The sequence below is a fragment of the Paraburkholderia sp. GAS41 genome (assembly GCF_050436545.1).
GTDB lineage: Bacteria > Pseudomonadota > Gammaproteobacteria > Burkholderiales > Burkholderiaceae > Paraburkholderia.
Window position 1 is genome coordinate 113408 of sequence record NZ_JBNDMK010000018.1, and the last position, 51380, is coordinate 164787.

Sequence of the window (51380 nt, forward strand, 5' to 3'; positions counted from 1 at the left end):
GCGAAGTGAGCGTCGATGGCAGCCGCCGCCAGCTTGCCGTCCTGCACCGCCTGCACCGTCAGATCGAGCGCGCCCGTGGCGGCACAATCGCCGCCCGCCCAGACATCTGGCAATGACGTCTGCCGGTTCGCGTCGACGGCAATCCGGCTGCCGTCGAGCGTCAGCAACTCGCGCTCCACGCCCACGGCGACCAGCGTCTGGCCGATCGCCTTCAGCACCATGTCCGCTTCCAGAATGAAACGCTCAGTGCCTGCGGCCGAATGACGCTCGAATTCGACGCCCGTGACGTTGCCGTCGTTGCCGTCGTTGCCGGTTAGCCGCACCGGCTTCGCATGCGTGATGAGCGTCACGCCCTGGCTCTGCGCGAACTCACGTTCGGCCCACGTTGCGCCCATCGTCTCCACGCCGCGGCGGTACACCATCGTCACCGTCGTTGCGCCCAGCTTGCGGCTTTGCACGGCCGCATCGACCGCGGTATTGCCCCCGCCAATCACGACGACCCGGCGTCCCACCGGCACGCTGCCGAGGTCGCTCGCCTGGCGGACCTGCTCGATAAAGTCCACCGCGTTCAGCACGCCGCCGAGGTCCTCGCCTTCCAGCGCCAATTCGCGCACGCCAGTGAGGCCGATCGCCAGAAATACCGCGTCGTGCTGCTTGCGCAGTGCGTCGAGCGTGACGTCACGACCGAGCGCCACGCCGTTTTTGATTTCGATGCCACCCACCGAGCACAGCCATGCCACCTCACGCTGCGCGAAATCCTCAACCGTCTTGTACGCCGCAATGCCGTATTCGTTCAGGCCTCCTGCCTTGTCGTGAGCGTCGTAGAGCGTCACGCGATGACCGACGAGCGCGAGGCGGTGCGCACACGCAAGACCCGCTGGCCCCGCGCCGACTACCGCTATATGGCGGCCAGTCTCGGCGGCGCGCCTGAACAGCACTTCACCGCGTGCCATCGCCCAATCGGTCGCATGACGCTGCAGCGCGCCGATCGCCACCGGCTTCTCGTCCTGATGGTTGCGCACGCAAGCACCTTCGCAAAGGATCTCGGTCGGACAGACCCGCGCGCACATGCCACCCAATGGGTTCGCCGACAGAATCTCGACGGCAGCGCCTTTTAGATTGCCGTTGCCGATCTTGCGGATGAAAGCGGGAATATCGATCTGCGTCGGACACGCCTGAATGCACGGAGCGTCGTAACAGTAGTGACAGCGGCTCGCCGCGACCGCTGCCGCGGCCGGATCGAGCAAGGGCGAAATATCCGCGAATTCGCAGGAAAGCTGCTCGGGCGACAGGCGCTGCGGGGCAATGTCGCCGGTATGCTTGATGGCCATGCGCGTTCCTTCTCGATTGTGAGGACGTAGCCGTGCCCGCCGGCTGCGCTCGCGCGCAGTCGGGACGGCTTGTTTTATAGGCAATACAGTCAGGTTTTTCTAAAAAGGCCAACCCGGACGCCAACGCGGACCAGACCCGATCGACGCGGCGTCCCTGTCACCCTTGCAAGTTCATGAAGCCGGTTCGCAGGCACGCCCCAGCATGGCGTGCAGCAGCACATTGGCGCCTGCCTCGATCCACTCCAGCGTGGCGTCCTCGATCTCGTTGTGACTGATGCCGTCGACGCACGGCACGAACACCATCGACGTCGGCGCCACCTGCGACAGATAGCAGGCGTCGTGGCCCGCGCCCGACACCATGTCGCGATGCGGATAACCGAAACGCTGTGCCGCGGCGCGCACCGACTTCACACACTCGGCGTCGAAAGCGACCGGTGCATAATAGAAAATCTGTTCGAGTTCCGTCGCAAGACCAATGGCGCTCGCGATCTGTTCAACACCTTCGCGCAGCGCCGCGTCCATCTGCGCGAGCACCGCGTCGTCCGGATGACGGAAATCCACGGTGAAAAATACCCGGCCCGGAATCACGTTGCGTGAGTTCGGGTGCACCTGCATCATGCCGACCGTGGCGCAGCCAAACGGCGCGTGGTCGAGCCCGATGCGATTGACCAGATCGACCACCCGCGCCGCACCGAGCAGCGCATCGCGACGGCGCGGCATGGGCGTCGGGCCGGCATGGGCTTCCTGACCGGTCAGCGTGATTTCGTACCAGCGCTGCCCTTGCGCATCGGTCACGACGCCAATGGTCTTGTGCTCGGCTTCGAGAATCGGCCCCTGTTCGATATGCAGTTCAAACGCTGCATGAAGCGGCCGGCCGCCACACGGCAGATCGCCCGCGTAGCCGATGCGTTCGAGTTCCTCGCCGATCGTCTTGCCGTCCACGTCCTTGCGCGACAAACCGTATTCCAGCGAGAACACGCCGGCGAACACACCCGAGGCCACCATCGCCGGCGCGAAGCGCGAGCCTTCTTCGTTGGTCCAGATCACCACCTCGACCGGATGCTCGGTCTCGATGCCGTGATCGTTCAGACTGCGAATGACTTCCAGGCCGCCCAGCACGCCATAGATCCCGTCGAAGCGGCCGCCGGTGGGCTGCGAATCCGCGTGCGAACCGGTCATCACCGGCAATGCGTTCGGATTGCGCCCCGCACGCCGCATAAAGACGTTGCCCATCTGATCCACCGTGACTGTGCAGCCTGCTTGTTTCGCCCAACTGACGATCACGTCACGTCCTTCCCTGTCGAGATCGGTCAGCGCGAGGCGGCAGACTCCGCCCTTGGGGGTTGCACCGATTCTGGCCATCGTCATCAGGCTATCCCACAGACGCTTGCCGTCGACCTTGATCGACGTATCGGGCTCGGCATGCTTTAACGCCTCGGATACCGCGTTCATTCGTCTCGCTCCTTTCGATGAATCCAGACGCCCTGCGCGCCTTGAAAAACTGGTGCATCCGTGGCGGATCGTGGGGCGTTTTCGCACGGCCACGGTGCACACCCTAAGCCGTTTCGCACGCACTCGACAGAGGGCTAACCCTGGGGCTGAGGCCGTTCGTCAAATCCTGTCCAATTGGACAGGTTGTAGCCGATTAACTCCGCCAAATCAATGCCTTTTGTACGCTGCGATACAGAGCGAGAAACGTGCCATTGCAACGCAGCATGGCGCTTTGACGTGGTTCAATTGAGCGTGTCCGAACCGGCTCAAACGACTAGAATGAAGCGCGACGCGGCATGCGCGCCGCGCGAGGCCAACAATGAGACATGACGAAGTGCCAGCCGAGCTTGCTGAAAACGATGAGACCCGCGCGCCTTTGCGGCGGCGCAAGGCGCACATCCGCGAATCGAACGAGGCCCATCTGCTGGCCTGCGCCGAAGCCGTGTTCGCCGAGCGCGGCCTGGAAGGTGCCAGTACGGCCATGATCGCCGAACGCGCGGGCCTGCCGAAAGCCAACCTGCATTACTACTTCCCTACGAAGCTGGCGCTGTATCGTCGGGTGCTCGAAGACCTGTTCGAGGACTGGCATCGCGCGGCGGATACGTTCGAGGGCAGTGATGATCCGGTGACGGCAATCAGCGGCTACGTGCGCGCGAAAATGGAATTGTCGCGGCGGCGGCCGCTCGGCTCAAAGGTGTGGGCCAACGAGATCATCCACGGCGCGGAGCATATGCAGGACATCCTCATGCAGCGCGTGAAGCCCTGGCTCGAAAGCCGTGTCACGGTGATCGACGACTGGATTGCGCGCGGGTTGCTCGCGCCGGTCAGTGCACGGACCTTGATGTATATGATCTGGGCTACTACGCAACACTACGCGGATTTCGATGCGCAGATTCTCGCGCTGGGAGGCAAACGTGCGCTGACGCAGAAGGCCTTCGATGCGTCGACCGAGGAAGTGGTGCAACTGGTGATTCGTGCGTGCGGCGCGGTGTCGCCTGCGCAACGCTAAACCGTAAACGTCGGCCCGCGTTTCAATACCGCTGGCAAAGCGTTCTTTCGAGCGGCACACATTGCGAACAACTCAAGGTGGTTCATGCATAACCCGGCAACACCCACAGACGTACACGCACACGCAGCGAAAACCGCATCGGCAAAGCGGTTCGCCATCCTCCCCGCCACTGCCACGCGCGACGCGCTGCGAATCGAGTACCGGTGGATCAATCAGGCGCTGCCCGACGCGCCCATTGCGGTGTTCTTGCACGAAGGATTGGGATCGATCGCCATGTGGCGCGAATGGCCGCAGCAACTCTGCGAGCAACTCGGCCTGCGCGGCCTCGTCTATTCACGCCCGGGATATGGACGCTCCACGCCGCGGCCTCATCACGAGCGCTGGCCCGTCGATTTTCTGACGATTCAGGCCCGCGACATCCTGCCCGCGTTGCTGGATGTACTCGGCGTCGATGCTGTACAACGCGCGCACATGTGGCTGATCGGCCATAGCGATGGCGGTTCGATCGCACTGCTCTACGCCGCGTTGTTTCCTGATTGGCTGGCCGGCGCCGTCTCCATTGCGCCGCATGTGTTCGTCGAAGAGATCTCGCTGCAAGGTATCGCGCAAACGAAAGCCGCCTACCAGCAAACCGAACTGCGCGAAAAGCTCAGCCGCTATCACGACGATGTCGATTCGGCGTTCTACGGCTGGAGCGACATCTGGTTGAGCCCGGCGTTCAGGACCTGGGGCATCGTCGACGAACTGCGCGCAATCCGTTGCCCCTTGCTCGCCGTGCAAGGCCATGACGATCACTACGGCACCATGGCGCATCTCGACGCGGTCGCCGAACAGGTAGCGCATGCACGTCTGGTCAAGCTCGACGCTTGCGGGCATTCGCCGCATCGCGATGCACCTGCCGCGTTGAATGCAGCGATTGCCGCGTTTATCGAAGCGTCGCGGCGGCCTTGAGGCAAACGGCCAGCCGCCGTGCAATCCAGCGGGCAATTTGACAAATTGCCCAAACCTGCACAATCGCAACTTTTTACCCAAGGTTCATAAAACCTACACAGGTCAGTCGTTATGCTTCGGCGGTGACGAGCGAGGGACCCCACACCTTCGCCGGATTCCCTCCTACCGTCGAAGGCCTCTCATGCTTGCCAGGTCTGCGTATAGCGTTTTGTTTGAGGAAAACTCCGTAGGCAAACGTTTGGCGGCAGGGCCATGCGCGTGCGTACGCGCGCTCTCAGCATGCCTGTTTGCGGCATCCATATGCCTGTTTCTGAGCGCCTGCGGCAACGACGACAGCAAGCCAGCCGCAACGCCCGCCACTACCGCCGAACAGATCAACGCCGCGCCGCCCGCGCCCTGGGCGGTGCCGCCAACCACTGGAGCCAAGGCAACGCAGTCCGCCTTGCCGGCGCACACCATCCAGACACCGCCGCCTCCCACGCAGGTCGGCACAGCCGCATCCGACAGTCTTGCAACACCCGTGATTCACACCGTTGATTGAGGTCGTCCGACTCCCCGCGCCGGTCGTTTCATTGCCTGTTTGCCGTCGCGCATATTCCTTCTCCTGAAGATCGAAGCCCAACATGACATCAAAAAATCGCCGTGATTTTCTGCGCGCAGCCGCCTCGGCTGCCGGTTCCGCAACCGCGTTAGGGATGCTGCCGCTCGGCATCCGCAACGCGCTTGCCCTTCCCGCCAACAATGCAACCGGCAGCATCGAGGATATCGAGCACATCATCATCCTGATGCAGGAAAACCGCTCGTTCGATCACTACTTCGGCACGCTGCGCGGCGTGCGCGGTTTCGGCGACACGCGTGCGGTCTCGCTGCCCACCGGCAATCCGGTGTGGTATCAACCGCTCGCGGAAGGCATCGCCGCCGATGCCGCCTATGTGCTGCCGTTCCGCCCGAGCGCGCCGAACCTTGGCCTGCAGTTCCTGCAGGATCTCGCGCACGACTGGAACAGCACGCACACCGCATGGAACGGCGGTCTCTACGACCAGTGGGTGCCGGCCAAGGGCACCACGACGATGGCGTACATGACCCGCGAAGATATTCCGTTCCACTACGCATTGGCCGACGCATTCACGATCTGCGATGCGTACCACTGCTCGATCATGGGTCCGACCGATCCGAACCGCTACTACATGTGGACCGGCTGGGTAGGCAACGACGGCAACGGCGGCGGTCCGGTGATCGATAATTCCGAACTGGGCTACGGCTGGTCGACCTATCCGGAAGTGCTGCAAAACGCTGGTATTTCCTGGAAGATCTATCAGGACATGGGCACCGGCCTGAACGCCAGCGGCTCGTGGGGCTGGACCTCGAATCCGTACATCGGCAACTACGGCGACAACTCGCTGCTGTATTTCAACCAGTACCGCAACGCGCAACCGGGCAACCCGCTCTACGACCGCGCGCGTACCGGCACCAACGTGTCGAATGGCGGCACTTACTTCGATATCCTTAAACAGGACGTGACCAGCAATACATTACCGCAGGTCTCGTGGATCGTCGCGCCGGAAGCCTATTCCGAACACCCGAACTGGCCCGCCAACTACGGCGCCTGGTACGTCGACCAGGTGCTGCAGATCCTGACGTCGAACCCGGAGGTGTGGAGCAAGACGGTGCTGCTAGTCAACTATGACGAAAACGACGGCTTCTTCGATCACATGGCACCCCCGTTTGCACCGTCCACCAGCGCCAACGGTTTGTCGACCGTCGCGCTCACCAACGAAAACTACACGGGCAACGGTCAATATACAGCCGGCGCGAATGCCAATGGGCCCTATGGTCTCGGACCGCGCGTACCGATGATCGTGGTGTCGCCGTGGTCGAAGGGCGGCTATGTGTGCTCGCAACTGTTCGACCATACGTCTGTCATCCGTTTCATCGAAAAGCGCTTCGGGCACAACCACGATCTCGGCGAATCGAACATCACGCCCTGGCGCCGCGCGATTTGCGGCGATCTGATGTCCGCGTTCAACTTCGTCAATCCGAACGACGCCGAACCGACCTTGCCGAGCACCGCCGGCTACGTGCCGCCGGACCAGTTGCGTCATCCGGACTATGTGCCGCTGCCGCCGCTCGTCCAGGCCGTGCCGAAGCAGGAACCGGGCGTGCGCCCCGCGCGTGCGTTGCCCTATGAATTGTTCGTACGCCTGCACGACGAAGCTTCGCAAGGCAAGCTGACGATGCGCTTCGTCAACAGCGGCCAGGCCGGTGCGGCGTTGCTGGTCTACGCCACCCATAGCAGCGCTACACCGCGCAGCTATACGGTCGAAGCCGGCAAGCGTCTCGAAGACGATTTCCCGCTCAACGCCAACGGCACCTACGACTACACGGTATTCGGTCCGAATGGTTTTCTGCGCCGCTTCGCCGGCAAGCCGGCCGTCGCGTCGAACTGGTGGAATCATCCGGAAACCGCGCGTCCGGAAGTGGCCGCAGGCTACGACGTCGCCAACGGCAACCTGCAGTTGCGACTCGAAAACCTCGGCACGGCGCGTTGCGAGTTCACTATCGCCAACGCGTACGATCCGGGTATGACCCTCACGCGCACCGTCGCGGGCGGCAACAATGAGGAACTCTATCTCGATCTGCGTGCGGCTTACGGCTGGTACGACCTGACGGTGACCGTCAATACGGACGCGACGTTCGTGCGGCGCCTCGCCGGTCACGTGGAAACGGGACGCAGCAGCATGAGCGATCCTGCGCTGGGTAGTTAGGCCTCCATGACGTCTGTATAGACCGTCTCCCCCGTTCCGCTCGCTTTGCGCGGAACGGGGGTCTCATCTGCCTTCGCTGCCCAAGCCCCTCAAGCTGCCATCGACGCACAAGCCGCCGCCCGCTCGCGCTGCTTCGCAAGAATCGCCTGCACGACGTGATCCGCATCGCGCGCAATCCCCGAAAAGCGGCCCGAACCCCACGTGTGTAGCCACGGCAAGCCGACAAAATAAAGTCCCTCAACCGGCGTGATGCCGCGCGTATGCGCCGGATAGCCTCGCCCATTGAACACAGGCGCGTCGATCCAGCTAAAGTCCGGCGTAAAACCAATGCACCAGATAATCGCGGCAATCCCACTGTCTTCGAGCGCGAGCGTCGTGCGTTCCTCAGCCGGTTGCCAAACGGGTTCGTACACTCCGCCAGCAGGCGCGTCGAGCGCGTTCTTTTCAATGAAGCTGTCGATACTGGCGTTGATACGGTTATAGGTGTCGTCCGCATCGTCGAGATTGGCCGCGAGATTCGGCGTGAAGTACAGCGACCCGTCGCGCAGGTCTTCGAGTCGTCCGTATAACTCCATGCCTTCGGCGGCGAATCTGCGCAGGTCGATATCGCGGCCACCATCGCGACCGGTCACATAGTGATTGGTGTTGTCACGCACGCCTTCGCGCAACGGATGCTTTTCCACCGGCATATCGTAGTACTGCATCTGCGCGAGCCAGTCCACCACATCGCGGCCGCGATAAAAGCGCGCGCAGCGTGGCGCCTCGCCCACCGCGAGCACCACCTTGCGGCCGGACAGGTGCAGGTCCTCCGCAATCTGCGCACCGGATTGGCCGGAACCTACGACCAGCACGGCACCCTCAGGCAGCGTCTGCGGATTGCGGTACTCCGACGACTGCAACTGCACCATCCGTGCGGGCAGGCGTTCTGCCAGACGCGGCACGATGGGCGTGTGGTAGCCGCCCGAGGCCACGACCACGTGATCGGCCGTGAAATCTCCCTGGCTGGTCGCCACTGCATACGTGCCGTTATCGCGCCGCTTCACGCGGCTGACCTGCGTATGCTCCCGCACCGGCGCATCCACCATCGCGATGAAGCCGTCGAGGTAGGCGACGATTTCGTCCTTTTTCATGAAGCCGTGCGGATCGTCACCGGCGTAGGGATGGCCCGGCAGCGCGCACTGCCAGTTCGGCGTGACGAGACAGAACGCATCCCAGCGCTGCTTGCGCCAGGTATGCGTGACCGTTTCCTTTTCGAGCACCAGATGATCGACCCCACCCTGTTTCAGGTAGTAACTGATCGACAGACCCGCTTGCCCGCCGCCCACCACGAGCACGCTGTAGTGTCCAGGTTCGCCGGTCCCGCTGGACACGGAGTGCGCTGTATTCGACATGATGCGTCCTTGCAAATAGAAAAGCAGCCTGATCTCATCGCGCGGCGGTCCGGACAGAACAGGTCAGGCGCGACTCGAACCTGTCGCATGACTGCGGCTCAGATCAGCTCGATGACTTTTACGCTGGCGCCCGCCTGCTCGCGAAAGCGTTGCGCGTCACGTTCGATCTGCGCCAACTGATCCATTGCCGCCGAGCATGCGAAGCCGTACCTGGCCCGCACGCGCTCCGAGGCGATGTTGAGCGCTTCGCGCGAGCGTTGGACAAAATCGTCCAGCGCATACGTGTGGCCCGGCGTAAAGAAATCGCTGATTACCTGCGAAGGCGAATAGCAGTTCGCTTCGCCGCCATCGGGCCATTCAATCCGGAAGCGCATGACAGGCATGAGGGCTCCTTTGTGCCGGCAGAATGAAGGATTCACCGCTGAAGTCCCATAACACTTCGGCATCCTCACCACGACGGACCACCACCGCCTGCGTGTCGTCCACCGTACCGATCTCCGCGCAAGCGAGCGAGCGCGCCGCGAATCGCGCCTGAATGGTCTTCACCTGTTCCTCGCGTACCGACAGCAAATAGCCATAGCTCGGAAACGCGGTGAGCCAGCGCGCTAGCGGCACGTCGGCGGGCATGGGAATCGCGTCGAGATCGATACGCGCACCGACCCGCGAGCATTCGAGCAGCATCAAGGCGGTCCCGAGGGCACCTGCCATGCTGATGTCCTTGGCGGTGTCGCACAGACCGCTTTCCGCCAATTGCGGCAGGAGTTCGAGATCGCCGCGCAAACGCGTCGCAGGCGCGCCGACCGACGCATTCCAGAACGGATACGGTTCCTCGAAGCGACCGCGCAGATCGACCGCCATCAGCAGACGGTCGCCTGGCCGCGCGTTGAAGCTCGACAACAGCGCCTTGGCGCGTCCCACGATCGATACGGCCAGTTGCGCCTGATCGCTGCGGGCATTGGTGTGTCCGCCGACAATCGGCACGCCATACGCCACCGACGCCGCAGCCATCCCCGCCAGCACCTCGTGCGCGGCCTCGACGTTCTCGCTCCATAACGCATCCACCACTGCGAGCGGCCGTCCACCCATCGCGTAGATATCGCTGACGTTGACCATCACGCTGCTATAGCCCGCAAACCACGGCATCGTCTGCACGAAATCGCTGACCATGCCTTCGATGGCAAACAGCAGATAGCCTTCGCCGTCTGTCAACGCTGCGCAGTCGTCGCCTAACGCCACCGCCTGGGCGAGATCGCGCGCGCCGTGAGGCAAGCGCTGCGCCAGCGACGACACCACGCCGGCAATATCCGTTTTATGCCGGAAGCCACGGCTCTCGCGCAGACCGGCGACCAGCTCCGCCACGCTCATGATCCGCTCCGCGCCTGGGTGACGAAGCCGCTGCGCGGCGCCGCGCACGGCGGATAGTGATCGAGTTGCGCCTGCATCAGATGATGCGGGCGTCCGTGTATCCGCTCCTGTTCGAGCGCATCCCAATGCAAGGCACGAAAGAGCGGTACATTCTGGCTCTGTACGTGCGCGAGAAAAGTTTCGCAGCCGAGTGCGCGGGCACTCGTCACGGCCAGCCGGATCAGCGTCGCGCCGATCTTGCCGTGCCGCCGGAACGCCGCGTGCACCGCCAGCCGCGAGCCATACCAGACACCCGGCGCTTCCTGATGGATACGCACCGTGCCCACCACCTGGTCGGGAATTCCGGCGAGACAGCTCACCGCGACCAGTTGCTGGGCCCGCTCGTCGATCGCGTCGCGGTCGTCGCCCACAAAGATGCCCTGCTCGATGCAGAACACCGCGCGCCGCAGCTTGTAGGCCTCCTCAGCTTCCCACGGCAGCGTGGTCCACTTGATGCGGTATTCGGCCGGTGTGTACCGCGCCGGCAACGCCGGTGGCACATCGAGCACGTTCGACACTCCTGCGATCGCTTCGCCCCACATGGTCACACCTCGTACGAAGACAACGATGAGCACGCGCCGCACTTGCCGCAACCGGCCTTGATATCGCTCGAGCGCAGACCCGCCGCGGCCAGCATCGCGCCGAGCGGTTGCAGGACCGACTTCATGAATTCCGGTGTCGGCGCCGGATGGTCCTCAAGCGGCGTGCCGCTGATCGGCACGAACGGCACCACGAACGGATACACGCCGAGTTCGATCAGCTCGCGCGAGGTCGTCAGGATCGCCTCCGCGCTATCGCCAAGTCCCGCGAGAATGTAGCTGCTGACCTGCCCGCGGCCGAACACGGCTACCGCCGCCTTGAATGCCTCCATGTAGCGCGACATCGGCACGCCAGACTTGCCCGGCATGATGCGTTCGCGCAGCAGCGGCGTGACGACTTCAAGATGCATGCCGAGCGTGTCGATACCGCTCGCCTTCATGCGGGCGAACCAGCGGTCGTCGTCGGGCGGCTCGCACTGCGCCTGGATCGGCAAATCGACCGCGGCCCGGATCGCAAACGCGCTTTCGCACAGGATCTGCGCACCGCGGTCGCTGGTGGGCGGTGTGCCGGTGGTCAGCACCATATGTTTGACACCATCGAGCAACACGGCCGCACGCGCCACTTCGGCGAGTTGTTCCGGCGTCTTGCGTGCGATCGTGCGACCCGCCGCCAGCGATTGACCAATCGCGCAGAACTTGCAGGTCTTGCGGCGGCTTTCGTAGCGGATGCAGGTCTGCAGCACCGTCGTCGCCAGCACATCGGCACCATGGAGCGTCGCGATCTGCGAGTACGGCACGCCGTCGAGCGTCTGCATGCCGTAAAAACGCGGCGCCTTGGGAAAGCTGATGTTGGCAATCGGAATCGTGCCGCGCAATAAAGCACTCACGCCGCCCGCATCCGCCGCAGCGGCGACGAACGGCGAATGCCACGCACTGTGGGTGTGTACCGGCACCATGATCGTCACGCCATCCACCGTGACCGCCTTGTGATCCGATGGCCCCGCCCCGCCGCGCCGACTGGCGACACCGGTGCCCGGATCCGCGAGCCGCAAACCGGCCGACTGCAACTCCGTCATCAATTGCCGGCTAGCGGCCGGCAGCGTCTCGTTCGAGTTCATCGCGGCTTCCCACGGTTGAGTTGAAATCGGTGGCAGTCTCGGCAACCGAAGCGTCCCACGACGGCATCGGCGACACGGTCGCGGCCGGCCGTTCGTTGATCGCGAGGCTAAGCAGTTCTGGCCGCGCGTAATGACCGACCGAATCCATCATGCGTTTGCGTTTGGTAATCAGCGCCATGTCCAGATCTGCAATCACCATGCCCTCGCCTTCGCGCAGCGGCGCGGCCAGATGCTGGCCCTCGGGCGACACGATCGCCGTATTGCAACCGCCGCGCAGCGCTTTCTGAAGACTCGCTTCGCTGGTGATCGAGCCAATCTGCGCTTCGGTCAGCCAACCCGTTGCATTGACAACGAAACAGCCTGACTCCAGTGCGTGATGACGGATCGTCACCTCGATCTGCTCGGCGAAGATCGGCCCCACCAGCGAGCCCGGAAACTGGCTGCAGTGAATCTCCTCGTGCTGCGTCATCAACGCATAACGGGCGAGCGGGTTGTAGTGCTCCCAACACGCGAGCGCACCGACCCGCGCGACAGCCGTCTGCACGACTTTCAAGCCAGCCGCATCGCCTTGGCCCCAGATCATTCGCTCGTGGAAGGTCGGCGTGATCTTGCGGCGCTTGAGCAGCAACTGACCGTCGACATCGAAAATCAGTTGCGTGTTGTACAGGCTGCCGTAATCGCGCTCGTTGACCCCGAGCACCACCACCATGCCATAGAGGCGCGCGCGTTCGGCGACGGCCTGCGTCACAGGCCCCGGTACCACCACCGCCTCCTCGTATAAGCGCATGTGATCGGCACCGGAAGCCACCGGCGGCCGCACGAACGAAAAGTACGGGTAATACGGCACGAAGGTCTCGGGGAACACGATCAGTTGCACGCCCTCGCGGGCGGCCTGATCGATCGCCTCGCAGACCTTGTTGAGGGTGCCGTCGTGGCGTTCGAAGTCCGGCGAAATCTGGACCGCCGCAGCACGAACAATGCGTTTTTCAGACATGGTGGTGGCCGCCTGTGCTCAGACCGTCCAGGTGTGGATGATCAGTGCGTTGTCCTTGCGATGCAGAAGCTGGATATCCAGCACGTCGAGCGGACTGACCGGGCGAATGCCTTCAATCAGCGAGGCCTCGCCATGCCCGTAGAGCGCCTGCAATGCAAAGCGGCACGCGTACACTTTGCCGCCTTCTTCCATGAACTTCATCAACTGCTTGTTGAAGTTCAGATGACCTGGAAACGCTTCGTCGCCGAGCGTCGGAAAACCGCGCTGCAAGCCGAGTGTGACGCCCGGCCCGTACAGCAGCACCGAGGTCTCGAAGCCTTTTCGTTGCAGCCGCGTGGCCTGCAGCATATTGACGAAACCGATCGAGCCCTCGAACGCCACCGTATGAAACGTGACGAGCGCCTTTTCACCCGGCTCGGCCTTCACGTCTTCGAAAACCTTCTCTTCATAGTCGACGAAGTAATCGCCCTTCTGATGCAGCGGCGTGTTGACGGCTGGCATGGCACTCTCCAAGCAGGTTTGCGTGAACGGGGTTGTCGTGTGGTGGCAAGCAGCGCCGCCTTGATCTTTGCACCGCACTCACTAACGCAACGCCCGTGCCATTGAAGGCCGCCGCTCATGCGATCACTTTCCAATCAAACAGACGATCATTCGTTTAGCGCCCCGAAATTATTTTTGGCCCGAAGGTTGCATACAAGTGGTGCCGTCAACGCAAGCGGCTGTGCGGACCTCGATCGCACCAGCCGGGTGCGATTCTGCTGGTGCGCATGCGCGGGGCCGGTGCAGTCGTTCACCAGATACGATCAATCCGATCATTGCGTCCGATCACTTTTCATCGTCGCGCGAGGCCGCTGCGACCGCCGCTAAACCGTCATCTATCTTCACGAAAACGATGAGTAGCCCGACACATCACTGGATCAAACGCCTCGCCGAAATCCGCAAGCCGGCTTACCTCGCGATTCCCGATCTGATCGAAGAAGATCTCGCCACCGGACGTCTGCGGCCGCGCGACCGCCTGCCGGGTCTGCGCGATCTGGCCGGCGAACTGGCGCTCAACTACACCACGGTGGCGCGTGCCTATGCGGAGGCGAAGAAGCGCGGCCTGCTCGATTCGCGTGCCGGCAGCGGGACCTTCGTGCGCGGCCGCACGGCCACGCTGCCGCTAGCGGGCGGCAGCAGCATCGAAATGACGATGAATACGCCGCCCGAGCCCGCCGACTACGCGCTGCGTTTGCGCGAGTCCGCCGCGCGTTTGATGGCGGACAGCGATCCCTATCAGCTGTTGCGCTATCAGGATTTCGGCGGCGCGCCGGCGGACCGGGCAGCCGGCACTGAATGGCTCAGGCGCCGTCTGCCGAACTGTTCGCCGGACCACGTGCTGGTCTGCCCCGGCATTCACAGCGCGCTGGTTGCGCTGGTTTCGCAACTGGCGCGGCCTGGCGCGATGATCTGTCTCGACACGCTCGCCTATCCGGGTATCAAGGCGATTGCCGCGCAACTCGGCGTGCGGCTGCAGGCGCTCGCGCGTGACGACGAGGGACCGCTCGCGCATGCGTTCGAGGCGCTATGCAAGACCGACAAGCCGAGCGCGTTCTATTGCAATCCCACCCTGCAGAATCCCAGCACGCTGACGCTCACCCACAAGCGGCGCGAAGCGCTCGCGGATGTCGCCTTGCGTTACAGCATTCCGATCATCGAGGACGATGCCTACGCGATGCTGCCGCTGCAGGCGCCCGATGCGCTGGCCAGCTTCGCGCCTGAGTTGACCTACTACGTCACGGGTTTGTCGAAGAGTCTTGGCGCCGGTTTACGAGTCGCCTATCTGCAGGCGCCGACACCGCGCCAGACACAACGCCTCGCGGGTGCTCTGCGCGCGACGACGGTGATGGCCAGCCCGTTTACGGTATCGCTCGCGACCCAATGGGTGAGCGACGGCACGGCGCAAGAGATGCTCAATGCCATTCGCAGCGAATCGAAAGCGCGGCAGGCGATCGCCGCACGTGTGCTGGGCGAATCGTCTTATGACGCGCATGCGGATGGTTTTCATCTATGGCTGCCCATCGCAGGCGTGGGTGGATGGAGTTCAGCCGAACTGGCGCTGCAATTGCGCAACCAGGGAATCGCCGCGGTCGCCAGCACCGCATTCTCCACCGACGGCAATCCGCCTAACGCATTACGGGTGTGCCTGGGTGGTTCGAAGAATCGTGAAGAATGTGCAGAGGCGTTGCGCATCATCGCCGAGACGCTCGAGCATCCGCACCATCTGCATTCGGCAATTATGTGAATGAAGTCAGACGAAAGCCGCGCCGACAAGTCAAGACACCTGACGAAGTTGAAAGCAGCACGTCAAACATCCTTCATCAAGCGCTGGTAGGGTAGATCGGTTGTCCTGCAAGTCCGTCACCACTATTCCCCCAAACGCCGTACGGAGACTACAGATGCAAACCGTTGCCCGCGCCTGCGCACCTTCCCGCCTCACGTCCCACGCCAATTTTCGTTCCCTGCGCAAAGCACGCACCCCGCTGCTGGCGTTGACGTTGCTCGCCGCCAGCCTCAGCGCCTCGGCGCAGCAGTTTCCCTTCAACGGTGAAAGCCCGTTTTTCCCGGGCTTGCTGGTGGTGAGCCGCAGTGTCTACGACAACCTGTCGAGCAACGTACAGCCCGGTACGGTCCTGCCGCCGAACTGCGCGAACACGACGGGCGGCTGCAGCGCGGCCACCGGTGCCACGAACGACGGTACCTATCCGTACGTCTGGAACAACGTGCTCTACGACGCCAATTTCGGCATCACCTCGCGAATCTATCTGGATCAGGTGACGCCCTCGGGCGGACTCGTCAGCTCGCTGGAAGTACCCAATAGCCTGCACGACCACGATACGCACCACCAGCTCGTGACGAGCTTCAGTTCGAAGTCCGAACTGGCCTTGCATCTGTCGACCGACGGCCAGTATCTGAGCTTCGTCGGCTATGTTGCGCCGGTCAACGCGCTCGACGTTTCGAACGCGAATACGCCGGGCGAGGTGGATCCGACCAATCCGGACGGCCAGAACGTCTATCGCGGCATTGCGCTGGTGGATCGCTCCGGTCATTTCCGTTTCACCGAAACGAACGCCTTCAGCGGCGACAACGGCCGCGCCGCGATTCTGAACAACGCCAACGGTCACGAACTGTTCTATGCCACCGGCAATGCCGGTAACGGCGCGAACCCGCAGCCGGACGGCGTCATCATCGGCACCGGCGCGCAGCTCGTGGACCTGTCGAAGCAACCCGAAGCGGAGCAGAACCCCGGCACACCGACGCCGCTCGGCAGCTTCTCGGTGACCCAACTCGGCGTCAAGGCCGACAAGATCGGCAAGGACGATAATTTCCGCGGCGTCACGATCTACAACAACGTCCTGTACTACACCAAAGGTAGCGGCAGCAACGGCGTCAACACGGTGTACTTCCTCGATACCACCGGCACGGCCTGCCCCTCCGGTGTAGGCGTGCCCGCAGCCAACGCCAAGCTGCCCACCACGCCGCTCGCGTACAACGCCGCCACGCTGCAAACAGCGGGCTTGCCGAGCAACATGTGTATCCTGGCGGGCTTCCCGTCGACGCCCAACAAAACCGCCACGACCCTCGCGTATCCGTTCGGCCCCTGGTTCGCCAACGCCACGACGCTGTATGTCGCGGATGAAGGCGACGGCTACACGGGCGGCACCGATCTGTTCACGCATGCCGCCGCACAGAAGGGCGCCGGGCTGCAGAAATGGATCTACAACGCCGCAGCGAAAAAATGGACGCTTGCCTATACGCTGCAAGCCGGTCTGAATCTGGGCACGCAGTACACCGTGCCGCGCTATCCGACCGGCTCGAACGCGGCCACGGGCCTGCCGTGGGCGCCTGCAACGGACGGACTGCGTAGCCTGACGGGCCGGGTGGAAGACGACGGCACGGTGACGCTCTGGGCGATTACGTCGACCGTGAGCGGCGATGGCGACGTCGGCGCGGATCCGAACAAGCTGGTGGTCACGCGCGACGTGCTGAAGAACACCAGCCCCGCTGCGAACGAGAAGTTCGTGACGCTACGCAGCGCGGGATTTGGTGAGGTGCTGCGCGGCGTGTCGTTCACGCCGGGCACCGATACGAATGGACGTTTCTAGACGCGCAGCGCGCGCTTAATCGACGGCACGCAGACGGAACGCAGCCACTGTCTCGTTCAGTTGCCGCCCCTGGTCTTCCAGCGAACGGGAAGCCGCGGCGGCCTCTTCGACGAGCGCCGCGTTCTGCTGCGTGACGTCGTCCATTTGGGTGATGGCCAGATTGACCTGGGCGATGCCGCGGCTCTGTTCGTCGGATGCCGCCGCGATCTCGCTCATGATGGCCGTCACCTGCCCCACCGCATGCGTGACTTCCGACATGGTCTGCCCTGCTTCGGTCGCGAGCGCCGAGCCCTGATGAATCTTGCCGACCGAGGCGCCGATCAGTTCCTTGATCTCTTTCGCCGCGCTCGATGAACGTTGCGCGAGACTGCGCACTTCGCTTGCCACCACTGCAAAACCGCGGCCGTGTTCACCGGCACGCGCCGATTCCACCGCTGCGTTGAGCGCGAGAATATTGGTCTGAAACGCGATGCCCTCGATGATGCCGGTGATATCCGCGATGCGGCTCGAACTCTGGCTGATATCGCTCATCGTGACGACGACCCGGTCCACCACGTCGCTGCTGCGACGCGCCACGTCCGAGGCATTCGAAGCGAGCGAACTGGCTTCGCGTGCGTTGTCGGCATTCTGTTTGACCGCGGACGTCAGCTCTTCCATGCTGGCGGCGGTTTCCTCCAGCGCCGCGGCCTGCTGCTCGGTACGCGCGGAGAGATCGGCGTTGCCCGCCGAGATCTCGCCCGTCGCCACGCGCAGCGTCTCGCTGTTGGCGCGGATATTCAGCAGCACGCCGTTGAGCTTTTCTACGAATGCATTGAACTGTGCAGCCAGCACGCCCACTTCGTCGTCGCTCGTCACCGGCAGACGTTGCGTCAGATCGCCGTCGCCCGATGCGATGTCCTGCATGCCGTTCGACACCTGGCGTAGCGGCGCCGTCAGTTTGCGGCCCAGTGCGGTGGTCAGCGCGAGCGCAGCGGCCAGCGCGATCAGGCCGGCTGCGATCAGGATCGCGCTCAGGCGATTGGCCGATGCCATCATCTCGTGGTGCGGAATCAGGCCGATGTATTTCCAGCCCAGTTCCGGCGAGGTATAGATGACGCCGTCATAGCGCGTGCCGTCGATATCGATCGATTGCTCACCGTTTGCGATATCCGCGAGTTGGCGATAGCCGTCGCCGAGATCCTTGAGCGCCTTGAAATTGTGCGACGGTTCGCGCGGATCGACCAGCACCGTGCCGCTGTCTTCGACCACCATCAGATAACCGGTGTCGCCAAAGTGCACCTGGCCGATCATCTTCGCGAAGCCGTCGAGCGAGATATCCATGCCGAGCACGCCGAGCGGTTTGCCCTGGCTGTCCTGCACCGTCCGCACGAAGCTGATGATGACGTTCTTGTCGCCACCCGAATTCGCATAAGCCGGCGTGCGACGCACTTCGCCTGCGGCCTGGGTCCCTTCGGTAAACCACGGGCGTTCACGCGGATCGTAGTGGTCGCTGGTGAATTTTCCCTTCGGCCACTGCACATAGCCGCCCCACTTCGTGCCGACGTAGACGTATTGCAGATCGGGGTGGCTGTCGCCGAAGCGCTGCAGCAGATGGAAAATGTCGGTCTCGACGCCGCCGTTGGTATCGGGCGTCATCTGGCCGCCGTGCGTCAGATAGTTCGCCACCGACTCATTGGCCGACTGCACCAGCGGCGTATTGGACAGGAACACGACGTTGTCGTGAATCCGCCTGAAGGTATCTTTAAGGCTGGCATCGATCTGACGAATCTGACCGTTGCTCGCCTCGTTGAAACTGTCGACCGCCTGACGGCGGACATTGAGCGTAGCGAATAGCGTGATCGCGAGAATGGTGGCCGCGAGCGCCGCGCCGAAAATAAGGCTCAGTTTGACTGCAATTGAGCGCATGCCCATACGAGGGACTCCGTCCGGAAGGCGTTAGATGATTGACGGCAAGCAGCGAACACACGGCAATGTGCGGATCACCGAGGTTCATGAATGCCCCAACGACTCCAAAGGTCCGACGTGTCTGCGCAGCTTGCATCTCTCTCGCCATTTACGGCGTCGTTTCACCCAGCCTGAACGGGATTCATTTTTAATAATTGACTGACTGCGGCGGCACGCACCGTGGGCGCGGACGAAAGCTAGGCCTCGAAGTCCAGACCGCCGAGCAACATTTCGATCTCCGCCTGCGAATGGGACCGGAAGTCCACCTCACGCGCGAGGTGCCACGCCTCGAGTTTGCGCGGCAGCGCCTTCAGATAGCGGGCAAAACGCGCCTCGCCGCCCTCGCCCATCAGACGCTCGATCTCGTCGCTGTCCCAGGTGAAATGCAGATTGAGCGGATGCGGATAGTGACGCAGCGCTTCGATCGACGCAGCCCACATCCTGACCCGCGTGGGGTGGCCGTGGCCCGCGTAGGGTTGAACCTCTGTATGGACGCCGCTATCGAACAGGCCGGCGAGGGTCGCGGCAATCCGCGGTGCAAATTCGTGGTCGAACCTGGCCACGGTCTCCGGATTCATGTGAGTCTCCATCACGATCGGCGAATTATCGTAGCACGCGGCTCCTTGCGCTACTCGGCCACATGCTGTCCCTCCGCATAGACCTTACAACCCGCCCATTTGCCATTGCAGTAGGCCAACGCCTCGTCCGCGGCCTCCTGCGACGAACGCTCGATCAGGCTGTAAGCGCAATGGCCGCCTTGAGCAATGACAAAGGCCTTGCCCTCATTACGCGACGCACCGTAGGCATCGAAGCGGTCCTGGCAGCCGCGATTCAAACCAGCCGGCGCCGGCAGCGCCGCGAGCGAGGGCAGATCGACCACCATCGCGGTCGGCAGATGCAGGCTCTGCAGAAACGGTTCGAGCGTCGGCCACCAGGTTTGCGCGGGGGCGTCGTAGAGCAGTTCATGGCCGTCCTCGCCAAACGGCGGCAGCACCGCGAGTTGCGCCGGCGCGCCATGGGACGTGTAGGCGCTCAGCATCTGGCGGGCCAGCTCAGGGCTGAAATAGTGATCGTTTTCCGACCACACCCATTGGCTCGGAATCCTCGCGCTCGCGCCATATTGTCCGAGCGTGGCAATCAGTTGATCCGTGCGGCACACATAGTCGGGGCGCAACGAGCCGCGGCCACCCGCAAAATCCACTATCCCGAGCACGCCTTGCGGATTGCGCGCGGCCGCCGCGAGCACCGCAAAGCCGCCGGTCGACTTGCCGAGCAGGATCACGCGCTGCGGGTCCACCCAAGGTTGCAGGCGCAACGATTCCAGCGCGCCGAGCACATCGTCCGCGGATGCCTTGCCGGTGCCGGGATAGTCCTCGTCGCTACATGAACCGAGCGCTTCCGCATAGGGTCCGTCCGAACGACCAAAGCCGCGCCGCAACACGATGACGGCGGCGTAACCGCGCTGCGCGAACGCCACCGCCGCGCCTAGCATCAACTCCGGCGCGCGATCCACGACGCCCGCCCCGACGCCGCGAGGCGTTCCCGGCGTCATCAGGACGAGCGGCAAGCGGCCCGGACGGGCGGGCCGCACGACCAGCGCTTCGAGCGTGGGCTTCGCGCCGTCCGGCAAGCTGATCCGCAGGCCGATGCGCTCGCGCACCAGACCCGGCAGCAGGCTCGCCCCGGTGGACGACGTCGTACCGGCCGGCGCTGGCGGCAGCGCCGCCAGTTGTTGCGCCAGAACAGGCAGTGGCACGCTCACCAGCAGGAGCAACAGGGCGTGGGCGCGTAGTCGTCGCACGGCCCGGCACATAAGCGTTGCGCATCCCGGGCGGATGTCCAGCTCAATCAGGTCTCTCATTGTTCAATGCCTTTGCTGATGTCGAGCCATGCGCCGCAGGCGAATCATGTCCGTACGGTCTGCTCAGCAGTTTAGTCTGCGCAGCTGCGAGCGGTCCATGCTTCACGCACTTGCCTGGGGCGGCTACGCAAGGCGCCTCCATGCCGCTGATTGCGCACCTGGCACCCGGCGTCGACGACGCTCCAGTTCGAAGACTTGCGCATAAGCGGGACAGACTCATTTATCATGCAAGCTTCATGCTGGTCATATGGACAGACCGCCTCCAGTGGTCGCCGGATAACCAGCGGGCATCCACTGCCGGTGCTTTTTTCTTCACCCTAGCCGATGCGAACCATGTCGAATCCCGATGCCTTTCACCCTGGCGTTCGCGGCCCCCGTGGGCTCGTCCGGTCATGGCGGCGCGCTGCGTCCGCGCTAGCCACCGCGTAGCGCCTATGGTTTACCCCTCACTGCGCGACTGGCTTTTTTCCGTCAAGACCTTTGGAGCGGCGATGCTCGCCCTCTACATCGGGCTTGTGTTTCAACTGCCACGCCCCTACTGGGCGATGGCATCGGTCTATATCGTGTCGAATCCGTTCGTCGGCGCGACCCGTTCGAAAGCGCTCTATCGTGCGCTCGGCACCGCCCTCGGCGCGTCGGCGGCCGTCCTGCTCGTGCCGCCTTTCGTCGAATCGCCGTATCTCTTCAGCGTGATCGTCTCGCTCTGGACAGGCACCCTGCTTTATCTGTCGTTCACCGACCGCACCGCGCGCAGCTATGTCTTTCTGCTCGCGGGCTACACGATGCCGTTGATCGCGCTGCCGGCGGTGTTCAGTCCGACCAGTGTCTTCGACCTCGCCATCACCCGCACCGAGGAGATCGTGCTCGGCATCGTGTGCGCCAGCGTCGTCGGCAGCACGGTGTTTCCGAACCGGCTCGCGCCGTCGCTCATCGAACGTACCGACGGCTGGTTCCACGACGCCGCCTTCTACGCCACCGAAACGCTCGCCGGGCGGATTGCCGGCGCGGCGATCTCGGCTTGCCGCCAGCGGCTCGTCGCCACCGTCAACGCCCTCGAAATGCTGCTGAGCCAGCTCGCCTACGACCAGACCCGCCCTGACATCCTGACCCGCACCGAGGCCTTGCGCGGCCGCATGCAGTTGCTGCTGCCCATCATGTCGTCGCTGGCCGACCCGCTGATGGCGCTGCTCGGCAGCCAGCGCGAGCAGCGCCCCGCCGGCCTCGAGCCGCTGCTCGCCGACGTTATCAAATGGTTCAATACGCCGTTGCGTCCGGCCAGCCCGGGTGAGCGGCCCGACCGCGAAGCCGACGCCCTGCGCGCGCGTATCGCCACGTTGCAGCCGCCACCTGCGGCCCTCGCCACGTGGGACGGCGCGCTGCTTTCGAATGCCTTATGGCGCCTGCAGCAGGTCGTCGACGTCTGGCAGGACTGCCTGACGCTGCGCGACATCATCACGGGAGAAGACGGCACCTGGCAGCCGCGCTTCCGGCACTGGCGCGTGGGCGGTACGGCGCGCTACTTCGACCGCGGCATCATGCTGTTTTCCGCCGCCTCGGCGGTGGGCGCCATCATCGTCGCGAGCGTGCTGTGGATCAGTTCGGGGTGGAACGAAGGCGCCAGCGCGGTCACCCTGGCAGGCATTGCCTGCTGCTTCTTCGCCGCGCTCGACGACCCCGCGCCGCAGGTGTTCAAGTTCTTCATCGCCACGGCGATCAGCGTCGTGCTGGCGGGACTGTACCTGTTCGCCGTGCTGCCGCACGTGCATGATTTTCCGATGCTGGTGATCCTGTTCGCCGGGCCGTTCATTCTGGTGGGCACCTTGATTCCACGCCCGCAGTTCACGGTCATCACCTTGCTGGTGGCGGTCAACACCGCGACGTTCATCAGCATTCAGGATGCTTACGACGCCGACTTCTTCATCTTCGCGAACAACAACCTCGCCGGACTCGCAGGCCTGCTGTATGCCTTTCTGTGGACCCGCGCGACGCGGCCGTTCGGCGCCGAACTGGCCGCGAGCCGCCTGATGCGCTCGAGCTGGGCGGACGTGGTGCTGAGCGCCTCGACGCGGCCCATCGAAGATCAGCGCAATCTCGCCGCGCGCATGCTGGACCGGCTGATGCAACTGATTCCGCGGCTCGCCGCCACCGACGACCAGCGCCACCCGTCCATCGAAAGCTTCCGCGACCTGCGCATTGCCTTCAACGCAATCGACCTGCGCCGCCTGCGTCCGAAGCTGGGCGGCGACGTGCCGGCGGCGATCGACGGCGTGCTGGAAGGCATCCGCAGCCACTTCGAAACCTGTATCGACCGCCGCGGGCGCCAGCCGGCGCCCGATAGCCTGATGTCCAGCATCGACGCCGCGCTCACGCGCGTCGCCGCGCTCGGGCTGGCGAACGCAGCTGACGCAGCCAAAGCACCCGATGCGCCCAACGCGCCCAACCCAGCGGCCAATGCCGCGCCGCCTGCGCCGGCGGGCGCTGCCAGCAGCGCGGCGCGCCCGGCACGGCAACTGCGCGATGCCCTGCATGCGCTGGTCGGCTTGCGCCTGTCGTTGTTTCCGGCCACGATCGCTTCGTTGACTCCGCCTGCTCCGCCCAAAGAGGAACCTGCCGCCTGATGAGCCCATTGACTTCACTGCAGGGTTTCAGACCATGATCGGCGAAATCGATATTTTCGGCGTGTTCGTGCCGGCCGTGCTCGTGCTGATGTTCATCGCCTACCTGATCAACCTCGTGATCCGCACACTGCTCGCGCGCACCGGTTTTTACCGCTTTGTCTGGCATCGCTCCATTTTCGATCTCGGCATCTACGTGGTGGTGCTGGGTCTTGTCGTCATCGTTTCGCACCGGTTCATAACGTGAAAAAAACCTGGTTCTCCGTTGGTCAGATCGTGCTGACCCTGATCGTCGTCGTGATCGCCGGCTTCGTGCTGTGGAAGCTGGTCAACTACTACATGTTCTCGCCATGGACACGCGACGGCCGCATTCGCGCCGACATCGTCCAGGTGGCCCCGGACGTGTCCGGTCTGATCACCGAAGTCGACGTGGTCGACGACCAGCCGGTCAAACAGGGTCAAACGCTGTTCCTGATCGACCAGGCGCGTTACACGCTGGCGCTGCAGCAGGCGGAAGCCACGGTGCAGCAACGCCGCGCCACGCTCGATCAGGCGCGCCGCGAAGACGTGCGCAATCATCAGCTGGGCGACCTGGTGGCACGTGAAGTGGCGGAAGAAAGCCGCTCGCGCGTCGAGACCGACGAAGCGGCGCTCGCCGATGCGCTCGTCGCGGTCAACACGGCGCGGCTGAATCTGCAGCGCACTCATATCGTCAGTCCGGTTGACGGCTATCTGAACGACCGCGCGCCGCGTACCGGCGAATACGCAGCGGCGGGCCGGGCGGTGGTGTCGGTGGTGGACATGCATTCGTTCCGCGTGGACGGCTACTTCGAAGAAACCAAGCTGAGCGGCATCGATATCGGTCAGGCGGTGGACATCAAGATCATGGGCGAGCCGGGGCTACTGCGCGGCCACGTGGCGAGCATCGTGTCCGCCATCGAGGATCGCGATCGCGCCGAGGGCTCGAATCTGCTGCCGAACGTGAATCCGGCTTTCAGCTGGGTGCGCCTCGCACAACGCATTCCGGTGCGCGTCGCGCTGGACGAGATACCGAAGGATTTCCGCATGATTGCCGGGCGCACGGCGACGGTGTCCGTGCGCGTACCCGCGCCTTCGCTGGACATGCGGGCTGCGGATGAGCGCACGACGGCGTCGGCGGCGCTGGCGGCTTCGCCGGCTTCGGTGCCGGCGAGCGCTGCGCAACTGGCCGTGCAACCTGCTCCACAAGCCACCGTGCAACCTGCCGTGCAAACCACTGTGCAACCAGCATCGCCCGCTGCCCAGACGGCCTCGCAAGCGGCTAAGCAACCCGCAGCGAGCCCCGCAAAATGAAGCTGTCGAGTCCACACCCTCAGCCACGCCCTCTTCCGCGCCTGCGTCCAGCGGCATCGCGGGCACTGCTGGCGCCGCTCGCGCCCGTGCTCGTGTTAGCGCTCGCGGCCTGCACCGTCGGCCCGAATTATTCGCTGCCCAAGGCCGCGGTCATCAACGCGCCATTCGCGGATGCGCCGTTGCCGGATGTCGACGGCGCGCATATCTCGCAGCAACCGGTGCCGTCCGACTGGTGGCACCTGTACGACGATCCGGTGCTCGAAAAACTCGTCAGCGATGCGCTGCAATCCAACACCGACCTGCGCGTCGCCGCAGCGAATCTCGCGCGTTCGCAGGAAGCGCTTGGCGTCGCCGAGGCGCAAGGCGGTTTTTCGGGCGGTGCGGAGGTGGCCTTCGCGCGGGCCCAGGAGTCCGGTCAGCAGTTCCTGATCTTCAGCAAGATTCCGGTGGCCAACGAAGGCGCGGCGGGCATTACGGTCTCGTACGAATTCGATCTGTTCGGCAAACTGCGCCGCGGCGTGGAAGCCGCCAATGCCGACAGCGAAGCCACCCGGGCGGCCGCCGATCTCGCGCGCATCACCGTGGTGGCCAACGTCGTGCGCGCCTATATCGAGAACTGCTCGGCAGCGGACGAACTGGCCGTGGCGCAAGAGTCGCTGGCGCTGCAGAAGGAAAGAGTGGATGTGTCGCGGCGTTTACGCGATGCCGGCCGCGGCAATCAGCCGGATGTGACGAGCGGACAGACTCAGGTCGAATCGCTCGCGGCCGATATTCCGCGCTACACCGCGCGCCGCAAGATTGCCCAGTATCAGCTCGCCATGCTGCTCGCGCGGGCACCCTCCGATCTGCCGCCCGCCGTGCTTGCCTGCAACAAGGTGCCGCAGATCAAGCAGGCGCTGCCGGTCGGCGACGGCGCCGCCTTGCTCAAACGCCGCCCCGATGTGCGCGAAGCCGAGCGCCAGCTGGCGGCTTCGACGGCGCGCATCGGCGTGGCCACCGGCGCGCTGTATCCGACCGTCAGTTTCGGCGCCGGCACCGGGACGACCGGCCTCGCCGAAGATCTCGGCAACGCGCAAACCAACTACTGGCGATTCGGTCCCCTGATCAACTGGACGTTCCCGGTCAACGGTGCACGTGGCCGCGTGCGCGAGGCGCAGGATGCGAGCACGGCGGCGCTCGCTCACTTCGACGGCGTGGTGCTCAACGCGCTACGCGAAACCGAGACGAATCTGGCGACCTATGTGGCCGATTACACGCGTGCCGAGGCACTGCGCGCGGCGCTGAAGTCGGCCACCGATTCGGCTGGCGAAACGCACCGCCTCTATGTGGGCGGACGGCAATCGTTCATCGCGGATCTGGATGCGACGCGAACGCTGACGTCGGTGCGCTCGCAGGTTGCCGCGGCCGAAGGACAGGTCGCGGTCGATCAGGCGAATCTGTTCCTCGCGCTGGGCGGTGGCTGGGAGACGGACGCGGCGAAGTAAGGGTGAACTGAGCGGCGAAGTAAGGGTGAACTGAGCGGCGAACTGGGCACCGAGCGACGCCTGACCGGTTCAGGGAGACCCCAGTCAGGCGTCGTAGACAGGCCGGGTGACCCCGATTACCTCAATGGTGTTCCGAAAACTCGGAGCGCGCCATCGGCACGGTGGCGACGTGCGTGTACTGGAACGCCGGCATCGCCTTGATGGCTTCACGCGTGCCGCCGGGCAGCGTGAGCTTGCCCTTGACGAAGTCGAGCTGATCGATCGGCACCGCTACGTCATGCTGCGAAACACCCGCAAACTGATGCGCCGCGATGATCGCGAACGACGCGGACTTGTCCGGCGCGATGATGATGTCGTGCACCACACCAATCTGCTCGCCGCTGTCATTGACCACCGGCTTGCCAAGAATCGCCTTCTTCACGCTCCAGCCGCGCACGATCAGATCCGACTCCGACACGGTGATGCCGATCGGCTGGGAACCCGCCACCTGAGCACGTGCCTGCAGACACGCGACGCTCAACGTGGAGCTGAGCAAGAGGGCCATCACAAGCTTTGATTTTTTCATGATCGTTCTTCCTGTTGAAAAAAGGCACCACGCACAACTGCAATCCGGTAAGTGCCAAGCGCTGAGCGTTATGACTGAATGAAGGCCAGAAGATCGGCGTTGACCTGATCCGACTCGGTGGTACACATGCCGTGCGATGCGCCCGGATACACCTTGAGCGTCGCATTTTTGATGATTTCCACCGACTTGCGCCCGGACCCATCCAACGGCACGATCTGATCGTCGTCGCCCTGGAGGATCAGCGTGGGCACATCGATCTTCTTCAGGTCTGCCGTGTAATCGACCTCCGAGAACTGCTTGATGCACTCGTAGAGGCCCAGCACCGAGCCCGCCATGCCTTCGCGCCAGAACTCGTCGATCACTGCCTGCTTGACCGTGGCATTGGGCCGGTTGTAGCCGTAGAACGGCAGCGCGAGATCCTTGAAGAACTGCGCGCGATTGTTCATCGTACCGTCGCGAATGCCATCGAAGACTTCCATCGGCACACCGCCCGGGTTCGCGTCGGTCTTCAACATCAGAGGCGGCACGGCGGAGATCAGCACCATCTTCGACACGCGTGAAGTGCCATGACGTCCCACGTAATGCGAGATTTCGCCGCCGCCGGTGGAATGGCCCACCAGCACCGCGTCTTTCAGATCGAGCGAATCGATCAGGGCCGCGAGATCGTCGGCATAGGTGTCCATCTCATTGCCGGTTCCGGTCTGGCTCGAGCGTCCATGGCTGCGACGATCATGGGCGATCACCCGATATCCTTTCTGCAGAAGAAACAGCATCTGCACATCCCACGCATCGGCGCAGAGCGGCCAGCCGTGCGAGAACACAATTGGCTGGCCCGTGCCCCAGTCCTTGTAGTAGATGTGCGCGCCGTCCTTGGTCGTAACGAAACTCATGCCGTGTGCTCCTGTAGGTGCGGGTGGAAATTCGTCAGCTTCGCCCATGCTGGGCGGGTCGTGCAGATCGCGTCCGTCAAATACCTTTACTTATTCGCCACCCGGATCTAGCGCAGGTTGGTCTTCGCGAGTTCGACGATCTCGTCGCCGCGTCCGCTCAGAATCGCGCGCAGCATATACAGGCTGAAGCCCTTGGCCTGCTCGAGCTGGATCGTAGGCGGCATGGCAAGCTCATGTTTGGAAGTCACTACATCCACCAGCGCCGGACCAGGATGCGCGAAGGCTTGCCGCAGCGCTGCTTCCACGCCCTCCGACTCTTCGACGCGGATGCTGAAGATCCCGGCGCCTTGCGCGATGGCGGCGAAGTCGGTCTTGCTCAGGTCGACATTGTTATCGAGGTAGCCACCGGCCTTCAACTCCATCGAAACAAAACCGAGCAGGCTATTGTTGAACACCACCACCTTGATCGGCAGATCGAGCTGACGTGCCGTGAGCAGGTCGCCCAGCAGCATCGACAGTCCGCCGTCACCCGAGAGCGACACCACCTGCCGCTGCGGATGCCCGGCCTGCGCGCCGAGCGCCTGCGGCATGGCATTGGCCATCGAGCCGTGATTGAACGAACCATGCAACTGGCGCTTGCCGTTCATCGTCAGATAACGCGCGGCCCAGAGCGTCGGCGTGCCGACATCGGCGGTGAAGATGGCGTCGTCGCTCGCCGCCTCGTCGATCATGCGGGACAGATACTGCGGATGAATCGGCCGGCCCGGACCCGCGGGCGTCGCGAGGTCGTCGAGTCCCTTGCGCGCCGAGGCGTAGTGCTTGCGGGCGTTATCGATGAAGCGGCGCTCGGTCTTGCGCGTGAGCTTCGGCAACAGGGCCGCGACCGTCTCCTTGACCGTGCCGACGAGGCCCAGCGCCAGCGGCGCACGCTTGCCCAGTTGCGAGCCTTTGTGATCGATCTGCACGACCTTGGCATCAGGCGGATAGAACGGCCGATAGGGGAAATCGCAGCCCAGCAGCAGCAGTGTTTCGCACGACATCATCGCGTGATAGCCCGAGCTGAAGCCGATCAGTCCGGTCATGCCCACGTCATACGGATTGTCGTATTCGATAAACGGCTTGCCGCGCAGCGCGTGCACGATCGGCGCACCCAGCGTGTCCGCCAATGCGACGACCTCGTCGTGGGCACCTGCGACGCCGCTGCCGCACATGAGGGTCACCGCTTCGCAGCCGTTCAGCATTCCGGCGAGGCGATCGAGATCGGCGGCGGCCGGCACGATGGTGTGGGGCGAACTGTCGCTCAATGAAGGCGCTTCGGCGGGCCCCTCGCTCAATGCAATGTCACCGGGCAACACGATCACGGCGACGCCGCGTTCCTCGATGGCCGTGCGCATCGCGCGTTGCAGCACACGCGGAAACTGCGAGGCATTGGAGACCAGTTCGACGAAGTGACTGCACTCCTTGAACAGCTCCTGCGGATGAGTCTCCTGAAAGTAGCCGAGGCCGATTTCCGTAGACGGAATATGCGCGGCAATGGCCAATACCGGTTGATGGTTGCGATGGCAATCAAACAGACCATTGATCAGATGCAGGTTGCCCGGGCCGCAACTGCCGGCGCACACGGCGAGCTTGCCGGTAGCGGCCGCATCGGCCCCCGCGGCAAAGGCCGCGACTTCCTCGTGACGCGTGTGCATCCAGCGTATCGAGCCGAGCTGGTCGAGGCTGTATGCGAGTCCGTTCAGACTGTCGCCGGTGACGCCCCAGATGCGCTCGACACCTGCCGCAGCGAGTGTTTTTGCCAGAAAGTCCGCAATGGTATGCCGGGCCATACGTTACTCCTTGACGACAGCGTCGGCCGAACCCTGCGCGTGAGCACGCAGCTTTGAATTCAGCGACCTTGTTAGGAAACGGTAAGAGGCAGCGCACGGTTGCGCCCAAGAGCGTGGCGGCCTGGATCAGGCTCCGGCGAGAAGCCGGACATCGCCGCACGTTTGAGCTTAGTTGATGGACACCGAACTTGAAAGTCCTGAAACGACGTCGAGGGACGGTGGCAGGTCGAGCAGGATCGCAGCTTCATGTTCCAGGCGTGTGAAACGGCGTCACTCCGGCAGACGATTCATTCCCGCGTTAGCCCTGGCTCTAACTTTGACTCTGACTCTGACTCTGGCCCGACACCTGCAGCACGCTGATCTCGACCGTCAGCGTTTCCGCACCCGGCCCCGAGCGCACGCCGGACACCGGCATCGCATCGCGGTAATCGAGCCCGGTTGCCATGCGCACATAACGCTCGTCCGGGCAGGTGTCGTTGGCAGCATCGAAGCCGACCCAGCCTAGTCCATCGACATGCGCCTCGGCCCAGGCGTGGCTCGCGCTCTGCTGCGCGACGCCATCCATCAGCAGATAGCCCGAGATGTAGCGGGCCGGCACGCCGAGCCGGCGCGCCGCGGCGATGAACGCATGCGTGTGGTCCTGGCAAACGCCGGAGCCGTCGCGCAAGGCCGTTTCTGCGTCCGTGCCGACCTCGGTGCTGCCAGGCACGTAGGCGATCATGCTGTGCACCGCATTCATCAAGCGGTGCAGCGAGTCCAGTTGCCCGCTGCTGGCGCGCACGCTTTCCGCCAGTGCCTGCACGCGCTCGCCGGGCTGCGTGAGCAGCGTTTCCCGCTCGTAGATCCACGGCGGTGTCGTGTCGCTGGCCACGCCATAGACACCGGCCATGTCCACGGTCTCCACCGTTCCGGCCGCGACGATGACGATCTCGTGCTTGTTGCGCTCATGCCGTACGAGGTCAGCGCGATTGCCGAAGCCGTCGGTCCAGCTCGTGACCGGCTCGACGCCATCGACGGTCACGCGCCAGTCGAGCACGTTCTGCCCAGGGCCGGACTGCGGCCGCAGCCGCAGGCGCTGCAACGCATAAGGAACCGGATGCTCGTACTGATAATGCGACGTGTGACGAATGGCGATGCGCATGGCCGTACTCAATCGAAGTTGTAGGACTCGGCGATTTCAAAACCAAGCCGGTTGTTCTGCGCGATGAAGCCGGTGAGAAACTCGTGCAGTCCATGGGAAAAGATCTGCTGGACCGTATTGTCCCGGAGCGTGGCGAGCGTCTTGTCCGCGGTCTTCTGGCATTCGTGATTGACGCCGTAGTCCTGTGCCAGGTAGTGCAGATTATCGACGACGTTCAGATAGCAGAAATGCAGCGAGCGCGGCATGCGGCCGTTGAGGATCAGATAGTCGGCGACGTTGACAGGCTTGTATTGCACGTCGTAGACCCAGCGGTAGGACCGGTGCGCGTCGACCGAACGCAGGATCGACTCCCACTGAAAGTTGTCGAGCGAGGTACCGACGTACGACAACGCAGGCAGCAGCAGATGATATTTGACGTCGAGAATGCGCGCCGTATTGTCGGCCCGTTCGATGAACGTACCGATGCGCGAAAAATTGAAGATCTCGTTTCTCAGCATGGTGCCGTGAAACGCACCGCGAATCTGCGCGGATTCGCGCTTGATGCGATCGAGCACGGCCGGCAGTTCGCTTGCCGGCACCGGCGTGGCGAGCGCGCGTCGGACCACCATCCACGCTTCGTTGACGCTCTCCCATGTCTCGCGGGTCAGCGCGGTACGCACCATGCGCGCGTTCGAGCGCGCCGCCTCGAAGCTCGACAGCACGCTCGACGGATTGTCGGTGTCGCGCAGCAGATAGTCGGAAACCGTGTCGGCCGTGCAGACGTCGTGTTTCTGTTTGAAGCCCTGTTCCGTGCCGGACGTCACGATCACCGACGACCACGTGGCCGGCGCATCGGAGCTTCGTGTCAGCGCCATGCGCAGTCCCGCATCGACCACCCGTGCGATGTTTTCCGCGCGCTCGATATAGCGGTGCATCCAGTAGAGCCCGCTTGCTGTGCGTCCAAGAAGCATGTGCTGTCCTAATCGAGTGTCTGTTTGCCTGCTCTTTGCCCGCTGCTTTGCCGCTGTGCTGCCGCTGCTTTGGCCGCTGCTTTGCCCGCTCTGTTGCCACTGACAGGCCGGCCGCTTGCCTCAGTCGGCCAGCACCCACGTATCCTTGGTGCCGCCGCCCTGGCTCGAGTTGACCACCAGCGATCCTTCTTTCAGCGCCACCCGCGTCAAGCCGCCCGGCGTAATGCGGATCTGGTCCGAGACCAGCACGAAGGGCCGCAAATCCACATGACGCGGCGCCAGCCCCTTCTCGGTGAGGATGGGCGTGGTCGACAAGGCGAGCGTCGGCTGCGCGATATAGTTGCCCGGCCGCGCCAGCAACTTGAGCGCGAACTCCTCGCGCTCCTTCTTCGAGGCCGCCGGTCCGACCAGCATGCCGTAGCCGCCGGAGCCGTGCACTTCCTTCACCACCAGCTCCTCGAGATGCTCCAGCACGTATTTCAGGCTGCTCGCCTCGGAACAGCGCCAGGTCGGGACGTTTTCCAGAATCGACTTGCGGCCCGTATAGAACTCGACGATCTCGGGCATATACGAATAGATCGCTTTATCGTCCGCAATGCCGGTGCCGGGCGCGTTGGCAATCGTGATGTTGCCCGCGCGGTAAACGTCCATGATGCCCGGCACGCCCAGCACGGAATCGCTGCGAAACGTCATCGGGTCGAGATAGGCGTCGTCGAGTCGCCGGTACAGCACGTCGATCGCACGGAATCCTTCCGTGGTGCGCATCGCCACATGCCCGTCCACGACCTGCAGATCGCTGCCTTCCACCAGATGCACGCCCATCTGGTCGGCCAGAAACGCATGCTCGTAGTACGCCGAATTGTGAATGCCGGGCGTCAGCACCGCGATGGTTGGATTGTCGTGGTTCCCGCCCGGCGGGCAGACCGCCGCGAGCGACTGGCGCAGCAACTCGGGATACGACTCGACCGGGCGCACCTTGACCTGCTGGAACAGTTCGGGGAACAGCTTCATCATCGTCTCGCGGTTCTCCAGCATGTAGGAGACACCGGAGGGGGTGCGCGCATTGTCCTCCAGCACGTAGAACTGGTTTTCTGCAGTCCGTACGATATCCACGCCGATGATATGCGTGTACACATTGCCCGGCGGACGAAAGCCGATCATCTCGGGCAGGAAGGCCTCGTTCTGCGCAATCAGCTGCTTCGGGATACGGCCCGCCCGCACGATCTCCTGACGGTGGTAGATATCGTCGAGGAAGGCATTGAGCGCCATCACGCGCTGCTCGATGCCTTGCGACAGGCGCGTCCATTCTGCGCCGGAGATGATGCGTGGAATGATGTCGAAAGGAATCAGACGCTCGGCCGCCTCCTGCTCGCCGTACACGGCGAAGGTAATGCCGGTTCTGCGGAACACGCTCTCCGCGTCCTGCGCCTTTTGCGCAAGGTTCGCAGGATGCTGGGTATCGAGCCATTGCTTGAGCAGTTCATACGGCGCGCGCACGCCCTGTGCGGAGCTGAGCATCTCATCGAATGGCGTCACTTCGGTTCTCCGTCGTTGTCGCAGATGTGGCCGTGGCGGCTTTCATGGTCATCGCAGGTCGCCGCTCGCAACCGTCCACGTGCCATTAGCATAATGGAAAGCCATCGCCTCTCGCACGCCGATCAAAAATACCCGACACGCCGCGTCAATTGCCATTTCCTGACAGGACTTGACCGTTGCGACAAGCAGAACCCCGCCCAGCTTGCGCCTCATGCATCGTTGCGCACATGCCGGCTTGGTGTTTACCCGGCTGCCGGCCACGCGTGAATCGAGGAAATGCCGGAGGTGCGCGCGCCGGGTGAGGCTGTATCATTCCGGTGCGCTAACCGTCGACGCCCGCTAGCCGGTGCCGATGCGTCCTGCGCCCAAGGAAAGGAAGACCATGGTACAGAAGACACGCCGGCGCGTGCTCATGGCCGGCGTTCTCGCAGCGTCCGGCCTCGCCGTTTCGAAGATTGCCGGGGCCGCTCCGAATAGCAAGTTGACGATCGCCCTCGTGCTGAAGTCGCTCGCGGATCCGTTTACGATCGCCATGTCGAGCGCCGCTGAAAATTACCAGAAACATTTTTCCGCGCAGTTCAACCTGAATATTCTCGGCACCGCAACGGAGCTCGACACCGCCACGCAGATTCGCATCGTCGACGACCTGGTCGCCGCGCATACCGGTGCCATCGTGCTCGCACCCACCGATTCGAAAGCGCTCGTGCCGGCCGTCGTCCGGGCCATCAACGCGGGCGTGATCGTGATCGCCATCGACAATCCGCTGGACGAAGCGGACCTCGACGCCGCCCATGTCACGGTGCCGTTCGTCGGCCCCGACAACCGCAAGGGTGCGGAGAGGGTGGCCACCTACCTCGCCACCAAGCTGCAGCGTGGCGACGAAGTCGGGATCATCGAAGGCTTCATCCGCGACCGCAACGCGCAGCAGCGCACCGCAGGGTTCAGGAGTGCCATGGATGCCGCCGGCATGAAGGTCGTCGCGGTCGCCCCGGGCGATTACGCCTACGCCAAAGGCGAAGCCGCCGCCGCCACGATGCTGGCGCAGCATCCGCGACTGCGCGCCTTGCTGTGCGGCAACGACAACATGGCGACGGGCGCCGTCGACGCGGTGCGCAACGCGCATCGCACCGGCAGTGTGTACATCATCGGTTATAACAACAACCCGGCCACCAAGCCGCTGCTCGATTCCGGCCGGATTCTCGCGACCGTCGATCAGTTCGCGGCGCGGCAAGCGGTGTTCGGCCTCGACGTGGCGCTCAAGGCGCTTACCGAACAGACTCGCCAGCAGGACCTGTCGCCCTTCATCGAAACGCCTTTGCAACTGGTCAAGAGCGGCGCTCGCTGAGCGCTCAGGATGCCGCCGCCGGAGCCGCGTCCGCGCCGACGACGCCGGCCTCTTCCACCAGCAGGCGGCGCAACTGTGCGATCTGATTGACCGCATCGGCTTCGGCCAACGGCAGGTGCCGGCGTGGAAACGCCGCGTAGTTCGCAGCGCGCGTGGCGCCGCGCAGATGCGCGTCGATCTCGCGGCTGACCGCCGCGATCCACTCGATCAGCGCACCGTCGGCCCGCGCCGGCTTCGCGGTGAAGCGCATGCGCGTAGCCGTGCCGGCCACGCGCCGCAGCAGCGCCAGCGCGGTGATGGCAGCGCGGTCCGCCAGCGAACTCTCCAGCCGCTCGAGGTGCAGGCGGTTGAAGGCTTCCTCCGCGTTGTTACTCGCGAGGCCCGCGCCGCGCCGCAGCCGCTCCACTTCGATGTCCTCGCCGCCGGCATGTTCGAGCGCGGCCACCAGATAGTCGAGGTTGGCCTGCACGGCGTCGGCCAGCCGGATGCGGAAATCGACGGGTTCGCGGCTCGGCCACAGCACGAAGGTCGCGAGCAACGCAATGGCACAGCCGAGCACGTTATTGCCGAGCCGGGTCAGCGCATAGACCAGTTCGCTCGCGCCCGGCGTGGCGAAGCCTGCGACCAGCACGAAGGTCGGCGTGAGAAACAGCACGAACAGGCTATAACTCACCGGGCGCAGCGCCATGGTGGCGCAGACCAGCGGAAACACGATCAGCGAAATGGCGATCGGCGAATGAATCGCCAGACCGATGCCCGCGGCCAGCAGACCTCCGGCGATGCTGCCCGCCGCCCGCTCGATGCTGCGCGGCCAGGTGGACGCAATCGACGGCTGCAGGATCAGCAGGATCGCCATGGTCGCCCAGTAGCCGAACGGCATGTGCAGCGCCCGCACGACCGTGAAGCCCGCCGTGACGGCGACGCCAACGCGGGCCGTATGGCGCAGTCCGATGGACTGCAGCGTCGCGTTGGCCTTGAGGCTTATCCAGGCACGCGCGAGGTTGCCGCGGGCGGCCCGATACCAGAGCGCCTCGTGGCGCGGCACCGGCTCGAATTCGAGCGCGCCCGCCGCGTGCAGCTTCACCGCCAACGGCTCGCCGAGTGCCGCTTCCAGCGATCCGGCCAGCTTTTGCAGGCGGCGCTGCAGCGCGCCGAGCGCGGCCCAACGGTCGGCGGCAAGCGCCTTGTCGTTCGCCTCGCTGACCGCGCGACCGATCCGCAGCATGACCTCGGCCAGCGTCGACAGGATCCGCGCCGCCCGCCGCGGCTCCTGCAACGTGTGATGACCCCGCTCGCAGGCATCGGTGACGGCGATCAGATAGGCGAAAAGCCGCTCGGTATCCGCTAATGCAAGCACCAGATTTTCGTAGCTCTCGCGCTTGTCCACCCGCACGCCCGGAACTCGGGCCAGCGCCTTGCGGGCCGTTTCGAGCGCCGCGCGGGCCTGCGCGCGATACGTCGCGGCATGCCGCGCCCATTCCCCGAAGTCAGCCGTTTCACGGCGCAGCAGACGTGCGCTGTCGAGCGCGATGTCAGCGAGGCGTCCATAGACGGCACGCAAGGCATCGCGGCTCGGGCCAAACGGATGGATCCGCCACACGGTCAGGCTCAGGACGACCGCGAACAGACACCCTGAAAGGTAGATGGCGAGGAACAGCACAATGTCGTGTGCATGGTGCATGGGCTTGTCGACCATCACGACGCACGCGGTGGCTGCAAGAATTCCCACTTGCGCGGCGGCCGCGCCCCAGATCCGCGCCAGCGCGCCCGCCGTCGAAAACAGCAGGATCGCGGCGGTCGCGGCCAGCGTGCCGGCACCGGAAGCAAACGCCGTGATACCGCCGCACACCGTGGACAGCACCGCAAAGCTCAGCATCGAGGCAAAGCGCATGCGGTTGGAACCTGCCGCGTCGGCGAGGCAGGTCCAGAAAGCGCCGATCGAAGCCCAGGCGAACAGTGGGTTGTGCAGCAGGTAGCCCAGAATCAGCATGGAGGTGGCGGCGCACGCGGCCCGCAGCCCTTCGGACAGATCGGTCTTGTCCATCGCGAACGACACCATCCATACCGGCCGGCGCCGCGACACGGAGTCGCCCAGCGCGTGCAAGGTGTTCAGCCGGCGGTTCGCCGCGTGCTTTGCCCTGCGGTTGAAATGACCGAACATTGCGCCTTGGGAATGGGGATGCCGGCTGGGACCCTACCTGCGGAAAACCGCGTCCGAGGTGTCGAACTCACGCGCCATCATTGCGGAATTCAACATAATAAGCGATAACCTCCGGGTTAACCCCATTAGCAGGCCAGCACTATGCGCCGCGCCATTGCGCGAGCAAGGCCGGCAACTCCCGCATGTCCTCGAACACGTGCGCGACGCCGACTGCGCGCAAGGCATCCGGCGAGCTGTGGGTGAGGCTCGCAGGCGCGTAGCCGAACACCGTCGCCCCGGCGGCCACGCCGGCAGTCGCTCCCGTCACCGTGTCTTCCACGACCGCGCAGCGTTTGGGGTCCACGCCCAGCGCCTCTGCTGCGGCCAGGTACACGTCGGGATAGGGCTTGCTGCGCGGCATTTCGTGTCCGCTGAAGACGCGGCCGGCGAAGTATTCGAGCATGCCGGTCTTCTTCAATTGCATCTCGACCTTGTACCGGTCGGCGCCCGAGGCGACCGCAATGCGGCCGTCGAGCGCTTCGTGCACGGCTCGCACCGCTGCCGGCGCGCCGTCGATCTCGACGAGTTCGCTTTCGAGTGCCGCATTCCGGCGCTCGCGGAACTTCGTCAACCATGCCTCCGTGATCGCCACGCCCGTGTTCGCCTCGATGCGGGCGGCTTCATCGCGCACCAGCTTGCCCACGAACATGCGCATCGTTTCTTCCACACTGATGGACCAGCCTAGCTCGCCCAGCATCTGCGAGAGCACACGGCTCGTGATGAGTTCGGAATCGACGAGCACGCCGTCGCAATCGAACAGGACGGAATCGAAGGGGAACGAAGCAATTCTGGCAGCGTGGGTGGCGGGTATTTCGGCAGGCATCTGGCAATAGGCAGGAAGGTCTCGGAGGGGGTCAAGGATACTGCAGGTTGCGATTGCATGCGTTCGCGCCAGACGCCCAACGCCAACGCCGACGCCGACGCCGACGCCTCAACGATCCCCGTCACGAACCGACGACGCATGCCGGCAGAGCGCCCGCACTTCGAGTTGCATATACGGAAACAGCGGCAACTGGCTCAGCACGTCGTGCAGGTGCGCCGGGCTTTCCACTTCGAAGATGCTGATATTGGCGTAGTGCCCTGCAATACGCCATAGATGCCGCCATACGCCCTCTTCCTGCAGCCGCTGCGAAATGGCCTTCTCGTCGGCTTTCAGGCGCGCTGCGCGTTCTGCGTCCATATCCAGCGGAAGATTGACCGTCATCTCTACGTGAAACAGCATTGTTGGCTCCTTTCAGCCAGGCGTTGGCGCTTTGGCGCTGCGCGTGGCTCCATGCAACATGGGTTGCGGTTTAATCTGCGGAGTCGCGCCGCGCGGTATCACGCGCAGCGCGGCGGCTACTCATCAAAATTCAGGAATGCGATTGAATGCGCTGCAGTGCGCCTTGAATCAGGCCTCGGCACGCAGACGTTCGACTTCGGCGCCCGGCAGGTTGTCGCGCTCCTTGAACAGCGTGAAGTCGAAATCGATCAACGCGAAATTGCCTTCCACGCCATAGGGCTTGCCTTCCGCACCCTCGGCCTGCTTGACGGCCGGCACGAGGCCATCGCGCGTCGCGAACGCGAAGTCGTCCCACAGATACGGATCGCCGTCGATGTTGATCTGCGTGGTCAGCTTGCGAAAGCCCGGCGCCGAGACGAAGAAGTGGATGTGCGCCGGACGATGCCCGTGGCGGCCAAGCTGATCGAGCAGCAACTGCGTCTGACCTTGCGGCGGCACACTGTAGCCGACCGGCACGACACTACTGAAGCTGTAATGGCCGCTGGCATCGGTGCGGATTGAGCGGCGCAGGTTGAACGCCGGCTGCGATTTATCGAAGTACGAATAATTGCCGAGGTGGTTCGCGTGCCACACTTCGACCAGCGCGTTCGCCAGTGGCTTGCCGTCTTCGCCCAACACACGGCCGCGCATCACCAGCGTCTGACCGGGATCGGTGCCGTCGTCGAGGCGTGCATGGCCGTTGAACTCCGGTGCGCCCGCCACGTACAGCGGCCCTTCGATCGTGCGCGGCGTGCCGCCTTCGATGCCGGCTTTCGCCTCCGCTTCGTCGAGACGCAGATCGAGGAAATGCTCGAAGCCGAGACCGGCGGCCAGCAAGCCCAGTTCGCCGCTCTTGCCCGCGTCGCCGAGATAGTTCAGCGCGGTCCAGAATTCGTCAGGCTGCACGTCGAGATCTTCGATCGTATAGAACAGATCGCGCACGACGCGGTTGACGATTTGCTTGGTGCGCGGGTTACCTTCATTGATCGCGCTGTCGTTGATCTTCTGCAGCAGCGCGTCGATAGTTTGCCTGTTCATGGGGATATCTCCTTCAGTCAATATTATGGATAGCGAATGAATCATCAATCAGAGGGTGGTGACGCTTGCGCCTTTGCGCGAATCCCGCCGCAAACGCTCAATCTTGCTCCAGTCCAGCGTGATGCCCAGACCCGGACCTTGTGGAAGCTGCAAGGAAAAATTCTCGTAACGCAGCGGTTCGGTGAGAATCTCTTCGGTCAGCAGCAGCGGCCCGAACAGTTCCGTGCCCCACTTCAACGCGCCGAACGTGCTGAAGAGTTGCGCCGAAGCAATCGTGCCCACTGCGCCTTCCAGCATCGTGCCGCCGTACAGGTCGATGTCCGCCGCCGCCGCGATCGCCGCCACCTGCGCGGCACCGGCGAGGCCGCCCGACTGGGCGATCTTCACCGCGAATACGTCTGCCGCACGCGCGCTGGCGACAGCAAAGGCATCGGCCGGCCCGTGCAGCGCTTCGTCGGCCATGATCGGCACCAGTGCCAGCTCCGTCAGGCGCTTCAGACCGGCGCGGTTCTCCGCCGCGGTGGGCTGCTCGATCAGCGCGATACCTGCTTCAGCGAAGCGGCGGGCCGCCCAGATCGCTTCTGTTTCGCTCCAGGCCTGATTCACGTCGACCCGTACTTCGCCGCGTCCTTCGAGCGCCCGCTGGATCGCGACGACATGCGCGACGTCGTCCGCCACGGCGCGCGAGCCGATCTTCAGCTTGAATACGCGGTGGCGCTTCGCTTCGAAAACCCGCTCGGCTTCGTCGATGTCGCGTTGCGTGTCGCCGCTCGCGAGCGTCCAGGCAACATCCACGCTATCGCGCACGCGGCCGCCGAACAACTCCGATAACGGCACGCCGAGGCGCTGCGCCTGGGCATCGAACAAGGCCGTTTCAACGGCGGATTTGGCAAAACGGTTGCCCTGAAACAACTTGCGCAGCTTCGCCATGGCGGCGCCGGGACGGGTTGCGTCCATACTTTCGAGCAATGGCGCGAAGTAGGTGTCGATGTTGACCTTGATGCTTTCCGGGCTCTCCTCGCCGTACGCGAGGCCGCCGATGGTGGTGCCCTCGCCTACGCCGGTTATGCCGTCGGCGCAGCGGATGCGCACCAGCACGAGGGTCTGGCAATTCATGGTGGCGACCGAGAGACGGTGCGGACGGATCGTCGGTACGTCGACGAGAATCGTCTCCACGCGCTCGATCTTCACGGGTGTTGCTATCATTTGTCACTCCTGAACTGCTTTGCTGTAGTCACCATAATAGGAACAAACCTGCAAAGCAGTCCAACACCGATTCCGACTACTTCCATACCTTAGAGGTATGCATGGAACTGCGCCAACTCCGCTACTTCATAGCGGTCGCGGAAGAAATGAACATCACGCGGGCCGCCGATCGCCTGCACATGACCCAGCCGCCGTTGAGCCGGCAGATCCAGCAGATCGAGGAAGACGTGGGCCTCGCGCTGTTCGTGCGCGGCTCGCGGCCGTTACGGCTGACCGAAGCGGGCCGTATCTTCTATGCGCAGGCGAAACGCCTGATCGACGAAGCGGACGAACTCGCGCCTTTGACGCGGCGCCTCGCGCAACTGGCCGAGCGGATCGTGATCGGCTTCGTGCCCTCGACGCTGTATGGCGCGCTGCCCGCGGTGATCCGCGCGTTTCGCGAAGCGGCGCCGCAGATCGAACTGTCGTTGATCGAAATGTTCACCATCGAACAACTGGCGGCGCTCAAGGGTGGGCGCATCGACGTGGGCTTCGGGCGTCTGCGCTTCGACGATGCACAACTGGCGCGTGAAGTGCTCGTCGAAGAAACGATGATTGCCGCGCTGCCGCAAGATCATCCGCTGGCGCGGCAAAAAAAGCCGCTCACGCTGGCCGCGCTCGCGCAGGAGACCTTGATTGTTTATCCCAGCACGCCACGGCCCAGTTATGCGGACCAGCAACTGTCGGCCATGCACGATCACGCGCTGGAGCCGAAAGCGATTCATGAAGTGAGGGAGTTGCAGACCGCGTTGGGACTGGTCGCGGCGCAAGTGGGCGTGTGCCTCGTGCCGGAGAGCGTGGAAGGATTGCGGGCGCACGGCGTAGTGTATCGCGCCATCCCAGGCGCGCATGCGGTATCGCCGATCATCATGAGCCGGCGCTTGCAGGATGAATCGCCGGCGACGACCTTGCTATGCTCGCTGGCGCGCACGTCGTTTCGCGGTGGATGAGCCACCGGGACCCGCGCGATGGTGCCTATAATGGTCTAGCTGAGGTTCGGAGAGCTCTATGCAACTGCAACGCGCAATCAATCTGCTCCAATCGAAGGAAGGGGCTCGCCTGCATGGTCCCGAACTCGACCAGTGGCGCCGCTGGGGTCCCTATCTGAGCGAGCGTCAATGGGGCACCGTTCGTGAGGACTACAGCGAATACGGCACCGCGTGGGACTACTTTCCGCACGACCACGCGCGCAGCCGCATGTACCGCTGGGGTGAAGACGGCATCGCCGGATACGGCAACGACCCGCTGGACTGGTGCGTGTCGCTCGCGCTCTGGAACGGGCACGATCCCATCCTCAAGGAGCGGCTCTTTGGCCTGACGAATGAGCAGGGCAATCACGGCGAGGACGTGAAGGAGCTTTACTTCTATCTCGACGGTACGCCGACGCATTCGTACATGAAGATGCTCTACAAGTATCCTCATGAGGCATATCCATACCAGGATCTGATCGATGAGAATCGGCGCCGCGGCGCGGACCAGCCGGAGTATGAAGTCCTCGACACGGGCGTGTTCGACGACAGCCGCTACTTCGATATCGTCGTCGAGTATGCGAAGCACACGCCCGACGATATCGTGATGCGCGTCACCGTCGAAAATCGTGCCGATCAGCCCGCGACGTTGCATGGCCTGCCGCAATTCTGGGCCCGTAACCGGTGGGCGTGGTCGGGCAAACCCGGTAAGCCCTCACTGACGCTGGAGCCCGACGCGGAAGGCGGCGCACGCGTCGTCGCACGCAATCCCGCGCTCGAAGCGATGATCGTGACCGCCTCGGCGCAACAGCCGCTCGAATGGCTGTTCTGCGAAAACGAAACCAATATGCGGCGCATTTTCGGCCTCGAAGGCACCGGCCCCTTCAAGGACGGCTTCAACGATTTCCTCATCGACGGCGACGAGCAGGCTATCCGGCGCGACAAAGGCACCCGCGCCGCCGCGCATGTCTGTCTTCAGTTGGGCGCACATGAAAGCTCAGTCATCTATCTGCGCTGGCGACCCGCAACGGCTACGGAAACCGTGCCGCTCGACGTGGACGCGCTGTTCGCGCGCCGGCAAGCGGAGGCCGACGAATTCTATGCGCTGCTCCAGCACGACATCGCCGACGCCGACGCACGTCTCGTGCAGCGTCAGGCGTTCGCCGGGATGCTGTGGTCGAAGCAGTACTACCAGTTCGACGTGACGCGCTGGCACGACGGCGACCCCGGTCAACCGAAGCCGCCCCCAGCCCGCAGACACCGCCGTAATGCGGACTGGCGGCACATGTGTAACGGCGACATCGTTTCGATGCCCGATAAATGGGAATATCCGTGGTACGCGTCGTGGGATCTTGCGTTTCATGCGGTCGCGTTCGCCGCGATCGACCCCGACTTCGCGAAGAAGCAGCTACTGCTGCTCGTGAAAGACCGCTACATGCACCCGAACGGCCAGTTACCCGCCTACGAGTGGGCGTTCAGCGACGCGAATCCGCCGGTTCATGCGTGGGCAACATGGCGTGTGTATGAACTCGACCGCGAAGTGACGGGCACCGGCGACCCGGCGTTCCTTGAAATGATGTTCCACAAGCTGCTGCTCAATTTCTCGTGGTGGGTCAACCGCAAGGACGCCGGCGACCGCAATATTTTTCAGGGCGGTTTTCTCGGGCTCGACAACATCGGCATCTTCGACCGCTCTTCCTCGTTGCCGACCGGCGGCAGTATCGATCAGGCCGACGGCACTGCATGGATGGCATCGTATGCACTCGATCTGATGCAGATCGGCCTCGAACTGGCGATGCACAACGACGCATACGTTGAAATCGCCGTGAAGTTCTTCGAGCATTTTCTCTATATCGCAGAAGCGATCAACTGGAGCGACGCCTGCGATACCGGACTGTGGGACGAACACGACGAGTTCTTCTACGACATGCTGAACCTGCCGGATGGCGCGCATGTGCCGATGCGCATTCGCTCGATCGTCGGGCTGATTCCGCTGTTCGCCGTCCACGTGCTCGAAGATCGCGTCTACGGCCACCTGCCAGGCTTGCGCGAACGGCTCGCGTGGTTTCTCGATCATCGACCGAATCTGGCCAAACTGGTGTCGCGCTGGACCGAACCCGGCAAGGGCAACACCACGCTGCTGTCGCTGTTGCGCGGCTACCGGATGACCGCGCTCTTGCGCCGCGCGCTCGACGAGAGCGAATTTTTGTCCGATTACGGGGTACGCGCGCTGTCGCGCGTGCATCGTGACGCGCCTTATGTCTTCGATCACGGCGACGCGAGCTTCCGTATCAACTACTTGCCTGGCGAATCGGACTCGCGTGTGTTCGGCGGCAATTCGAACTGGCGCGGCCCGGTCTGGATGCCGGTGAATTACCTGCTGATCGAATCGCTGTATGAGTTTCACCGCTACTACGGCGAGGACTTTCGCATCGAATATCCAACCGGTTCGGGCACCCTGCTTTCCTTAAGTGAGATTGCCGACAAACTCGCGCGGCGCGTCACTTCACTGTTTCTCAAGGACGCGCAAGGCGTGCGACCTGTCATGGCCGCCTATCCGATGCTGCAAGCTGACCCGCGATCGCGCGATCTCATGCTCTTTCATGAGTATTTTCACGGCGACAATGGCCGTGGCGTCGGCGCTTCGCATCAGACGGGCTGGAGCGGGCTGGTTGCGCTGCTGCTGCAGCCACGAATGATGAAGCTGTCGCATGTGGAGGCTGAGACGGCCTCGGCGGCGGTCGCCGCCGGTTTCGGACGCTAGCGCTCGAGCGCCCCGTCTGGGTGAAAAATATTTTGCAAACTGGGACGCACGGTCAAGCATTCCACTAAAATCCCCCAGAATGCCGCCTCAGCGCACAAAAAAATCAGAGCATTGCTCGACGACTCCGAGGGGCGGATGCTGGCCGGCGCGAGTCACTGCGTGCGAAGCGGGTGCATGGAGGAATTCCTCTCTTTGACGCCAAACGTCCTCGCTGCAGACAACAAGACCAATGGTCGCGACGGATACCTAAACATAACGGGAAGCGTTCAAAGTTGAAGGCAAGCATATCCTCGTCCGACCTCGCCGACGTTCAGCCGGCGTCGAATCACCCCGTTGCCACGCCGGAATATGTCTATCTGGGACGGCAGCCCATTCTGGACCGCAGCGGAGCGTTGAGCGCGTTTGAACTGCTGTTCCGTTCCGGGACCGCCAATTTCGCCCGCATCACGGACGACGCCGATGCCACCTCGCAGGTGATCGCGAGACTCATCGGCGACATGGGTCTCGGCGAAACTTTGGGCGATTACACCGGTTACGTGAATGTCGATCGCGCGGTGCTGATGTCCGACACGATCCGGCTGTTGCCGCCTGAACGCTTCGTGCTGGAAATCCTCGAGACGGTCGTCTTCGACGAGGCGCTGTTTGCGCGCTGCAACGAGCTGCGGCGTTTGGGTTTCCGGCTCGCGCTGGACGATGTTTCGCAGATCTCCCCGAGTCTGCTCGCGTTTCTGCCGTGCATCGATATCGTCAAGATCGACTTTCTGGCATGCCCGCGCGAGCGCCTCCCCGAACTGATCCGCACGGTCAGGCGGCATGGAAAAATATTGCTCGCCGAAAAAGTCGAAACACCGCAAGACCATGACGCCGCCATGCGCGCCGGCTTCGAACTGTTTCAGGGCTATCACTTTGCAAAGCCGCAGGTGCTGAGCTCACGGCGTGTCGTGTCGTCGCGCGATGCGTTGCTGCGTCTGCTCGTGCTGCTGGGCGAGGACCCGGAGATCGAAGAACTCGAGGTCGAGCTCAAGCGGATTCCGAACCTCGTTATTCAACTGTTGCGTCTGCTCAATTCCGGTGCGTTCAGGCTGGCCAAAACGATTTCGTCACTGCGCGAAGCGATCATGATGGTCGGCATGCGGCAAATCATGCACTGGGTCCAGTTGCTTCTGTTCGCAGACGGCCAGGTCGAGGCACTGCGTACCGATCCCCTCGTGCAACTGTGCGGCACGCGCACGCGATTCATGGAACTTGCGGCCGGCCGGACCCGGCCCGGTGACAGACGGTTTGCCGATGCCGCATCGATCACAGGCGTGTTCTCATTGGTTCACGTCCTGTTTGGCGTGGAAATCGCGGACATCGTGGCGACGCTGCCGATTCATGACGATATCCGGCAGGCACTCCTTGAACGGCAAGGCGAACTGGGGTTGCTATTGAACGCCGCCGAGGCAGTTGAGTCGGGGCAGCAGATGCCAATCCGCGCGGCGTGCGAGGCACTCCCTGTTTTTAGTCCGAATGACCTTGCCATGCTTGGGCTTGAGGCTGCCGCGTGGTAAGCATTGCCAAACACCGCGAACCTCGCTGTGAGGACGCACGAGGTACCCACCAGCAGCATCCGCATCCGTATCCGCAAAACGGCAGCGTGGTTGCAACCCCTATTGTTCGATCCAGCACCACGCTGCCGTGTACTAACCCAGCATAACGTTGACCTGAAAGCCCTCAGACGGGAGCACCTCGATCACGCCAACCTGCCCCGCATCACGCAGATCGCTCTCCGCTGCCCGTAAAAGCGCCAATCGCTGCGCGGAATCGTTGACGGCCAGACGGGCGACGCCTGCTTTCATCGACACCTTCGCTTCCGACTTGGTTCGGCGGATCTCCCGCAAAACATCCGAAACAACCTCCGTCATGGCTGCGCTCGCGTCTGCCCCGGCAAGCACTTCAAGCGACAAAACGTCAGGCCACTGAGCACGGTGAACCGATTCTCCATTCCACCACGACCAGCTTTCCTCGCATGCAAACGGTAGAAACGGTGCGAACAGTCTCTGGATGACCGATAACGATTCTGCCAGCGCCCGGTGAGCAGAAGCCGCGCACACGCCGGTGCCATGCGCCCGGCTCTTCACCAGTTCCACGTAGTCGTCGCAATACCACCAGAAGAACGCCTCCGCGTGCTCGATGGCCTTGCTGTAGTCGAATGTACCCAGCGCGTCAGTAGCGGACTCGACAACCCTGGCAAGCCGCGCAATCATCGCGCGGTCCAGCGCTTCGGTAATAGGACCGTTCGTTGTACGCACGACGCCGAGCGCGAACTTGGACACATGCAATAACTTCAACGCCAGCCTTCGCCCGTTCCTCATCTGCGTTTCGTCGAAGGCAGCGTCCATACCAGGACGCCCCAGCGCGGCCCAATAACGAACCCCGTCTGATCCGTACTGATCAAGCAACGCGGCTGGCGTCACCCCATTCCCTTTCGACTTCGACATCTTCTTGCGATCAGGATCGAGAATCCACCCAGACAGCATGGCATGCCGCCACGGCAAGCTGTTCGTTTCCAGATGGGACCGGACGACCGTCGAAAACAGCCAGGTTCGAATGATGTCGTGCGCCTGTGGGCGCAGATCCATCGGAAACACGCGCTCGAAGCATCCCCCCCGTTCTTCCCAGCCCGCCGCGATCTGAGGCGTGAGCGAACTGGTCGCCCACGTATCCATGATGTCGGTGTCGCCAACGAATCCTTCTGGCTGCCCTCTTTGATGCTCGGCAAATCCCGGTGGAACATGCGACTGTGGATCGATCGGCAACGCCGATTCGTCTGGACGAATCGGTGCGCCGAAGTCCGGTTGGCCCTGTGAATCGAGCGGATACCACAATGGGATCGGCACACCAAACACCCGCTGACGGCTGATCAGCCAGTCCCCATTCAAACCGCTCACCCAATTCGCGTAGCGGCTTCCCATGAAGCCTGGATGCCAGTGAAGCGCTTCGCCGCGCCCCAGTAGTGCATCCCGCAGTGCTGCTTCACGGCCGCCATTGCGCAGATACCATTGGCGCGTGGCGACAATCTCCAGCGGACGATCACCCTTCTCGAAGAATTTGACGGCGTGCGAGACCGGTCGTGGCGAGCCGATCATCTCGCCGCTCGACGTCAGCATGCCAACGATGCGTCGCCGGGCTTCGATCACCGTCGTCCCAGCGATCTGCATGTATGCCGCTCGTCCATCCGGCGACCCGATCCACTCGGGCGGATCAGAGTCGAGGCGACCATCCTTGCCGATGGTTGCGCGCGTCGGCAGTCGCAGTTCACGCCACCCGATCACATCGGTCAGATCGCCGAACGTGCAGATCATGGCGAGGCCAGTTCCTTTAGCTGGATCAGCCAGCCTATGCGTTAGCACCGGCACATCCATACCAAACAATGGACACCGGAAACGCTCGCCGATCAGATGACGAAACCGCGCGTCATCAGGGTGCGCAACCAGTGCGACGCAAGCCGGCAGCAACTCCGGCCGGGTGGTGGACACCACCACTTCTGCATGGTCCCCGACGAAAAAGCGCAGATCGTGATAAGCCCCGACGATCTCGCGATCCTCGAGTTCGGCCTGAGCGATTGCCGTCTGGAACGTCACGTCCCAAAGACACGGTGCCTGCTGGCTGTATAGCTCGCCACGCTCGAGGTTGCGCAGCAGGGCACGCTGGCTGGTGCGTTGAGCGCGTTCGTCGATCGTCGCGTACGTCAGACTCCAGTCGACGGACAGGCCGAGGCGCACGAACCCGCTCAAACACCACGCGGCCCCGAATCGATACACCTCAGGCCTTGGGCTCTCCCCTTAGCCGCCATTCACCTCCGACCATTTTCGTAGTCGTTAGAATAGCCCCACAACCCAACCGCGAGACGAGCGAATGTTGAATGGAAAAACAATTTCAATGATAGCCGCCATGGCGAAGAATCGAGTGATTGGCGCGGCCAACGGCATTCCATGGAAGGTACCAGGAGAGCAGCAGCGATTTCGTCAGCTAACCGAAGGAAACCTCGTAATGATGGGGCGGCGCACATACGAGTCGATCGGTCGGCCACTACCGAACCGGGACATTCTGGTGATTGGACGACGGCCGATCGTCGCCGAACGAGTATCGACGTGCGCCACGATGCAGACAGCGCTTGAAATCATCGCGAACGATTCGCGAGAGGAAGTTTTTATTGCGGGTGGTGAGCAGATCTATCGCCTCTTCTTGCCGTATGCGGATATGGTATATCTCACCGAACTCGATCTGGAACCCGCAGGCGACACGACGTTCCCCGACCTGACCGCCGACTTCAATTGCATCGAAAGGGTCGAGGTTAGCGGCCCGATTAACTACACTCTCTCAACCTATCGCCGCGCAACCGATCACAGCGACAAGCTTGCCTAAGAATTCGTGCAATTTCGTTCCGGTCCCGAACGGCGCAATGACCACCCATTTCCGTGTCTTACGATCTACTTATCATTCGAACAAACCATGACTGCTGCCTTGGAACACCACCTCATTGAGGTGATACAAAGGAATCAGTGGAATGAGCTAATTTTGAATCGGGCAGCACAGCTTGGCTTCAAGGATTGGTGGCTGACCGCCGGGTGCATCGCGCAGTCCGTCTGGAACCACATGTGCGAACGGGACATTCATTCGGGCATTCGTGATTACGACCTGTTCTACTACGATCCGGATACATCATGGGACGCGGAAAACGACGTTATCTCCCAGGCGAGACACCTGTTTTCCGATGTCCCTGTTGAAGTACAGGTCCGCAATCAGGCCCGTGTCCCGTTGTGGTACGAGCAGAAGTTTGGAATTCCGTTCGGCCTCGTGACGCGGGCTTCGGACGGCATCGATCGATTTCCCTGTGCGAGTGTTGCGATCGGGGTCAAGCGCCTGAATGAAATATTTGAAGTCTACTCACCCTTTGGCCTGACGTCTCTGTTCGAAGGTACGCTGAGGCCCAATCATGCACTTCCGATAGCGGGCGTGTATGCCGAAAAAACCGCACGCTGGCAGCGCGAGTGGCCACATCTCCACGTTGAGCCGTGGTAAGACGGAGACCCAAGATCGCTAAACGGATTCGGTCCGGATAGCCACCGCTCGAACTCCGCAAAGCACCGCGTCGCGCCGCCCCTCCGATCCTGAGCGCCCCCTCGACTTCATCGGCAACGGATGCTCACTAGACGACTGCGCATGCGCGCTCCGCGGCACTGACCGTTTGCGAAATTAGCGTCGAGATAGTCATCGGTCCCACCCCGCCAGGAACGGGCGTCATCGCCGCACAGCGGCCCATCAGGCCCTCGGGATCAACATCGCCGACACGGCCGGGATGATAGCCGGCGTCGACGACGATTGCCCCATCTCTGATCCCGTCATGACGAATGAACTTCGGCTTGCCTACCGCAGCAACAACGATTTGCGCACGTCGAATTTCCATCTCGAGATTGAGCGTTTTTGAGTGGCAGAGCGTGACCGTCGCGTTCGCGTTCGACAGCATGAGGGCCATAGGCTTTCCAAGGATCGGACTGCGCCCCACCACTACGGCGCGCATGCCTGATACATCGATTTCGTAGTGGACCAGCAAACGCATGATCCCAGCGGGGGTTGCGGGCGCGAAGGCCGGTTCACCGAGAGCCATCAGGCCGAAACCATGACTGGTGACTCCGTCAACATCCTTGCCGAGCGAAATTCTGTCGAAGCACTGGCGTTCGTCCACATGTGCGGGAACCGGGTGCTGGAGCAAGATGCCGTGCACTGTCCGGTCGACATTGAGTCTGTCGATTTCGTGCAGCACGTCACCGGTCGTTGCGCTCGCAGGCAACTTGATCACGACCGAATCCATGCCGACTCGCCGGCATGCGTTGCCCTTCATCTGGACATAGGTCGCCGAGGCAGGATCGTCGCCGACCAAAATCGTAGCCAGTATGGGTATCTGGCCGCCATTTCTCGTCTTGAGTGTTGCAACGCGTTGGGACAGTTGCCGCTCATGCGCCGCCCCTACGGCTTTACCGTCGAGAAGTGTGCTCATGCGCTTTCTCCCGAGGTGTTCAGTCTGAAACCGGAAATGCTCAAGCAGTGAAGGGGGCGAAGCGGCAACGAGCGGAAGCGTGATTGATCAGGTGCGAACAACGTGGGTTGAGAAGAACCTTTGGCGATGGTCATGGGCAGTCTCAAAGAGATTAATCAAGATGCCCAGGCGAACGGCGTTACACCGTCTACGCTTCCCGATAGTGACCCATCTATTGCTCGCCAGTCACGCAGACCGAAACATTTTAATCCGATTTTTCGCGGCCAAGCAAGGACGGTGAGTGCCTCGTCACTCGTGGAAAGAAAAATTACGGATTGCCAACGATTCAGATGATTTGGTTGACTAACCGTTTCCACTCAGTGCGTCGGACCTCGCATATGATCGATTTGATCATTGAGCCGGGCGACCGAATTGGCGAGAAACGAGACTCTGGCGTCGAGCCGCGAGAGAAGCAAGGTCACGATGAGAATCGCAAACGCAAGCGGAACGACGGCGGCAGCAAGCCATTGTGGCTTGACGCCATTCGCCGCGCCGCAAATCGATCCAATCGGGAAGTTGGCCGCGGCCATAGCCGTGTAGTGCATGCCTGCGATCCCAATACCCATGACACAGGCGGCGCCAATGCGTTTGGGCATCACGTGGTTCTGATTCGCTCCACGGAGCGTGCGCGCGACCCATAGCGCCGCGGTGGACGCTGCGATTGCAATCACAATCGACGCGGCAACGATGCTCCGGTCGTAGTGAATCGCGGGGCTCATCAGCATTGCGGCCATCCCCATGTAATGCATGCTGGCGATACCCAAACCCATCAGGACCCCGGCCGCGAACAGGTGCGGCCACTTCAGACGCTTGCGCGTGACGATATGCAGTGCAAACCATGAGACAAGTACCGCGATAACCAGCGAGTAACACGTTACCGCGAAATCGTAGCCAATCGGAATGCTTAAAGAGAATGAAAGCATGCCAATGAAATGCATGGACCTAAAGTGGACCCATCAGTCAAGACACTTTTCTGGTCGATTTAAGCTGTGATCGCGTCCAACTGCGCAGCTGCCCGGCGCTGCCCCGTGCTGCATTCGTTCTCTGGCCCGTCATCCGCATGGCCATATTTATCGACGATCAGCGCGCCGCCACCGATGCCCGAGCGATAGACCTGATCCGGCGTTGCGTATCCCAGCGACTGGTGCGGCCGTTCGGCGTTGTAGAACGCAAAATATTGCGCCAGTCCCACCGT

At 63.0% G+C, this 51380-nt stretch carries 41 protein-coding genes, 1 pseudogene and 1 riboswitch (1 of these 43 cut by a window edge); of the genes and pseudogenes, 15 read left to right on the forward strand and 27 right to left on the reverse strand.

Going from position 1 to position 51380, the window contains the following annotated elements; genetic code table 11:
- Both P3T43_RS23265 and P3T43_RS23270 read right to left on the reverse strand, forming a co-directional pair.
- Positions 1-1331, reverse strand: the 5' portion of a protein-coding gene (locus P3T43_RS23265; protein WP_429283392.1) for an NAD(P)-dependent oxidoreductase. The gene continues 25 nt to the left of window position 1, outside the view; only the first 1331 of its 1356 coding nucleotides appear in the window; its start codon is at positions 1329-1331; its stop codon lies off the left edge, out of view.
- A 171-nt stretch (positions 1332-1502) separates the two neighbouring features.
- On the reverse strand, positions 1503-2783 hold the full coding sequence (locus tag P3T43_RS23270) for a Zn-dependent hydrolase (RefSeq protein ID WP_429283393.1): 1281 nt from the start codon (positions 2781-2783) through the stop codon (positions 1503-1505).
- 318 nt (positions 2784-3101) lie between these two features.
- Here P3T43_RS23270 and P3T43_RS23275 point away from each other — a divergent pair.
- The 3 genes and pseudogenes from P3T43_RS23275 to P3T43_RS23285 all read left to right on the forward strand — a co-directional run bounded on the left by P3T43_RS23275 (position 3102) and on the right by P3T43_RS23285 (position 7547).
- Positions 3102-3831: pseudogene (locus P3T43_RS23275) on the forward strand (TetR/AcrR family transcriptional regulator).
- Between the two features lie 84 nt (positions 3832-3915).
- Positions 3916-4782 carry an alpha/beta fold hydrolase gene (locus tag P3T43_RS23280; RefSeq protein WP_429283394.1) on the forward strand — a complete coding sequence of 289 codons (867 nt, stop codon included), beginning with the start codon at positions 3916-3918 and terminating at the stop codon, positions 4780-4782.
- A 623-nt stretch (positions 4783-5405) separates the two neighbouring features.
- On the forward strand, positions 5406-7547 hold the full coding sequence (locus tag P3T43_RS23285) for a phosphocholine-specific phospholipase C (RefSeq protein ID WP_429283395.1): 2142 nt from the start codon (positions 5406-5408) through the stop codon (positions 7545-7547).
- An 89-nt stretch (positions 7548-7636) separates the two neighbouring features.
- Here the strand turns inward: P3T43_RS23285 and P3T43_RS23290 are convergent, their stop codons facing one another.
- From P3T43_RS23290 to P3T43_RS23320, 7 genes are all read right to left on the reverse strand, one after another.
- Complete coding sequence (locus P3T43_RS23290) at positions 7637-8938, reverse strand: MSMEG_0569 family flavin-dependent oxidoreductase (RefSeq protein WP_429283396.1); 1302 nt, start codon at positions 8936-8938, stop codon at positions 7637-7639.
- Positions 8939-9036: 98 nt separating this feature from the next.
- On the reverse strand, positions 9037-9321 hold the full coding sequence (locus tag P3T43_RS23295; RefSeq protein WP_429283397.1) for an MSMEG_0570 family nitrogen starvation response protein: 285 nt from the start codon (positions 9319-9321) through the stop codon (positions 9037-9039).
- On the reverse strand, positions 9296-10303 hold the full coding sequence (locus tag P3T43_RS23300) for a sll0787 family AIR synthase-like protein (protein ID WP_429283398.1): 1008 nt from the start codon (positions 10301-10303) through the stop codon (positions 9296-9298). The genes P3T43_RS23295 and P3T43_RS23300 overlap by 26 nt, the downstream gene beginning before the upstream one ends.
- Positions 10300-10884: an MSMEG_0567/Sll0786 family nitrogen starvation N-acetyltransferase gene (locus P3T43_RS23305; protein ID WP_429283399.1), complete on the reverse strand. Its 585-nt coding sequence runs from the start codon at positions 10882-10884 to the stop codon at positions 10300-10302. The genes P3T43_RS23300 and P3T43_RS23305 overlap by 4 nt, the downstream gene beginning before the upstream one ends.
- 2 nt (positions 10885-10886) lie before the next feature.
- Positions 10887-11957: an MSMEG_0568 family radical SAM protein gene (locus P3T43_RS23310; RefSeq protein ID WP_429283436.1), complete on the reverse strand. Its 1071-nt coding sequence runs from the start codon at positions 11955-11957 to the stop codon at positions 10887-10889.
- A 10-nt stretch (positions 11958-11967) separates the two neighbouring features.
- On the reverse strand, positions 11968-12993 hold the full coding sequence (locus tag P3T43_RS23315) for a Nit6803 family nitrilase (RefSeq protein WP_429283400.1): 1026 nt from the start codon (positions 12991-12993) through the stop codon (positions 11968-11970).
- An 18-nt stretch (positions 12994-13011) separates the two neighbouring features.
- On the reverse strand, positions 13012-13494 hold the full coding sequence (locus P3T43_RS23320; RefSeq protein ID WP_429283401.1) for an MSMEG_0572/Sll0783 family nitrogen starvation response protein: 483 nt from the start codon (positions 13492-13494) through the stop codon (positions 13012-13014).
- 391 nt (positions 13495-13885) lie between these two features.
- Between P3T43_RS23320 and P3T43_RS23325 the strand changes: the two genes are divergently transcribed.
- On the forward strand, positions 13886-15277 hold the full coding sequence (locus tag P3T43_RS23325; RefSeq protein WP_429283402.1) for a PLP-dependent aminotransferase family protein: 1392 nt from the start codon (positions 13886-13888) through the stop codon (positions 15275-15277).
- Positions 15278-15431: 154 nt separating this feature from the next.
- Positions 15432-17138: a hypothetical protein gene (locus tag P3T43_RS23330; protein ID WP_429283403.1), complete on the forward strand. Its 1707-nt coding sequence runs from the start codon at positions 15432-15434 to the stop codon at positions 17136-17138.
- A 15-nt stretch (positions 17139-17153) separates the two neighbouring features.
- On the opposite strand, the gene P3T43_RS23335 is transcribed toward P3T43_RS23330, so the two are convergent.
- From P3T43_RS23335 to P3T43_RS23345, 3 genes are all read right to left on the reverse strand, one after another.
- Positions 17154-19049, reverse strand: coding sequence for a methyl-accepting chemotaxis protein (locus tag P3T43_RS23335; protein WP_429283404.1), 1896 nt, complete (start codon positions 19047-19049; stop codon positions 17154-17156).
- Between the two features lie 230 nt (positions 19050-19279).
- Positions 19280-19660, reverse strand: coding sequence for a DUF5594 family protein (locus tag P3T43_RS23340; RefSeq protein WP_429283405.1), 381 nt, complete (start codon positions 19658-19660; stop codon positions 19280-19282).
- A 50-nt stretch (positions 19661-19710) separates the two neighbouring features.
- Positions 19711-20943: an alpha/beta hydrolase family protein gene (locus P3T43_RS23345; protein ID WP_429283406.1), complete on the reverse strand. Its 1233-nt coding sequence runs from the start codon at positions 20941-20943 to the stop codon at positions 19711-19713.
- A 434-nt stretch (positions 20944-21377) separates the two neighbouring features.
- On the opposite strand from P3T43_RS23345, the gene P3T43_RS23350 reads away from it, so the two are divergent.
- Genes P3T43_RS23350 through P3T43_RS23365 form a run of 4 tightly spaced genes read left to right on the forward strand, consistent with a single transcriptional unit; the run spans position 21378 to position 26374 of the window.
- Positions 21378-23561: an FUSC family protein gene (locus tag P3T43_RS23350; protein ID WP_429283407.1), complete on the forward strand. Its 2184-nt coding sequence runs from the start codon at positions 21378-21380 to the stop codon at positions 23559-23561.
- Positions 23562-23595: 34 nt separating this feature from the next.
- Complete coding sequence (locus P3T43_RS23355; RefSeq protein ID WP_429283408.1) at positions 23596-23805, forward strand: DUF1656 domain-containing protein; 210 nt, start codon at positions 23596-23598, stop codon at positions 23803-23805.
- On the forward strand, positions 23802-24890 hold the full coding sequence (locus P3T43_RS23360) for an efflux RND transporter periplasmic adaptor subunit (RefSeq protein ID WP_429283409.1): 1089 nt from the start codon (positions 23802-23804) through the stop codon (positions 24888-24890). The genes P3T43_RS23355 and P3T43_RS23360 overlap by 4 nt, the downstream gene beginning before the upstream one ends.
- On the forward strand, positions 24887-26374 hold the full coding sequence (locus tag P3T43_RS23365) for an efflux transporter outer membrane subunit (protein WP_429283410.1): 1488 nt from the start codon (positions 24887-24889) through the stop codon (positions 26372-26374). Before P3T43_RS23360 ends, P3T43_RS23365 begins: the two co-directional genes overlap by 4 nt.
- Before the next feature lie 121 nt (positions 26375-26495).
- Here the strand turns inward: P3T43_RS23365 and P3T43_RS23370 are convergent, their stop codons facing one another.
- The 6 genes from P3T43_RS23370 to P3T43_RS23395 form a co-directional block, all read right to left on the reverse strand.
- Positions 26496-26939, reverse strand: coding sequence for a PRC-barrel domain-containing protein (locus tag P3T43_RS23370; RefSeq protein WP_429283411.1), 444 nt, complete (start codon positions 26937-26939; stop codon positions 26496-26498).
- A 68-nt stretch (positions 26940-27007) separates the two neighbouring features.
- A complete protein-coding gene (locus P3T43_RS23375) occupies positions 27008-27829 on the reverse strand; it encodes an alpha/beta fold hydrolase (RefSeq protein ID WP_429283412.1) in 822 nt (273 codons plus the stop codon).
- Between the two features lie 107 nt (positions 27830-27936).
- The gene (gene poxB / locus P3T43_RS23380; RefSeq protein ID WP_429283413.1) at positions 27937-29658 is read right to left on the reverse strand and encodes a ubiquinone-dependent pyruvate dehydrogenase; all 1722 of its coding nucleotides are present in this window, start codon (positions 29656-29658) and stop codon (positions 27937-27939) included.
- A 310-nt stretch (positions 29659-29968) separates the two neighbouring features.
- Positions 29969-30799: a transglutaminase family protein gene (locus P3T43_RS23385; RefSeq protein WP_429283414.1), complete on the reverse strand. Its 831-nt coding sequence runs from the start codon at positions 30797-30799 to the stop codon at positions 29969-29971.
- 8 nt (positions 30800-30807) lie between these two features.
- Positions 30808-31749, reverse strand: a complete 942-nt coding sequence (locus P3T43_RS23390) for an alpha-E domain-containing protein (RefSeq protein ID WP_429283415.1) — start codon at positions 31747-31749, stop codon at positions 30808-30810.
- Between the two features lie 120 nt (positions 31750-31869).
- Positions 31870-33285 (reverse strand): circularly permuted type 2 ATP-grasp protein, encoded by a 1416-nt coding sequence (locus tag P3T43_RS23395; RefSeq protein WP_429283416.1) that lies wholly within the window; start codon positions 33283-33285, stop codon positions 31870-31872.
- A gap of 382 nt (positions 33286-33667) precedes the next feature.
- On the opposite strand from P3T43_RS23395, the gene P3T43_RS23400 reads away from it, so the two are divergent.
- Complete coding sequence (locus P3T43_RS23400; RefSeq protein WP_429283417.1) at positions 33668-34630, forward strand: substrate-binding domain-containing protein; 963 nt, start codon at positions 33668-33670, stop codon at positions 34628-34630.
- Positions 34631-34634: 4 nt separating this feature from the next.
- On the opposite strand, the gene P3T43_RS23405 is transcribed toward P3T43_RS23400, so the two are convergent.
- From P3T43_RS23405 to P3T43_RS23425, 5 genes are all read right to left on the reverse strand, one after another.
- Positions 34635-36791, reverse strand: a complete 2157-nt coding sequence (locus tag P3T43_RS23405; RefSeq protein WP_429283418.1) for an FUSC family protein — start codon at positions 36789-36791, stop codon at positions 34635-34637.
- 139 nt (positions 36792-36930) lie between these two features.
- A complete protein-coding gene (locus P3T43_RS23410) occupies positions 36931-37617 on the reverse strand; it encodes an HAD family hydrolase (RefSeq protein WP_429283437.1) in 687 nt (228 codons plus the stop codon).
- A 144-nt stretch (positions 37618-37761) separates the two neighbouring features.
- The gene (gene catC, locus P3T43_RS23415) at positions 37762-38052 is read right to left on the reverse strand and encodes a muconolactone Delta-isomerase (RefSeq protein WP_429283419.1); all 291 of its coding nucleotides are present in this window, start codon (positions 38050-38052) and stop codon (positions 37762-37764) included.
- Between the two features lie 168 nt (positions 38053-38220).
- Positions 38221-39129, reverse strand: a complete 909-nt coding sequence (gene catA / locus P3T43_RS23420; RefSeq protein ID WP_429283420.1) for a catechol 1,2-dioxygenase — start codon at positions 39127-39129, stop codon at positions 38221-38223.
- 48 nt (positions 39130-39177) lie between these two features.
- Positions 39178-40335, reverse strand: a complete 1158-nt coding sequence (locus P3T43_RS23425; RefSeq protein WP_429283421.1) for a muconate/chloromuconate family cycloisomerase — start codon at positions 40333-40335, stop codon at positions 39178-39180.
- 101 nt (positions 40336-40436) lie between these two features.
- Between P3T43_RS23425 and P3T43_RS23430 the strand changes: the two genes are divergently transcribed.
- From P3T43_RS23430 to P3T43_RS23440, 3 genes are all read left to right on the forward strand, one after another.
- The gene (locus P3T43_RS23430) at positions 40437-41324 is read left to right on the forward strand and encodes a LysR family transcriptional regulator (protein ID WP_429283422.1); all 888 of its coding nucleotides are present in this window, start codon (positions 40437-40439) and stop codon (positions 41322-41324) included.
- A 58-nt stretch (positions 41325-41382) separates the two neighbouring features.
- On the forward strand, positions 41383-44106 hold the full coding sequence (locus tag P3T43_RS23435; RefSeq protein WP_429283423.1) for an MGH1-like glycoside hydrolase domain-containing protein: 2724 nt from the start codon (positions 41383-41385) through the stop codon (positions 44104-44106).
- A 272-nt stretch (positions 44107-44378) separates the two neighbouring features.
- Positions 44379-45656: an EAL and HDOD domain-containing protein gene (locus tag P3T43_RS23440; protein WP_429283424.1), complete on the forward strand. Its 1278-nt coding sequence runs from the start codon at positions 44379-44381 to the stop codon at positions 45654-45656.
- 132 nt (positions 45657-45788) lie between these two features.
- Here the strand turns inward: P3T43_RS23440 and valS are convergent, their stop codons facing one another.
- The gene (gene valS, locus P3T43_RS23445) at positions 45789-47882 is read right to left on the reverse strand and encodes a valine--tRNA ligase (protein WP_429283425.1); all 2094 of its coding nucleotides are present in this window, start codon (positions 47880-47882) and stop codon (positions 45789-45791) included.
- 121 nt (positions 47883-48003) lie between these two features.
- Here valS and P3T43_RS23450 point away from each other — a divergent pair, with 121 nt between their 5' ends.
- Together P3T43_RS23450 and P3T43_RS23455 are read left to right on the forward strand one after the other, a co-directional pair.
- Positions 48004-48513 (forward strand): dihydrofolate reductase, encoded by a 510-nt coding sequence (locus tag P3T43_RS23450; RefSeq protein WP_429283426.1) that lies wholly within the window; start codon positions 48004-48006, stop codon positions 48511-48513.
- 87 nt (positions 48514-48600) lie between these two features.
- Positions 48601-49170, forward strand: a complete 570-nt coding sequence (locus P3T43_RS23455) for a nucleotidyltransferase family protein (protein WP_429283427.1) — start codon at positions 48601-48603, stop codon at positions 49168-49170.
- Positions 49171-49297: 127 nt separating this feature from the next.
- Here P3T43_RS23455 and P3T43_RS23460 read toward each other — a convergent pair whose 3' ends face one another.
- The 3 genes from P3T43_RS23460 to P3T43_RS23470 all read right to left on the reverse strand — a co-directional run.
- On the reverse strand, positions 49298-50146 hold the full coding sequence (locus P3T43_RS23460) for a tetrahydrofolate dehydrogenase/cyclohydrolase catalytic domain-containing protein (protein ID WP_429283428.1): 849 nt from the start codon (positions 50144-50146) through the stop codon (positions 49298-49300).
- 155 nt (positions 50147-50301) lie between these two features.
- Positions 50302-50385: riboswitch (ZMP/ZTP riboswitch) on the reverse strand.
- Positions 50386-50502: 117 nt separating this feature from the next.
- The gene (locus tag P3T43_RS23465) at positions 50503-51123 is read right to left on the reverse strand and encodes an MHYT domain-containing protein (RefSeq protein WP_429283429.1); all 621 of its coding nucleotides are present in this window, start codon (positions 51121-51123) and stop codon (positions 50503-50505) included.
- 44 nt (positions 51124-51167) lie between these two features.
- A partial coding sequence (locus P3T43_RS23470) for an integrase core domain-containing protein (protein WP_429283430.1) occupies positions 51168-51380 on the reverse strand: 213 nt, incomplete at its 5' end.

Bases quoted from the DNA above. Each gene is read 5' to 3' on its own strand.
- P3T43_RS23270 (WP_429283393.1), bottom strand. From the start codon at position 2,783: ATGAACGCGGTATCCGAGGCGTTAAAGCATGCCGAGCCCGATACGTCG.
- P3T43_RS23280 (WP_429283394.1), top strand. From the start codon at position 3,916: ATGCATAACCCGGCAACACCCACAGACGTACACGCACACGCAGCGAAA.
- P3T43_RS23285 (WP_429283395.1), top strand. From the start codon at position 5,406: ATGACATCAAAAAATCGCCGTGATTTTCTGCGCGCAGCCGCCTCGGCT.
- P3T43_RS23290 (WP_429283396.1), bottom strand. From the start codon at position 8,938: ATGTCGAATACAGCGCACTCCGTGTCCAGCGGGACCGGCGAACCTGGA.
- P3T43_RS23295 (WP_429283397.1), bottom strand. From the start codon at position 9,321: ATGCCTGTCATGCGCTTCCGGATTGAATGGCCCGATGGCGGCGAAGCG.
- P3T43_RS23300 (WP_429283398.1), bottom strand. From the start codon at position 10,303: ATGAGCGTGGCGGAGCTGGTCGCCGGTCTGCGCGAGAGCCGTGGCTTC.
- P3T43_RS23305 (WP_429283399.1), bottom strand. From the start codon at position 10,884: ATGTGGGGCGAAGCGATCGCAGGAGTGTCGAACGTGCTCGATGTGCCA.
- P3T43_RS23310 (WP_429283436.1), bottom strand. From the start codon at position 11,957: ATGACGGAGTTGCAGTCGGCCGGTTTGCGGCTCGCGGATCCGGGCACC.
- P3T43_RS23315 (WP_429283400.1), bottom strand. From the start codon at position 12,993: ATGTCTGAAAAACGCATTGTTCGTGCTGCGGCGGTCCAGATTTCGCCG.
- P3T43_RS23320 (WP_429283401.1), bottom strand. From the start codon at position 13,494: ATGCCAGCCGTCAACACGCCGCTGCATCAGAAGGGCGATTACTTCGTC.
- P3T43_RS23325 (WP_429283402.1), top strand. From the start codon at position 13,886: ATGAGTAGCCCGACACATCACTGGATCAAACGCCTCGCCGAAATCCGC.
- P3T43_RS23330 (WP_429283403.1), top strand. From the start codon at position 15,432: ATGCAAACCGTTGCCCGCGCCTGCGCACCTTCCCGCCTCACGTCCCAC.
- P3T43_RS23335 (WP_429283404.1), bottom strand. From the start codon at position 19,049: ATGGGCATGCGCTCAATTGCAGTCAAACTGAGCCTTATTTTCGGCGCG.
- P3T43_RS23340 (WP_429283405.1), bottom strand. From the start codon at position 19,660: ATGAATCCGGAGACCGTGGCCAGGTTCGACCACGAATTTGCACCGCGG.
- P3T43_RS23345 (WP_429283406.1), bottom strand. From the start codon at position 20,943: ATGAGAGACCTGATTGAGCTGGACATCCGCCCGGGATGCGCAACGCTT.
- P3T43_RS23350 (WP_429283407.1), top strand. From the start codon at position 21,378: ATGGTTTACCCCTCACTGCGCGACTGGCTTTTTTCCGTCAAGACCTTT.
- P3T43_RS23355 (WP_429283408.1), top strand. From the start codon at position 23,596: ATGATCGGCGAAATCGATATTTTCGGCGTGTTCGTGCCGGCCGTGCTC.
- P3T43_RS23365 (WP_429283410.1), top strand. From the start codon at position 24,887: ATGAAGCTGTCGAGTCCACACCCTCAGCCACGCCCTCTTCCGCGCCTG.
- P3T43_RS23370 (WP_429283411.1), bottom strand. From the start codon at position 26,939: ATGAAAAAATCAAAGCTTGTGATGGCCCTCTTGCTCAGCTCCACGTTG.
- P3T43_RS23375 (WP_429283412.1), bottom strand. From the start codon at position 27,829: ATGAGTTTCGTTACGACCAAGGACGGCGCGCACATCTACTACAAGGAC.
- poxB (WP_429283413.1), bottom strand. From the start codon at position 29,658: ATGGCCCGGCATACCATTGCGGACTTTCTGGCAAAAACACTCGCTGCG.
- P3T43_RS23385 (WP_429283414.1), bottom strand. From the start codon at position 30,799: ATGCGCATCGCCATTCGTCACACGTCGCATTATCAGTACGAGCATCCG.
- P3T43_RS23390 (WP_429283415.1), bottom strand. From the start codon at position 31,749: ATGCTTCTTGGACGCACAGCAAGCGGGCTCTACTGGATGCACCGCTAT.
- P3T43_RS23400 (WP_429283417.1), top strand. From the start codon at position 33,668: ATGGTACAGAAGACACGCCGGCGCGTGCTCATGGCCGGCGTTCTCGCA.
- P3T43_RS23405 (WP_429283418.1), bottom strand. From the start codon at position 36,791: ATGTTCGGTCATTTCAACCGCAGGGCAAAGCACGCGGCGAACCGCCGG.
- catC (WP_429283419.1), bottom strand. From the start codon at position 38,052: ATGCTGTTTCACGTAGAGATGACGGTCAATCTTCCGCTGGATATGGAC.
- catA (WP_429283420.1), bottom strand. From the start codon at position 39,129: ATGAACAGGCAAACTATCGACGCGCTGCTGCAGAAGATCAACGACAGC.
- P3T43_RS23425 (WP_429283421.1), bottom strand. From the start codon at position 40,335: ATGATAGCAACACCCGTGAAGATCGAGCGCGTGGAGACGATTCTCGTC.
- P3T43_RS23430 (WP_429283422.1), top strand. From the start codon at position 40,437: ATGGAACTGCGCCAACTCCGCTACTTCATAGCGGTCGCGGAAGAAATG.
- P3T43_RS23435 (WP_429283423.1), top strand. From the start codon at position 41,383: ATGCAACTGCAACGCGCAATCAATCTGCTCCAATCGAAGGAAGGGGCT.
- P3T43_RS23450 (WP_429283426.1), top strand. From the start codon at position 48,004: ATGTTGAATGGAAAAACAATTTCAATGATAGCCGCCATGGCGAAGAAT.
- P3T43_RS23455 (WP_429283427.1), top strand. From the start codon at position 48,601: ATGACTGCTGCCTTGGAACACCACCTCATTGAGGTGATACAAAGGAAT.
- P3T43_RS23460 (WP_429283428.1), bottom strand. From the start codon at position 50,146: ATGAGCACACTTCTCGACGGTAAAGCCGTAGGGGCGGCGCATGAGCGG.
- P3T43_RS23465 (WP_429283429.1), bottom strand. From the start codon at position 51,123: ATGCATTTCATTGGCATGCTTTCATTCTCTTTAAGCATTCCGATTGGC.